Here is a 56,284-nt window from a genome sequence, read left to right as displayed (position 1 = left end):
CCTCGGTGTTGCGGCCGATGACGCTGGCGGTTTCCGGCGCACGGATGGCGATGCGGGGCAGCTTGGCGGTGTTACCGACCAGCGCATCCAGCGAGAGGTTGATGCCGGGCGCGATGATACCGCCCTTGTATGCGCCGTTGAAGTCTACCGCCTCGAACTTGGTCGCCGTGCCGAAGTCGACCACGATCATGTCGCCGCCGACCAGTTCGTGCGCGGCAATGCAGTTCAAGGCCCGGTCCGCGCCCAGTGTATTGGGCTGTTCGACGTCGATATCGAAGTCCCAGGCCGCCGCCCCGTCGCCTGCCACCATCGGCTCGATGCCGAAATACTTTTGCGCGAGCACGGTGATGTTGTGGTTGGCGCGCGGGACGACCGAGCCGAAGATGATGCGGGTGATGGCGCTGCGCTCGATCCCCTCGATGGCGAGCAGCTGGACGAGCCAGGTGGCATACTCGTCGCCCGTGCGGCGGCCATCGGTGGCGATGCGCCAGCGGGCGCGGATGTCCTTGCCCTCGAACAGCGCGAAGACGACGTTGGTGTTGCCGGCATCGATGGCGAGAAGCATCGGCTTCAGTCCTCCAGTTCCACGTCGCCCGCGTGGATGATGCGGGTGCTCCCGTCAACCAGTGCGAGCCGCAGCGCGCCGTCGGGCTCGAGTCCGTCGAAGGTGCCGTGTATGCGGGTGTCGCCATCGGTGACGGCAAGCGCCGTACCGCGCGGATGCGCTCGCTCCTCCCACTCGGCGAGCGTGGCGGCGAGCGGTCGGGCGCGCCAATGGGCGAGGCGGTGCGCGAACGGATCGACGAGATAGCCCAGCACGCGGGCCGGGTCGTTGGCGTTGCGACCGTTCTCGCGGTGAATGCATGTCGTCGCGCGGCCGGGCACATCGGGAGCGTGAGCCACGTTGATGCCTATGCCGACAATCACCGCATCGGCGACCCGCTCGCACAGGATTCCGGCCAGCTTCGCGCCGTGCAGGAGAATGTCGTTGGGCCACTTCAGCCAACGCTGCTCGCCGGGAAGGCGAAGGTTGCCGTTGATGAGCTGGCTGCGCAGAAGATCGTGCACGGCAAGGCCAGCGATCAACGAGAGCGTGTGGGCGGCGTGATCCTCCTGCTGCAAGTGCACGACGGTCGAGCAATAGAGATTGCCCGGCGCACCCAGCCACGCGCGCCCCGCCCTGCCCCGCCCTGCGGTCTGTCGCTCGGCGCGGAGCCAGAAGCCTTCGGGCACATGGCTTCCGTCGCGCAGGCGATCGGCGAGGACGGTATTGGAGGACCCCGCCTCGGGCAGCGTCTCTATCAAGGCGGGCCTAGACGACCGGAAGCGCCAGCGAGCTCGCCGCCATGGTAGCGATGTTGCCCAGCCACGGGATGAGGAAGTACCCCAGTGGCGAGATCAGCAGCGCGCAGACCACCAGAAGCACGGTGTGCGCCCAGTCGGCCTCGCCCTTCACCGTGTCCGCCGGGTCGTCGAAGAACATGACCTTGACGATCTTGATGTAGTAGAACGCACCGATCACGCTGGCGGCGATGCCGATGGCGGCGAGCGCCACGAGGTCGGCTTGGACCGTGGCCTGGAACACTACGAACTTGCCCCAGAAGCCGAACAGCGGCGGGATGCCCGCAAGGCTGAACATCAGCGCCAGAAGGCACCAGGCGACCAGCGGTCGGGTGGTCGACAGGCCGGCGAGGTCGGCGATGCCTTCGAGCTGCCGCCCCTCGGCATCGCGCAGTAGGAGCACGGCCACGAAGCTGCCCACGGTCATCACCACGTAGATGGCGAGATAGACCATCATCCCGCTCACGCCTGCCACGGTGGCGGCGGCGAGGCCGATGAGGATGAAGCCGACGTTGTTGATCGAGCTGTAGGCCATCAGGCGCTTGATGTTGGTCTGGCCGATGGCACCCAGTGCGCCCACCACGATGGAGAGCAGCGCGGCGAAGATCACCACCTGCCGCCAAGCGTCGACCTGCGTGCCGAACGCCTCCAGCGCGACGCGCGCCAGCAGGGCGATGGCCGCGACCTTGGGGGCGCTGGCGAAGAACATCGTCACGGGCGTTGGCGCGCCGGTGTAGACGTCTGGCGTCCACATATGGAACGGCGCGGCGCTGATCTTGAAGGCGAGGCCCGCCAGCACGAAGATGAGGCCGAACAGCATGCCGGTGTTGAGGCCGCCCGCGGTCGCCACGGCGATACCGGCGAAGCTGGTCGTGCCGGTGAAGCCGTAGGTCAGGCTCATCCCGAACAGCAGGATGCCCGAAGCAAGCGCGCCCAGCACGAAGTACTTGAGGCCCGCTTCCGCCGAACGCTCGTCGTCGCGCAGGATCGAGGCGAGGACGTAGGCCGAAAGCGAGTTCAGTTCGAGCCCGATGTAGAGCGTGACGAGGTCGGCGGCCGAGACCATCACGCTCATGCCGAGCGCGGCGAACAGGACCAGCAGCGCAAATTCCGCCCGCATGGCGCCGAGCCGCTCGAAGAAGCGGGGGGCGACGACGAGCGTGGCGCCCGCCGCGGCATAGATCATCAGCTTGGCGAGGCCGGCAAAGGCATCGGCGCTGAACTGCCCGCCGAAGGCCATGCGGTCGGGGCCGGAGGCTCCGGCGCAGACCGCGGGCGCGACGAGCGCGAAGGCGGCACCAAGCGCAATGCAGGTGGCAATGCTGATCGTGCGCGCCAGCTTGTCTCCGCCCCAGGCGGCGAACAGCAGCAGGACAAGGCCCGAGAGCGAGAGGACGAGCTCGGGCGCGATCAAGCCGAGAGAGGTCGAGAGGTCCATCAGTGGGCTCCCTCCGCCGGTTCGACGGCAGCGGCAGGCGCGGCCTCACCGATCACAAGGTCAGCATCGCTGGCAGGTGCGGCCCGGTCGAGACGCTGGTCGAGCAGTTCGATGTCAGCACGCATGGGGGCAAGGAAGCTTTCCGGATAGACGCCCATCCACAGCACGACCGCGGCGATGGGCGCGAGCAGCAGCAGCTCGCGCGCCGAGAGATCGGGCATGGCGGCGGCATCGGCGTTGACCTGCTGGCCGAAGGCGATGCGGCGGTAGAGATAAAGCATGTAGGCAGCGCCCAGGATGATGCCGGTGGTGGCGACGAAGGCCGCCCAGCTGCTCGCCTGATAGATGCCCGCGAGCGAGAGGAACTCGCCCACGAAGCCGCTCGTGCCCGGCAGGCCGATGCTGGCCATAGTGAACAGCAGGAACAGCACGGCATACTTGGGCATGTTGATGGCAAGGCCGCCGTAGCGGGCGATCTCTCGCGTGTGCAGCCGGTCGTAGATCACGCCCACGCACAGGAACAGCGCGCCCGAGACGAGGCCGTGGCTGAGCATGATGATCATGCCGCCTTCCAGCCCCTGCACGTTGAAGGCGAAAAGGCCCACGATCACGATCGCCATGTGCGCGACCGAGGAATAGGCGATGAGCTTCTTCATGTCGTGCTGGACCAGCGCGATGAGGCTGGTGATGACCACCGCCGCCATGGCGAGGCCCCACATCAGCCAGGCGAACTGCGCGCTCGCTTCCGGGAACATGGGAAGGCTGAAGCGGATGAAGCCGTAACCGCCCAGCTTCAGCAGCACCCCCGCCAGGATGACCGAGCCCGCGGTCGGCGCCTGCACGTGCGCGTCGGGCAGCCACGTGTGGACGGGCCACATCGGCACCTTCACCGCGAAGCTGGCGAAGAAGGCGAGGAACAGCAGCGTCTGCGCGCCCGGATCGAAATCGTAGCGCATCAGGTCGGGGATGGCCGATGTGCCCGCCTCGTTCACCATCCACAGCATGGCGATCAGCATCAGGACCGAGCCGATCAGCGTGTAGAGGAAGAACTTGTAGGCCGCGTAAATGCGGTTGTCGCCGCCCCAGATGCCGATGATCAGGTACATCGGGATGAGGCCGGCCTCGAAGAAGATGTAGAACAGGAAGATGTCCTGCGCGGCAAAGGTGCCGATCATCAGCACCTCCATCAGCAGGAAGGCGGCCATGTATTCGCCCACGCGCTTCTGGATCGCCTGCCAGCTCGCGCCGATGCAGATCGGCATGAGGAAGACGCTGAGCATGATGAGCATCAGCGCGATGCCGTCGATACCGAGCGCGTAGCGGAAGCCGGCGAAGAGGTTCGCGCTCTCAACGAACTGCCATTGGTCGCCGCCGATGTCGTAATTGGCCCACAGGACCACGCCGAGGGCGAGGTCGATCAGCGTTGCCGCCAGAGCTATCAGGCGCGCGGCAGGCGCCTTCACGAACAGGCAGGCAATGGCGCCGACGAGCGGCACCAGAAGCATGACGGTGAGGATGGGGAACCCGGCCATCAGAACAGCACCCAGGTCACGGCGGCGACAAGGCCGAGCAGCATCACGAGCGCGTAGCTGGTGAGGTAGCCCGACTGCACGCTGCGCGCGAGGTTGGAGCCGCGCGCGACCACCCAGGCGACGCCATTCGGGCCGAAGCGGTCGATGGTCCCCTCGTCACCTTTCTTCCAGAACAGGCGGCCGAGCCAGAAGGCGGGCTTCACGAACACGGCGTTGTACAATTCGTCGAACATCCACTTGCGGTAGACAAAGGTGTAGATCGGGCCGAGCTGCTCGGCAGTCTCGCGCGGCACGCTGGGCTTGATCAGGTAGGCATAGATCGCGCCGAGGAGGCCCAGCACCATCACGATGGTGGCGGCGTACTTCACCAGTCCGGGCACGAGATGCATCTCGTGCATCAGGTGCTCGTTGTAGGCGATGGCGCCGTTCCAGAACGCGGCTTCGTCGAGGAAGGCGTGGCTGAAGACGAAGCCCGCGGCGATGGCACCAAGGCTCAGCACGGCGAGCGGGATGAGCATGGTCACCGGGCTCTCGTGCGGGTGATAGCCGCCGGTACCCTCGTGGTGCGAGGGATCGGGAACGGCATGGTGCACATCGTGCCCGGCGTCTTCCTGGCGCGGCGGGTTGTGGTCCTTCGGCTCGTCGTGGCCGTGATGGACGGCGTGCTGGATGTGCTCGCTTTGCGCCCAGCGCGGCTTGCCCCAGAAGGTCAGGAACATCAGGCGCCACGAGTAGAAGCTCGTCATAAGCGCGGCGACCGTTCCCAGCCAGAAGGCGAGGTTGGAATACGCGCCCTCCGAAGCCCAGGCCGCCTCAAGGATTGCATCCTTCGAATGGAAGCCCGCGAAACCGACGTGCAACGCCACAACGCCGACACCGGTGATCGCCAGGGTGCCGAACAGCATGGCCCAGAAAGTCAGCGGAATTTCCTTACGCAGGCCGCCGTAATACCGCATGTCCTGCTCGTGATGCATGGCGTGGATGACCGAGCCCGCGCCAAGGAACAGCAGAGCCTTGAAGAAGGCGTGGGTGAACAGGTGGAACATCGCCGCGCCGTAGGCACCCACGCCCGCGGCGAAGAACATGTAGCCGAGCTGCGAGCAGGTCGAATAGGCGATAACCCGCTTGATGTCCCACTGCGTCATGCCGATGGTTGCGGCAAAGAAGCAGGTGGCGGCGCCGATTACGGTGACGAAGGCCAGCGCGGCGGGCGCGGCCTCGAACATCGGCGACAGGCGGCAGACCATGAACACGCCCGCGGTCACCATGGTGGCGGCGTGGATCAACGCGGAAACGGGGGTCGGGCCCTCCATCGCGTCGGGCAGCCAGGTGTGCAGGCCCAGCTGCGCGGACTTGCCCATCGCGCCGATGAACAGAAGAATGCACAGGACCGTCAGCGTATCGACGCGGAGGCCTAGGAAACCGATCTCGCTCGCGCCCTGCAGCGCCGGCGCGGCGGCGAGGATTTCCGGAATGCTGGTGGTGCCGAACACTAGGAACGTGCCGAAGATGCCGAGCATGAAGCCGAGGTCGCCCACGCGGTTGACCACGAAGGCCTTGATCGCGGCGGCGTTGGCGCTCGGCTTGCGGAACCAGAAGCCGATCAGCAGGTAGCTCGCCAGGCCCACGCCTTCCCATCCGAAGAACATCTGGACGAGGTTGTTGGCCGTCACCAGCATCAGCATGGCGAAGGTGAACAGCGAGAGGTAGGCGAAGAAGCGGCTCTGGTCCGGGTCCTCCTCCATGTAGCCCCAGCTGTAGAGGTGGACGAGCGCGGAGACGGTGGTGATAACCACCAGCATGATCGCCGTCAGCGTATCGACGCGCAGCTCCCAGTCGAAGGCCATGTCGCCCGAGCGCACCCAGTCGAGCACGTGGACCACACCCGGCTCCACGCCGCCGCCGAGGTATTGCAGGAAGATCGGCCAGCTCAGCGCGCAGGCGAGAAACAGGCCGCCCGTCGTCACCAGCTTGGCAACGAATGCTCCCATCACGCGCCCGCCCAGCCCGGCGATGAGCGCCGCGACCAGGGGCGCGAAAACGATGATCAGGATGGAGTTCAAGACCTAGCCCTTCATCCGGTTGGCATCGTCCACCGCGATCGTGCCGCGCGAACGGAAGTAGATGACGAGGATGGCGAGCCCGATGGCCGCCTCGCCCGCCGCGACGGTGAGCACGAACATGGCGAACACCTGCCCCGTCAGGTCGCCGAGGAAGGCGCTGAAGGCGACGAGGTTGATGTTCACCGCCAGCAGGATCAGCTCGATCGCCATGAGGACGACGATGATGTTCTTGCGGTTCATGAAGATGCCGAGAACGCCGAGCACGAACAGGATCGAGCTGACGACGATGTAATGTTCGATCCCGATCACAGCTCGACCCCCTCGCCCACGGTGGGCTGGCGCATGACGGTCGCATCCTGCGGCCGGCGGTTGACCTGCCGCGAGATGTTCTGCTGCCCGCGGCTCGCGCGCTTTTCGCGGTGGGTCAGCACGATGGCGCCGATCATCGCGACGAGCAGGATGATTCCCGCGGTCTCGAACAGGAACAGGTAGCGGCTGTAGAGCAGCGCACCTATGGCCTTGGTGTTGGACACGCCCGCCATGGTCGCCGCATCACCCAGAGGCTGGCCGAGATCGAGCCCGCCCGCGCGCCAGGCGCCGATGCCGAAGACCAGCTCCGCCAGAAGGATCAGCGCGATGGCCACGCCCAGCGGCGCGTTCTTCATGAAGCCCGATCGCAGCGTGCTGAAATCGATGTTGAGCATCATGACCACGAACAGGAATAGCACCGCGACCGCGCCGACGTAGACGATGACCAGGAGCATGGCGATGAACTCGGCGCCCACCAGCACCATAAGGCCGGCGGCGTTGAAGAATGCGAGGATCAGCCAGAGCACGGAGTGCACCGGGTTCCTCGCCATCACGACGAGCACCGCGCTGGCGATCATCAGGACCGCGAAAAGGTAGAAGGCGAAGACTTGCATGACGGTTTCGCGCGGCCCCTAACGATACGGCGCATCGGCTTCAAGGTTCGCGGCGATGGCGCGCTCCCACTTGTCCCCGTTGGCCAGCAGTTTCGCCTTGTCGTAGAGTAATTCCTCGCGCGTCTCGGTCGCGTATTCGAAGTTCGGCCCCTCCACCACGGCATCCACCGGGCAGGCTTCCTGGCAGAACCCGCAGTAGATGCACTTGGTCATGTCGATGTCGTAGCGCGTGGTGCGGCGGCTGCCGTCGGCGCGCGGCTCACTCTCGATGGTGATGGCCTGCGCCGGACACACCGCCTCGCACAGCTTGCACGCGATGCACCGCTCCTCGCCGTTGGGATAGCGGCGCAGCGCGTGCTCGCCGCGGAAGCGCGGGCTGAGCGGGTTCTTCTCGAACGGGTAGTTGATCGTCACCTTGGGCTTGAAGAAATACTTCAGCGTGAGGGCGTGCGCCTTCACGAACTCCCACAGGGTGAACGACTTGACGAGTTGGGCGAGGCTCATGCCGCACCTCCGTAACGGGTGAACATCAGCCATCCGGAAATGACGACGACGAAGATCAGGCTCATCGGCAGGAACACCTTCCACCCGAGCCGCATCAGCTGGTCGTAGCGGTAGCGCGGGACGGTCGCCATCACCCAGCTGAACATGAAGAAGAAGAACCAGGTCTTCAGCAGGAACCACACGATTCCGGGCACGTCGAACCACGGGATGAGGTCGATGTTGAGCGGCGGCAGCCAGCCACCGAAGAACAGCAGCGTGTTAAGCGCGCACATCAGCAGGATATTGGCGTATTCGCCGAGCCAGAACAGCGCGAAGGCCATCGAGCTATATTCGGTCTGGTACCCGGCGACCAGCTCGCTCTCCGCCTCGGTCAGGTCGAAGGGCACGCGCTGGGTTTCGGCAAGCGAGCTGATGAAGAACACCACCCACATCGGGAACAGCAGCAGGTTGAACCAGTAGCCGTTGACGATGCCGAACCCGTGGCCGAGCTGGCCCATCACGATCTCGGAAAGGTTGAACGAGCCCGCGTAGAGGATCACGCACACCAGGATGAAGCCGATCGAGACCTCGTAGGAGATCATCTGCGCGGCGGCGCGCATGGCGGAGAAGAACGGGTACTTGGAGTTAGACGCCCAGCCCGCCATCGTCACGCCGTAGACGCTCAATGAACTGATCGCGAGGATGTAGAGCACGCCCACGTTGATGTTCGCCAGCACCACGCCCGCGTCGAACGGGATCACCGCCCAGGCCAGCAGCGCCACGGTAAAGGTGACGATGGGGGCGAGAATGAAGATGCCCTTGTTGGCTGCGCTGGGAACGATAGTCTCTTGCAGGAAGACCTTGAGGCCGTCCGCGAAGCTCTGCAGCAGGCCGAACGGGCCCACCACGTTCGGTCCGCGCCGCAGGTTGATCGCCGCCCAGACCTTGCGGTCCATGTAGATGATCATGGCCACCGCCAGCATCAGCGGCAGCGCGATGAGCAGGATGCCCGCCACGCTGGCGACGAAAATCGCCCAGCCCGAATCCATGCCCCATTGTGTGAAGGCGTCGGTCATCGCCGCTTGTCCTTCTCGCTCTTGGACCAGGCTTCGTTCTGCCACCCGTTGCGGGCGCTGGACTTGTCGCGCTTTTCGGGGCCGAAGGCGCGGTAGGCGGCGTAGCCCGCGAAACCGAGCCCGCCGACGACGACGAGGGGAAGATGGATCATTCGGCGGCCTCCCGCAGCGCGTCACCGTGCAGCAGCTCGTCCGAGCAGCGCTGCATCACCAGGCTGGCGCGGGCGATGGGGTTGGTGAGGTAGAAGTCCTTGATCGGATAGACGATCTCGCGGCTTTCCAGCGTCGCGTCCATGTCCGTCGGCAACGCACCGTAGTCGGCGATCTCGCCCTCGCGGCCGAGCGCGGGAACCTCGGCGATCATCGCGGCGCGCAGCTCGGCGAAGCCGTCGAAGCCGACGGTAACGCCGAGCGCATCGGCCAGCGCGCGCAGGATCGTCCAGTCCTCGCGCGCGTCGCCGGGCGCGAAGACGGCCTTGTCGCTCATCTGCACGCGGCCTTCGGTGTTGACGTAGGTGCCTGCCTTCTCGGTGAAGGCGGCAGCGGGCAGGATCACGTCCGCCGCATGCGCGCCCTTGTCGCCGTGGTGGCCGATGTAGACCTTGAGGCTGCCCTCGAAGGCGGAGAAATCGACCTCGTCCGCGCCTAGTGCCAAAACCACCTTCGGGATAGCGGCCGCAATGTCGGCGATGCCGCCTTTTTGCGCGAAGCCGAGCATCAGCGCGCCCATGCGCGCGGCGGAGAAGTGGAGGACGTTGAAGCCGTTCCAGCCATCGGCGACCGCACCGAAGCCCTGCGCCAGCTTCAGCGCCGCACCGTGAGCGCCCGCCGCCAGCCCTGCTCCGCCCACGATCACCGCCGGGCGGGTCGCCTTGTCGAAAGCCTCGGTAACGTGGCCCGGCAGATCGTTCAGCACGGCAACGTCGGTGCCGAGGAACTCGGCGTTGTAGGTCGTGTCCCAGTGCGGTCCGACCACGAACACCTTCGCGCCGCGCTTCACCGCCTTGCGGATGCGCACGTTCACCAGCGGCGCTTCCCAGCGCATGTGGCTGCCGACGATGAGAATGGCGTCCGCCTCCTCGATGCCCGCGAAGCCGGAGTTGAAGTTGACTGCGGCGAGGTTCGAGCAGTCGTAGCTCATGCCGGTCTGCCGGCTCTCGATCAGGTCCGACCCGCAGGCGCGCAGCAGCGCCTTGGCGGCGAACATCGTCTCGCAATCGACCATGTCGCCCGCGATCGCGGCGATAGAGGCGCCGGGAGCCGCCCCGGCGATGCGCGCGAAGGCGGCGTCCCAGCTGGATGCTTCCAGCTTGCCGTCCGCCCCGCGCAGGAAGACCTTGTCGAGCCGGCGGCGGGTCAGGCCATCGACCTGGTAGCGCGCCTTGTCGGAGATCCACTCCTCATTCACGTCGTCGTTGATGCGCGGCAGCACGCGCATGACTTCGCGCCCGCGGCTGTCGATGCGGATGTTGGCCCCGCAGGCGTCGCTGACGTCGATGCCCAGCGTTTTCTTCAGCTCCCACGGCCGCGCCTCGTAGGCGTAGGGTCCGCTGGTGAGCGCGCCGACCGGGCACAGGTCGATCACGTTGGCCGACAACTCGTGCTTCGCCGCCTGCTCGAGGTAAGTGGTGATCTGCATGTCCTCGCCGCGGTAGAGCGCGCCGATCTCGTCCACGCCCGCGATCTCTTCGGAGAAACGGACGCAGCGGGTGCAGTGGATGCAGCGCGTCATGATCGTCTTGATCAGCGGGCCCATGTTCTTGGACGTAACCGCGCGCTTGTTCTCGTGATAGCGGCTCGCCCCGCGGCCGTACATCAGGCTCTGGTCCTGCAGGTCGCACTCGCCGCCCTGGTCGCAGATCGGGCAATCGAGCGGGTGGTTGATGAGCAGGAACTCCATCACCCCCTCGCGTGCGGTCTTGACCATCAACGTGTCGGTGCGGATTTCCTGCCCCTCGGTGGCGGGCAGCGCGCAGCAGGCCTGCGGCTTGGGCGGCCCGGGCTTCACCTCGACGAGACACATGCGGCAATTGCCCGCGATGCTGAGGCGCTCGTGATAGCAGAAGCGCGGGATTTCCTTACCGGCAAGCTCGCACGCCTGCAGCACGGTTGCGCCGTCGGGAACCTCGACCTCGGCGCCGTCGACTGTGACTTTAGGCATCAGTTCCTACCTTGGATTGTGGCGCCCGCGCGCCCCGTCGCAATGCGCCATGCCGCTTCGGCAAGAGCCATGCGAACGTTAGTCGGATTGAGCGAAACCTCGCGATCCTGCGGCAGGCAGGATGCGAAATCGGCGGCCATCGCGCGGATCGCAGCAAGTTCGCCCCGCGTCGCTAGGTCGGTGCGGCTAAGAAGCTGACGCGTCTCCTCGGGGTGTGAGATCACGTAGCAGCGTGCAAAATCATGCAAAGTCGTCACCGCGAAGGGCTCGGCAGACAAACTGGCGGCAGAAGATGTGAGCTGGTCGTCGGCCAGGTTTGCAAACAGGCCTTTTGCTACCACGCCGCGGAAATGCGCTCGTCTTGCGCCGCTGACGGAGGTGAAGTTGCCCATGCAAACGTTACGCTGGACATTGTCATTGGTACTGAACAGCCGATCGAAAGCTTCAGCCTCTGCCTCGGAGTCGATCGGCTCATCGACAAACGCTTCGGCTTCGTCGCGCTTCATGTTGGCAAGGCACGGGCCCAGGCCGTCCAACATTCGCCAGTATTCGGCCATGCTCGCTTCGCGCGGCGCAGACGAGTAGCCAGAGGCTCCATTATTGAGCTGTGCCTGAGCCGGAACCGCGAAAGCCAAGGCGAAGGCGGCCGTGGAAACAGCCAAGGTGTTGAGGAGGAAGTCAGGCACCGTCAGCCTCCTGCGCCGCAAGCAGGCGCCAGGCGGCGGTCGCCAGCATGGCGCGCATGGCGAGCGGGCTCGCCTCGATCGCCGCGCCTTCTCGGGCACAATAATTGATGACCGGCGCGAGACGCTGGAGCGCGGCGGTCTCCTCCGCCGTTTCCACCTCGGTAGCGAACAGGCGCGCGGCAAGGTCCGGCGCGCCGCGCACGGTGCAGCTTGCGACCTGGTCGGTGTAGGAGAAGGTCGGTGCCTCGGCCCCGGCGGAGGCCGCGGTCAAGCGCTCGCGCAGCGGGGTCGCGGATGCCTCGATGGCACGCTCGGCCAACCCGCCCGCAAACGGCAGGCCGGACAGGCGGATCGAGCGATAGGCGCGCGGCATGGCGTCGAAGCAGCGCTGGCTGACACGTCGCTGGGCCATGTCGCCGATCAGATCATCATAGGCATCGCTGCGGTAGTCGAGCGCGAGGAGCGTCGCCGTATCGTCGCCGAACTCGTCGGCAATGCAGGCAGTCCACGCCGCAACGGCCTGCCGCTGCAGCGCGACGCTGCGCTCTGGCCGCGCGGACTGGGCCTGCGCGGGCGCGGCGATGGCCAGCGCGGCAATCACGGCAAAAAATGCAGCGCGCATCATTCCGCCGCCTCCTGAAGACTGCCTTCGCGCTCGGCAATGCGGCGTTCGAGTTCGGGGCGGAAGTGCTTGAGCAGGCCCTGGATCGGCCATGCGGCGGCATCGCCCAGCGCGCAGATGGTGTGGCCTTCCACCTGCTTGGTGACTTGGTAGAGCATGTCGATCTCGGCGCTCGAGCTTTCGCCCACGCGCAGCCGCTCCATCACGCGCCACATCCAGCCCGTGCCCTCGCGGCAGGGGGTACACTGGCCGCAGCTTTCGTGCTTGTAGAAATAGCTGAGGCGACTGATGGCGCGCACGATGTCCGTGCTCTTGTCCATCACGATGACGCCCGCGGTGCCGAGACCGGAGCCAAGCTCCTTCAAGCCGTCGAAATCCATGAAGGCATTGCGGATCTGCTCGCCGGGGACGAGCGGAACTGAGGAGCCGCCGGGGATCACCGCCAGCAGGTTGTCCCACCCGCCGCGGATGCCGCCGCAGTGCTTCTCGATGAGCTCCTCGAAGGTAATGCTCATCGCTTCCTCGACCACGCAGGGCGTGTTCACGTGCCCGCTGATCTGGAACAGCTTGGTGCCCTTATTGCCCTCGCGCCCGAAGGAACTGAACCACGAAGCCCCGCGCCGCAGGATCGTAGGGACGACCGCGATGCTTTCGACGTTGTTGACCGTCGTCGGGCAGCCGTAGAGGCCCGCACCCGCCGGGAACGGGGGCTTCAGGCGCGGCTGGCCCTTCTTGCCCTCGAGGCTCTCGATCATCGCGGTCTCTTCGCCGCAGATGTAGGCGCCCGCGCCGCGGTGCATGAAGACGTCGAAGTCGTAACCGGTGCCGCTGGCGTTGTTGCCGATGAGCTTGGCCTGATAGGCCTCGTCGATGGCGGCCTGCAGCGTCTCGGCCTCGCGGATGTATTCGCCGCGAATGTAGATGTAGGCGGCGCGCGCGCGCATGGCATAGCCGGCGATCAGCGCGCCCTCGATCAGCTTGTGCGGATCGTGGCGGATGATCTCGCGGTCCTTGCAACTGCCCGGCTCGGATTCGTCGGCGTTGATTACGAGGAAGCTCGGCCGGCCGTCCTTGCTTTCCTTGGGCATGAAGGACCATTTCATGCCGGTCGGAAAGCCCGCCCCGCCGCGCCCGCGCAGGCCAGAGGCCTTGATCTCCTCGATGATGTCGTCCTGCGACTTCGCCATCAGGCCTTTGGTATTGTCCCAGTCGCCCCGCTGGCGCGAGGCATCGAGCCCCCAGTGCTGGAAGCCGTAGACGTTGGTGAATATGCGATCCTTATCGGCCAGCATCAGCCCAGCCCTCCGCCGAAAACGACAAAGGCTGCGAGCGCGAGGATGGCGACGAGCGCCACCGTCTTGACGATGCCCTTGAGGAATTTCCACGCGATGAAGACGAGCACCAGCGCGACGATGATGGTGACGATCGAGCTATCCATGCGCGCCTCCATGGCTTGGGGATACGGTTGCGGGTTTCATCAGATCGCACGCTTTCCCACCCGCACCGGGCGCGAGGCGCGCAGGCGTTCGGTAACGAATGGCTCGTCACGCACGAAGAGGGTGTTGTTGGGCTTTAGGCCTTGGTCGGAAGCCGACAGCGTTCGGGTGAAGGGGTCGTACCAGCGCCGCGCGTAACCAGCCTTAGCAAAGGCATTCTCGACGAAAGGCGTGATCGTCTCGATCTGGACGGCGCGCAGCGAAGGGTTCGACAATACCTGCGATGCGCCCTTGATGAGACCTTCCTCCGCCCCCTCGACGTCGATCTTCATCGCGGCGAGCGGAACGCCGGCCAGTTCGTCGTCGAGGCGCCGCAGCGGCACGGGGCGCGTCGAACCGGCGTCGCCGCCCTCGGCGATCTGGTTGGTGGTGTCGCGCCCGACGGTGAAGTGCACGGTGCCCTCGCGCTCGCCGAGTGCGACCTCGTGCACGGTCACCGCATCGCCGATGCCGTTGTCCTCGATGTTTCGGCGCAGGAACGGCAGCGTCTCGTCGGCGGGCTCGAAGGCGTGGACCTTCGCGCCGCAGACCTTGGCCCCGATCACGGTATAGGTGCCGACGTTCGCGCCAACGTCCGCAAAGACGTCGCCCGGACGCAGAAAATGGGCGAAGAAGCCCATGTCGGCGAATTCATGCAACCCGTGATAGATGTTGCCGGTGGCGCCGGTCATTCCGCGGCGGACGTAAAGGCGCGCATCGTTGACCCAGGGCACGGTGCGTCCGCGGCCGTCGAGCCGGCTCTGCACCTGCCAGCGGAAGATCCGCCACAGCGTGCCGAGCCGGTCACCCGCGGCAAGCGGATGCGACCATGCAGCGCGGGCGAAATCGAGCGCGCCGTAGCTCACCACTCGCTCCGGTAGTCGTGATTGGCGTCGACCATTTCCTTGAGGCTGGTAGGACCGCCGGCGGGTTCGCTGGTGTGGCGGCCGGGTTCCTGAGTGCCGGTCTTGGGCTGCTCGCCCGCGGCCAGCGCGTCGAGGACGGCGTCGAGCCGCTCGGCGGTCAGGTCCTCGTAGTTGTCGTCGTTGATCTGCACCATCGGCGCGGTGGCGCAATTGCCCATGCACTCGACCTCGGTGAAGGACCACAGGCCGTCGTCAGAGACGTGCCCCTTTTTCATGCCGCGTGCCTTGCAGGCGGCCAGCAGGTCGTCCGATCCGCGCAGCATGCAGGGCGTGGTGCCGCAGACCTGCACGTGGAAGCGCCCGACGGGGGCGAGGTTGTACATGGTGTAGAAGGTCGCGACCTCGAGCACGCGGATCACCGGCATGTCTAGGTAGCTGGCGATGTACTCCATCACCGGCAGCGGCAGCCAGCCTTGCGTATTCGTCTCCGCCCCGACCTGCCGCTGGGCAAGGTCGAGCAGCGGCATGACCGCGCTCTTCTGGCGACCCTCGGGATAACGCTTGATCGCGGTATCGGCCTTGGCCCTCGTCGCCTCGTCGAACGACCAGTTGCCCCAGCGCTCGCGCAGTTCAGGGGTATCGGGGGCGATGTGTCTAGCGGCCATCGGTTTTGCCTTCGCTGAGTGTCCGAAGCGCCTTCTCGCGGTCGAGATGCTTCTGGTCGGCGCGCGCGCCAAGCCAGAGGACGAAAGCCCAGAAGCCGAGCACGACCAGCGCCGCGCCTATGCCGTAAACGAAGATCACCGGTCACACTCCCCAAACACGACGTCGATCGCGCCGAGGATGGCGGTCGCGTCGGGCAGCATGTGGCCCTTGCACATGAAGTCCATCGCCTGGAGGTGGCTGAAGGCTGTCGGTCGAATCTTGCAGCGATAGGGCTTGTTGCTGCCGTCGCTGACGAGATAGACACCGAACTCGCCCTTCGGGCTCTCGGTGGCGACGTAGACCTCGCCCGCGGGGACGTGGAAACCTTCGGTGTAGAGCTTGAAGTGATGGATCAGCGCTTCCATCGACTGCTTCATCTCGGCGCGCTTGGGGGGCGCGACCTTGCGGTCCTCGCTCAGCACCGGGCCCTCGGGCATCTGCGCGAGGCACTGCTTGATGATCTTCGCGCTCTCGTAGACTTCCTTCACGCGCACCATGAAGCGGTCGTAGCAGTCCGAATTGGTGCCGACGGGTATGTCGAACTCCATGCGGTCGTAGACCTCGTAGGGCTGGCTCTTGCGCAGATCCCACGGGATACCGGCGGCTCGGATCATCGGGCCGGAGAAGCCCCAGGCGACCGCATCCTCTTTCGAGACCACGGCGATGTCGACGTTGCGCTGCTTGAAGATACGGTTGTCGACCACCAGGCTCATCGCGTCGCCGAACAGTTCGGGCAGGCGCGTGTCGCACCAGTCGCCGATGTCGGTGAGAAGCTTCAGCGGCACATCCTGGTGGACGCCGCCCGGGCGCAGGTAGGCGTGGTGCATGCGCGCGCCGCTCATGCGCTCGAAGAAGTTCATGCAGTCTTCGCGGAGCTCGAACATCCACAGGTTGGGCGTCATCGCGCCCACGTCCATCACGTGGCTGCCGAGGTTGAGCATGTGGTTGCAGATGCGCGTCAGCTCGGCGAACAGCACGCGCAGGTACTGGGCGCGGATCGGCACCTCGACGTTGAGCAGCTTCTCCACCGCGAGGATGTAGCTGTGCTCCATGCACAGCGGGCTGCAATAATCGAGCCGGTCGAAATAGGGCAGCGCCTGCAGGTAGGTCTTGTACTCGATCAGCTTCTCGGTGCCGCGGTGCAGCAGGCCGACGTGCGGATCGATGCGTTCGATGATCTCGCCGTCGAGCTCCATGACCATGCGCAGCACGCCGTGCGCTGCGGGATGCTGCGGGCCGAAGTTGATGGTGTAGTTGGAAATTTCCCCGCCCTGAGTGGTGGGGCTTTCCTCTAATACAAGACCGCTCATGCGTCGCAGGTCCATGTGCCGGGCGCGTAGCGCACTTCGTTTGCCATATCCTTGCGCACGACCAGTTCAGCCGCCCAGCGGGTGCCGCCGTCGGCGCTCTGGCCGGCGCCTTCCGCGCGCTCGACGGTGACGGTGTACTCGCCGTCCGTCATGGTCGGACCGGCCTTCACGTAGTCGTAGCCGCCCATCTCCGCCCCGGCGAGGCGGCGGTCGACGCCGGTCACCTGGATGGCACCCACGCCGCGCGCATTGGCGGAGCGTTCGGACCCGGCGATGAACAGCGTCTCTCCACCATGCGCGAAGGCGCAGGCGCCGAGGTTCGGGCCGAGGTTGCGATCGGTGGTGCCGAGCGCCTGCAGCACAGGGACGGGATCGTCGATGCCCTGCACCTGTTCGCTGGCGATGCCGTCGACGGCCACGCCGGTCTCGTCGGGCGCTTCCTCGCGGGCCTGGTCCTCGACATCGCCGTCATCGACAGTGCCATTGTCGCAGGCGGCGAGCAGCATGGCGGGGGCCAGCATGGCGGCGATCAGGGAAATGCGGCGCATCAGTCCTTCTCCTCCTCGATCTCGGTTGCGGTGGCGGTATCGTTGGTGCTGCCCTCGCGCGGCTTGCGGTCCGGGCGATCTTCGGTGGGAGCTGGGGCCTCCGGATCCGGCGTGCCGGTGCCTTCCTTGGCCGGAGCGGCGGCGCTGACCTTTTCGGCGGCCTTGGCATCGGTCTTCGCCCCGGCACCGGTGTCCTTCGGGCTATCGGTCGACTTGGGCTCGGCGACCGGAGGGGTCGAGGCTTTTTCGTCGCCCGGCAGCACGTAGTCCGCGCCTTCCCACGGCGAGGTGAAGTCGAAGCTGCGGAAGTCTTGTGCCAGCTCCACCGGCTCATAGACCACGCGCTTCTCCTCCTCGGAATAGCGCAGTTCCTGATATCCGGTGAGCGGGAAGTCCTTGCGGAAAGGATGGCCCTCGAAACCGTAGTCCGTCAGGATGCGGCGCAGGTCCATGTTGCCGGCAAAGGTCACGCCGTACATGTCGAACACCTCACGCTCGAGCCAACCGGCATTCGGCCACAGCGTGGTGACGGTGGGCACGGGCGTCGCCTCGTCGGTAGCGCACTTGACGATGATGCGGTGGTTCTTCGTCAGGCTGAGGAGCATGTAGACCACCTCGAACCGCTCTGCGCGGTCGGGGAAGTCGACCCCGGCGATTTCCATCAGCTGCTGGTACGAATGCTCGTCGCGCAGAAGGCGCAGCGCGTCCTCGATCCGGTCGCGGTGGACGGTGACGACGATCTCGCCGTGCTCCTCGTGCCGCTCGGCCACCATGTCGCCGAGCGAGGCACACAGCGCGTCGCACACGCCATCGTTGCTGGCGTAGCGGGGTCCGGAATGGAGCACGCTCATCGCTCGATCGTCCCGCTGCGGCGGATCTTCCGTTGCAGCTGCATCACGCCGTAGAGCAGCGCCTCGGCAGTCGGCGGGCAGCCGGGGATGTAGATGTCGACCGGCACGATCCGGTCGCACCCGCGCACCACGGAATAGCTGTAGTGATAGTAGCCGCCGCCGTTGGCGCAGCTGCCCATCGAGATGACGTACTTGGGGTCCGACATCTGGTCGTAAACGCGGCGCAGCGCCGGGGCCATCTTGTTGCACAGGGTGCCCGCCACGATCATCACGTCCGACTGGCGCGGGCTGGCGCGCGGGGCGACGCCGAACCGCTCCATGTCGTAGCGCGGCATGTTGACGTGGATCATCTCCACCGCGCAGCAGGCGAGGCCGAAGGTCATCCACCACAAGGATCCGGTGCGGGCCCACTGGAACAGGTCCTCGGTGCTGGTGACGAGGAAGCCCTTGTCGTTCACCTCGGTCTGCATGGCGTTGAAGTAGTCGGCGTCGGGCTGGCGCACCTCGCCGCCCTTTGCGGCAGGGTGCAGCGCCGGGTTCACCGAATCCGTGCCGTCCTTCTGGAACGGCGGATAGAGCGCCTGGTCGGTCGTGTCGGTCACTCCCATTCGAGCGCTCCCTTCTTCCATGCATAGGCGAGGCCGACGGCCAGTTCGCCGAGGAACACCATCATGGTGATCCAGCCCGGCCATCCCGTCAGATCGAGGCTGACGGCCCAGGGGAACAGGAACGCCGCCTCCAGGTCGAAGATGATGAACAGGATGGCGACGAGGTAGAAGCGCACGTCGAACTGGCTGCGCGGATCCTCGAAAGCGGGGAAGCCGCACTCGTATTCGGTCAGCTTGCCTTCGGTCGGATTGTGCGTGCCGGTGAGGCGCGCCACACCCATCGGCAGGAACACGAATGCCGCCGACAGACCCGCCGCGATGAAGATGAAGATCAGCACCGGCAGGTATTCGGTGAGGTAGGAGGCTGGTTCGGCCAAGTTCGGACTCGGTTGCTAGCTGAGGGGTTCGTGGGCGCGTCTAGGCAATGGCGCGGTGCGATGCAAGGCGCTGGGCCCGCGAAATCAGGGGCTTTGCTCGCCCGCCTCGCGCACCTCGAGCCGCCGCAGCTGGGTGACGGGCTGCGCGGTGCCTAGCGCGCTCTGCTCGCCCTCGCCGTAAAGCTCCCACGCGCCGTTGCCGACGTAATAGAGCCCGCTCCCCGTCATCGCCCCGCCCAGCGGCTCGGTCCAGTCGGGGTGGGCGCGTTCGAGCAGGCGATAGCCGGCAATGTTGGCGATGCCCTCCCCCAGTCGCAGCGCGACGATGCGCGCTGGCGAGAGACCGTTCTGCACCGCGATGAGTTCGTTGTCGTGCAGCCACAGCCCGTCGATCCCGTCGAGCGCCACGGGGAGCGCGGTCTGCACGCGGTAGACATGCGGCCTTGCGCCCAGCACGACCTCTGCGAATCCATAGCGGTAGTCGGACACAAACAGCGAGCGGCCCGTCGGTCGCACTGCTATGCCTTGCGGCGAGCGAAAGGTGCCGGGCGCCACGAGCGCCTGCATCACCTCATCCTGCGGCGCGGCCATGTACAACCCTCCGCCCAGCGGGTCGCTGCCGTAGACCGTGCCATCCGGCGCGATGGCGATGTCGGCTATTGTAATGTTCGGCGGCGCGGCGACCCGGCGACGCTCGGCAAGCGTGTCGCGATCGATAGCGATGACACCGCGAAAGGCCGTGTCCGGATCGGGGGTCTGGGCGACAACACCTGAGCCTACCCATAGCAGCCCGCGCGCACCATCCAGCGCAATGCCCGAAAGGCTCCCGGCACCGGGAATGGCGATCCGTTCCCACGGCGCGGGCTCGTCGCGCCGGGCCGAGATACGGGTAAAGAGCGCACGCGAGACAACCGTCGTGACGAACTCGCGTCCTTGTGCGCGGTCGAGCAGATAGGCTTCGGGTAGCTGCGCTTCCGGCCCAATTGTGGAGACGACCGCACTCGTCGCCAGCGGTGTGGCGAGCGCCAGATCCCTCAGCAGCGCGCCCGCCTCGCCGCTGCCGAACATGGCGAGCACCGCGTCGCGCGCTCCCGGTGGCAGTGCGATCTCGCGCGCCTTCAGCCAGCGCGCCGCATCGGCGACACCCTGGCGGTCGCCCGCGGCATGAGCGGCGGCAAGCAGGCGCAGTCGGACGGAAGCGCTGTCCGGAAATGCCTCGGCGAGCGCGGCGAGGTCACTCGCTTCTCCCGCCGCGCGCCAATCTACCGGCGGGCCGACCAAACGCTCGCCCGGCGCACTCTCTGGCGCGACCACCGTTCCCGGCAGGACGATGCGCGGCGCGCAGCCCGCCAGCACCAAAGTCCCGGCTAGCGTAAGGGCGAGTTTGCCCCTCACCGCCCCAGCAGCTTCGCAATCCGGCCCTTCTCGCCATAAGGCGGCCTGATGCCGGCCATGCCCGCTACGTCCAGCTTCGGCTGCGAATAGATCGCGCGCGCATGACTGAACTCGCGGAAGCCTTCAGGGCCGTGATAGTGCCCCATCCCGCTCGGACCGACGCCGCCGAAGGGCATGTCCTCGGCAGAGATGTGGAAGATGACGTCGCCCACCGTCACCCCGCCCGAAATCGTGCGCGACAGCACCCGCTCGCGCTCAGCATCGTCGCTGCCGAAGTAGTAGAGCCCCAACGGCCGGCCGCGGCCGTTGACGTAGTCTATGGCCTCATCGATCCCGTCGTAGGTCTTCACCGGCAGGACCGGTCCGAAGATCTCCTCGCGCATCGCCTGCATGTCGTCGGTGGGGTTGCGGATGATGGTGAGCGGCATTCGGCGGCGGTTAGTGGCGGCAAAGTCCTCGCCCGCCGGGTTGACCTCGATCACCTCCCCGCCCTTCGCCCGCGCATCCTCGACCATGTCCTTGAGGCGCGCATACTGCTTGTCGTCGATGACGCTGGTGTAATCCTCGTTGTCGAGCAGCGTCGGATACTGGTCCATCACGCCCAGCTCCAGCGCGGCGATCATGCCGTCCTCCATCCGGCGCGGGACGAGCAGGTAATCGGGCGCGAGGCAGATCTGCCCGGCGTTCATCATCTTACCCATGACAATCCGCGACCCGGCCTGCTCCAGGTCAGCACCGCTGCCCACGATGACCGGGCTCTTGCCGCCGAGTTCCAGCGTGACGGGGACGAGGTTCTTCGCCGCCGCCTCCATGACCTTGCGCCCCGTCTCGGTCGATCCGGTGAAGACGAGGTGGTCGAAAGGTAGCGCGCTGAAGGCCTTGGACAGTTCGGCATCGCCGGTCGCCACCGTCACCTCCTCGGGCGCGAAGCTGGCGGCAACGAGGTCGGCTATCAGCGCGGCGGTGGCGGGCGTGGTCTCGCTCGGCTTGAGCATGGCGCGGTTGCCCGCCGCCAGCACCTGCGCCAGCGGGCCGAAGGCGAGGTTCACCGGGAAGTTCCACGGGCTGATGATGCCGATGACGCCCTTGGGCTCGAAGCGCACCTCGGCTTTGCCGCCGAGCAGGCCGAGCGGAAACGGCGCGCTGCGCCTGTCGGGCCGCGCCCACTTTTCCAGATTGCTGCGGCAATAGCGCGCGAAGTCGGTCACCGAGCGGATATCGGTGAACTGGCTCATGCGCGCCGGACGCGTGCCGAAATCCGCGTTCATCGCATCGCACAGGGCATCGGCGTTGTCCTCCACCAGCGCGATGAGCCGATCAAGCCGGTCGCGGCGCACCTCCAGCCCCTCGGGCCGCGCGGCTTCGAAGGCCTTGCGCTGGCGGGCGAGCATTTGCGGCAGGTCGGCGGGTTCGGTCATATCTCGATGCTCTCCTCTCGGCCCGGTCCAATTGCTTTCGCCCCGGCCTGTGACTAGATGCGCCCTACGATTTCGACCCATCCAGCCAGAAAGGCCCTAGCCATGTCCGCTTTCGCTGCCAACGATCCCGTCGTCGTCCTGTCCTACGCACGCACCCCGATGGGGGCCATGCAAGGGGCGCTGGCGGATGTATCGGCGACCGATCTGGGCGCGACGGCGGTCAAGGCCGCGATGGAGCGTTCGGGCGTGGCCGGCGAGGACGTGGACCGCGTCTACATGGGCTGCGTGCTGCCCGCGGGGCTCGGCCAGGCTCCCGCCCGCCAGGCGACGCTGAAGGCCGGCCTGCCCAAGAGCGCGCAGGCGACCACTGTCAACAAGGTCTGCGGCAGCGGCATGCAAACCGTCATCATGGGAGCCGAGGCGCTCGCCACAGGCACCGTCGACGTGGTGGTCGCGGGCGGCATGGAGAGCATGACCAACGCGCCCTACCTGCTCAAGAAGATGCGCGGCGGCGCGCGGCTGGGGCATGACCGGGTCTACGACCATATGTTCCTCGACGGGCTGGAGGACGCCTACGAGGAAGGCCGCGCCATGGGCACCTTTGCGCAGGAGATGGCCGACAAGTACCAGCTGACGCGCGAGGCGATGGACGAGTATTCGATCACCAGCCTCGAACGCGCCAACAAAGCGATCGCCAGCGGTGCGTTCGCGGAAGAGATCGTGCCCGTCACCTACAGCAGCCGCAAGGGCGATGTCACCGTGGACACAGACGAGGGCCCCGGCAACGGCCGCCCCGACAAGATCCCCACGCTGCGCCCCGCCTTCGCCAAGGACGGCACGATCACCGCCGCCACCTCCAGCTCGATCAGCGACGGCGCGGCGGCCGTGGTTCTCAGCCGCAAGAGCGTGGCCGACGAGAAGGGCCTGACCCCTGTCGCGACTATCGTCGGCATGACCGCGCACGCGCAGGCCCCGGAAGAGTTCACCATCGCCCCCGTCGGCGCGATCCACAAGCTGCTCGACCAGACCGGCTGGACGGTCGAGGACGTGGACCTATGGGAAGTGAACGAGGCCTTCGCCTGCGTCACCATGTTCGCCATGCAGGACATCGGCATCCCGCACGACAAGATCAACATCAACGGCGGCGGCACCGCGCTCGGCCACCCGATCGGTGCCAGCGGCACGCGCATCATCGTCACCCTGCTCAATGCACTGAAGCAGCAGGGCAAGAAGCGCGGCATCGCGAGCCTGTGCATCGGCGGCGGCGAGGCGACCGCAGTGGCGCTCGAACTGGTCTGAACCAGCTGCGCCCGGCGCAGATGCACGGCACAAGTTTTTCGGACCTTGCCGCGCATCCGGGCGTTCCCCCCGTGCAAGTTGCAGAACCATCGAAGGGGAATTCTCATGAACAAGCTCATTGCAATCGCCGCCGCTCCCGTCCTCGCGCTGGGCGTGGTCGCCTGCGGCGATAACAATGCCGACGCGCCGACCGAGGCGAACATGGACACCACTACCGCCACGCCGGCACCCACGATGGCTTCGACCACTGCCGGCACTTACACTTCGACCGCCACCGGCGGAGAGAACGTTGCCATCACGCTTAATCAGGATGGCACCTACACCATGATGCAGGGCGGCGAGCAGACCGAAACCGGTAACTGGGTGGACAACGCTCGCGGTACCTGTTTGACGGCTGAGGGCGCGAGCGAGATGTGCTATCGCATCGAACAGACCGGGACGAACGGTATGGTCAACATCACCGGCCCCGACGGCCAGGTGACCGAGTTCCGCATGCAGTAAGCTACTGCTTTAGCGCAAGGGACTATCAAGGGCGGCCCATGGGTCGCCCTTTTTCGCGTCAGGCGATCAGGGCTCACCCGCTCCCCAAAGCCGCGCTTCCTCGACGAAACCGCGGTGGCCCTCCACGTCGAGCGTGCACCAGCCCGCATCGCATTCGCCGAGATCTCCGACCACACCCGGCTCAAGGTTCCACCTGAGCGAAGCGGAGGAAGAGGGGCCGGAGCGCATCGGTGCCAGCCCTTCGCCCACGACTATGGCGGTGCGCTGGCGGCTGAGCAGCGAGTTGAACATCCACCCGCGCGTGCCATCGGGCTCCTCGATCAGTCGCCAGCCCTGGTGGAAGCGCACGACCTTCACCGGCAGGCCGGGGCGGTGGTAGACCCACTCGATCGGATACTGGTCGGCCGGCCCGGTGCGCATCCGGGCTTCCTCGGCGGAAATGCTCGCCCAATAGGGCAGTTCGACCTCCTGTGCCGCCAGCGTTGCGGGCGACAGCAGGGCTGCAAGAACGGCAATCGAAGCAAGGCGCGACATGGTGCAGGCCTAGGCCGCCGCGCGGAGTCGCTGCAACCGTTCAATGCGCCTTGCCCCGTACGGGGATTCGCTCTTACACAGCGCGGTCTAGGCGGCGCCGACAGGGATGCGCCGCGCCGGAGGGTTGACCATGTCTCGCAAGTTCGCCGCGGCCGCAATGCTGGCCGCCGTTTCACTGGTCGCCACGCCCGGTCCGGCACTGGCGCAACCGATGGGGGCGGAGACCGTCGATCCCGCGCTCTACGGCGGCGATGCGGCGTGGATCCTCGTTTCCAGCGCGCTGGTCCTGCTGATGACCTTGCCCGGCCTCGGCCTGTTCTACGGCGGGCTGGTGCGCGGCAAGAACTTCCTCTCGGTGCTGTTGCAGGTGGGCGCGGTGGCGGGCCTCGCCTCGGTGTTGTGGGTCGTGGTCGGCTACACCCTCGCCTACGGGGACAGCGTCGGCGGCTGGCTCGGCGGCGGGCAGAAGTGGATGATGATCGACCTCACCGCCTACCGCGACGGCACCACCCTGCCGGAAAGCACCTTTGCGCTGTTCCAGTTGACCTTTGCCGCGATTACCCCGGCGCTCATGGTCGGTGCCTGGGTCGACCGGGCGCGGTTCGGCTGGGTCATGGCCTTTACCGGCGCATGGGGCCTGCTGGTCTACGCGCCGGCTGCGCACTGGATCTGGGGTGGCGGCTGGATGGCGGGCCTGGGCGTGCGCGACTTCGCGGGCGGACTCGTCGTCCACACCACGGCCGGCGTTTCGGCGCTGGTCGTGGCGCTGCTGCTGGGCAAGCGGCAAGGCTTCCCGTCCGCCGCGCTCCTCCCGCACGCGCCGGGTCTGACGATGCTGGGCGCCATGCTGCTGTGGGTCGGCTGGTTCGGCTTCAACGGCGGCAGCGCGCTGACCGCCGGCGACGATGCCTCCACCGCCATCATCAACACCCATGTCGCCGCCGCCACCGCCGCCCTTGCGTGGCTGCTGGTGGAGAAGATCAGGTTCGGCAAGCCGACCACCATAGGTTTCGCCACCGGCGCCATCGCCGGTCTCGCCACGATCACTCCGGCCGCGCTCTACGTCTCGCCCGGCGGGGCAATACTGCTCGGCCTCGCAGGGGCCCTGGTGTGCTTCGGCGCCATTACGCTGGTCAAGGTCCGGTGGCGGATCGACGATTCGCTCGATGTCTTCGCGGTCCACGGCGTTGGCGGGATGCTCGGTACCCTGCTGCTCGCGGTCTTTGCCTCCGAGATGTTCGGCGGCATCGGTTACGATGGTTCGACGATGGCTGGCAGCATGGCCGGCTCGCTGGCGGCGCAGGCGCTCGGCGTGGGCGCGACGGCGCTCTATTCGGCGGTGGTCACCGCGGTGCTGGCGGTCGGCATCAGCCTGTTCATGCCGATGCGCGTCAGCGAGGACGAGGAAGTGCAGGGCCTCGACCTCACCAGCCACGGCGAGCGGGCTTGGCAATTCGACTGACGCGCTAGAACCTGCCGCCCTCCACCTCGGCGATCTTGCCGATGATTTGCTCGATCGCCCGGCGCGAGGTGCCGATGGCGAAATGGGGCGCGTCGATCCGCAGGCGGTGGTCGCTCATGTGATCCTCGCCGCAGCAGCATTCGGGAGCGACTATGCCGTCCACCGCCGACCACACGGCGATGGTGGGCACCGGCGGCTTGTCCTCGATGACCTCGGCGAAGGGCGGATCGTCGACCTTGTGGTCGTTCAGCCGCTCGTAGATGCGCCATGCGTTGTTGGCCCGCCGGTCGCCCGCGAAGGGGCTGGCGACGGTGACGACCATCGCAAGGTGCTCGGGTATCCGGTGGGCCAGCACGCGGGCGTAAAGGCCGCCAAGGCTCCATCCGACCAGCAGCACCGGCTTGCCATGCTCGCGGTGCAAGGTCTTGATGCGCGCTTCGAGGCGGCGCAGCTTGGCCGGATCGGCGCCGGTGTTCACGCCCAGCCCCCAGCCCTCCGGCACGAACCCGCGCGCCGCCAGCGTGCGCCGCAGCAGCGTGGTGGAGATATCGCTGGTCGTCAGTCCGGGGATCACCAGCGCCGGCCGGCCTTTTCCCACGTCCTCGCCAGCTCGCGCCCGGCGCAGCGGGTTGAAGACGATGCGCGGAAAAGACAGCAGTTCGCCCATGTAACGGCGAAGCGGCGGCGGCTTGGCGTCGGACAGGTTCATGGCGGCTCCGACTAGTGGCAAACCCCTAGTGCGTCGAGACAGGGGTCGAAACCGATGCAGGATAGGCATCGGAAGGCATGTCCACCAGTACGAGAATTGCCATGGCGCCCGGCGCGCAGCCCCCGCCCACGTCTCCCCGCCCGCGCGAGGCCCGCGCCCGCATCTGCGTCGCCGCCCGGATGCAGGGCAGCTACTCTGGCGAGCAGCCTATCACTGTGCGCGACATCTCGCAGTTCGGCCTCGGCGGCGAGGCGACCGCACTGATGGCGGACATCGGCGAGGATGTGACGATCGTGCTGGCGAGCGGGGACACCCTGCGCGGGGAAATCCGCTGGATCGACGGTGACACCTTCGGCCTGCGCCTCGCCGCCCCGCTCGACGTGGCGCGGCTCGCCAGCGTGAATGCCCTGCGCCAGAGGCTGATCGCCGAAGCCTAGTCCCCCGTCAGGATGCGCTCGACCAGCTGCTTCACCGACGGCGTGAAGTTGTTGGAATAGAACGGGTCCTGCTTGAAGCGATAGGCTGCGTGGCCAGCGAAGGCGAGGTTTTCGTCCGGATCGCCGCCGTGGGCGATGTCTTGCAGGGTCTTCTGGATGCAGAAGCTGCGCGGATCGGCCAGTCGCCCGGTGGTGTGGTTGTCGTGGTCCTTCCAGCTTGAGAACTGGCAGTGCGACAGGCAGCCCATGCAGTTCTGCTGGTCGGCACGGATCTGCTCGGCGCTTTCGGGGGTGACGAACACGACGGTATCATCCGGCGTCTTGAGCGCCTCGGTGAAGCCTTCGTGCATCCAGGCCAGCGCCTTGCGCTGGTCGCCGGGGTGGACGAAGAAATACTTGGCCTTGCCGTGGTCGGAGAGCGGGATTGTGCCTTCTTCCTCGTCGCGCTTGAAGATCGGGATCTGGCGCTCGGACCGGTGCATCAGGTCGTAAAGGAACGGGGTCTTCACCGCGCTGGAATAAAATCCGGTGGGCGAGAACTTGTGCAGCAGCACGTCGCCCGGCTCGACGGTGCGCAGCATGTCCTTCCAAACCTGCGGGATCGGGCTTTCCTCTGTCAACAGCGGTCGGGTGCCGAACTGGAACATGACCTTGCCGATTTCCGGATTGTCGATCCAGTTCTCCCATTCGCGCAGGAACCAGACGCCGCCCGCCATGACGATCGCGGTTTCCTCGGAAACGCCCTCGGCCCGCATGGTGGCGCGCAGTTCGGCGACGCGCGGGTACGGGTCCTGCGGCTGGCGCGGGTCCTCGGCGTTGGAGAGGCCGTTGTGGCCGCCCGCCAGCCACGGGTCTTCATAGACCACCGCGGCCATCAGGTCCGGCACCTTGGAATAGCTGCGCTTCCACAGCGCGCGGAAAGCACGGGCCGAACTGACGATCGGCAGGTACTGGACCTTGAAGCGCTGGGCGATCTCTGCCAGCTTGTAGGGCATCCCTGCGCCGCAGGTGACGCCGGTGATCATGCCCGGGCAGTTCTCCAGCACGCCTTCGAGCACCTGCTGCGCGCCGCCCATTTCCCACAGGACGTTGATGTTGATCGCGCCCTTGCCGCCGGCGATCTCGTGGGCGATCTTCACCTGCGTGGTCGCGCCGTCGATGGCGTAGCGGACGAGCTGCTCGAACCGCTCGACACGCGTCGCCTGCGGATAGACCTGGGGGATGGGATTGCCGTCGGAATCGTAGCTGTCGGCGTTGACCGCGCTGACCGTGCCGATGCCGCCCGCGGCCGCCCAGTGGCCCGAGCTGATGCCGTTGGTGGCCGAAACGCCCTTGCCACCCTCGACCAGCGGCCACACCTCGCGGCCGCCATACATGACCGGCTTAAGTCCCTTGAACGCCATCATTCACCTTTGCTGGGCCGTCCCCCGCGCCCGGCCCGAAGGCTGGAGGCGGAATGGTCGGCGTCTCTGAGTCATTCCCCGGCTGCACGCAGGGTTCTATATCGCGCGGATCGGGTCGCTCTCCCGCGACTTCGAACTGCGCATAATAGCCTGCAATCTCGGGCTTTCGCACGAATTCCACGAGGCGATAGCCGACCCGCTCGAATTCGCAAAACAGAAGCTGGGGATTGATTCCGTGCTGGTCGGCCGGACGGTCGACATCGACCACGATCACCTGCCCGCCTTCGCGCAGCGCGGGGCGCATGTTCCAGAGGAAGGCATAGGGCTCGGTAACCTCGTGGTACATGTGCACCATGAAGATACGGTCGAACGAGTTGGGAGGCAGCTTCGGATCGTCGATGTCGCCCCTGATGATCGAGACATTATCGTGCCGCTCGCGCTCCACGCGGCTACCGAGGCGGCGCAGCACGGCGCCGTCGATGTCCTGCGCCAGCACGCGGCCCTCGTCACCCACCCGGTCGGCGAGGCGCACGGTGTAGTACCCCTCGCCAGCACCGATATCGGCCACGGTCATGCCCTCGGTGATCGCCGCCTGGTCCATGACGGTCTCGGCCTCGCGCCGGTCGTCGCGTTGCTGCTCGGTGGAGAAGGCATTGCCCGCGAGTTCGGAGACGGGGCGATAGGCCCTCGGAAAATCGCGCGCGCTGGGCGGGCGGCTGTCGTCCGACGCATCGCAAGCGGCCAGCCCCGCGCATAGCGCAAGCCCCACGGCTAAGCGGATGATAGGCCCTCTCCTCATGTCCCGGCCTCTAGCGAGCCATGCGGCATAAGGCAAAGCGCCTTACTCCACGTCCTCCACTTCGACGCTCTCTCCAGTTACGCGCTGGGCCAGCGCTGCTGCGATGAAGTCGTCGATTTCGCCGTCGAGCACGTCGCCCGGCGTGGGGCTGGTCGTGCCGGTGCGCAGGTCCTTCACCATCTGGTACGGCTGGAGGACATAGCTGCGGATCTGGTGGCCCCAGCCGATCTCCGTCTTCTCGGCATATTCGCCTGCGGCCACCGCTTCTCGCATCTGCATCTCACGCTCGAACAAACGGGCCTTGAGCATGTTCATCGCCGTGGCGCGGTTCTTGTGCTGGCTGCGATCGTGCTGGCTGGCGACGACGATGCCGGTCGGCTGGTGGGTGATGCGCACCGCCGAGTCCGTCGTGTTGATGTGCTGGCCGCCCGCGCCTGATGCGCGATAGGTGTCGATCTTGAGGTCGGCCGGGTTGATCTCGATGTCAATGTCGTCGTCGATCACCGGATAGACCCAGACGCTGGAGAAGCTGGTGTGGCGGCGCGCCGAGCTGTCGTAGGGGCTGATGCGGACGAGACGGTGGACGCCGCTCTCGGTCTTGGCGTAGCCATAGGCGTTGTCGCCCTTGATCAGCAGCGTGGCGCTCTTGATTCCGGCCTGCTCGCCCGCGGCGTACTCCACCGTCTCCACCTTGAAGCCACGGCGTTCGGCCCAGCGGGCGTACATCCGCATGAGCATCTCGGCCCAATCCTGGCTCTCTGTGCCACCCGCGCCCGCGTTGATCTGAAGGTAGGTATCATGGGCGTCGGCCTCGCCAGAAAGCAAGGCGTTGACCTTGTCGCGGTCGGCCCGGTCGGCAAGAGCCTTCAGGCTGGCGAGCCCTTCGGCGACCACGTCGTCGTCACCCTCGGCCTCGCCCATATCGACGAACTCGACCGCATCGCCCATCTCGCTCTCGATGGCCTGCACGGTCTCGACCGCGTCCTTCAACTGCTTGTGCTCGCGGCTGATGGCCTGTGCCTGCTTGGGATCGTTCCAAAGGTCGGGGTCCTGCACGCGGGCATCGAGCTCGTCGAGCCGACGCAGCGCGCGTTCCCAGTCGAGCGACTTCCTGACCAGCGCCAGCGCCGCTTCGATCCGGTCGATATGGGCCTGCCCCTCGGCACGCATGGCAAAGTCTCCGTCAGAATGAAGCGGCGCGCCTAGCGCAAAGACGGGCGCGGCGAAAGCGGCGAGCGCGGGCGATCAGTAGATGCCGCCCTGCTCCTCGGCAAACCCTTCGTCCGGCGCGACCGGGGTGGTGCGGCGGGCGGGCGCGCGGTTGCCCTGGCTGATCCGGCGCAAGCCGGCGATGACCTGGTTGCGCAGCGCGTCGACATCATCCTGCCGCTGCACGCGGCGCGGTTCGGTATCGGGCTTGAAGGCTTCCCAGATGACCGCGCTGGTGGGCTCCTCGCTCGGCCAGCCATCGAAGGTGCGGCGACCGCTGCGCCGGTCGATGCGGACCATGCGCACGCCCGCCGGAGCGACGAAGGGCCGTCCGCTCCAGTGATCGCGCGTTTCCTGCACGAACTGCTTGAAGATCGGCGCGGCGGTGTTACCGCCTTGCACGTACCCGCCCAGATTGCGCGGCTGGTCGAAGCCGAGATAGGTGCCCGCCACGATGTCGGGCGATCCGCCCACGAACCAGGCGTTGGTCGGGCCGTTGGTGGTGCCGGTCTTGCCGAACAGCGGAATGTCGAGATCGCGCAGGCGCGTGGCGGTGCCGCGCTGGACCACGCCCTCGAGCATGTGGACGACCTGGAAGGCGGTGCGCGGATCGAGCTGCTGGCGGCCGGTCGGGCCGAAGCGCGGCATGGGGCCGCCGTCCCATTCGTCCATGTTGCAGCCGGTGCATTCGCGCCGGTCGGCGCGCCAGATCACCTTGCCGTCGCGGTCCTGGATGAAGTCTATCAGCGTCGGCCCGTTCAGCCGCCCGTGGTTCACCAGCATCGAATAGGCGGCGACCATGCGTTCGACCGTCGTGTCGCCCGCGCCCAGCGCGTAGGAGGGATAGGGTTCGTACTGCCCCTCGTCGACGATCCCGGCGCGCTCGAACGTGTCGATGACGCTCTCCATGCCGCTTTCCATCGCGATGTGGATGGTCATCAGGTTCTTCGACTGCTCGAGCCCGTAGCGCATCGGATATTCGCCGCCGCCACGTCCGCCGCCGAAGTTGGTGAAGCATTTCTGGCCGAGGTTGGCGCCTTGGTAATAGCAGTACTGCCGGTCCGGCACGATGGTGGCTGGCGTCATACCGTTGTCGAGCCCGGCGGCATAGACGAAGGGCTTGATGGTCGAACCCGGCTGACGCTCCGCCTGGGTGGCGCGGTTGAAATCGCCGATGCGCGAATCGAAACCGCCCTGCATCGCCAGCACCCGGCCCGTCGTCGGCTGCATGGCGAGGAAGCCGCCCGAAATCTCAGGCACGGTTTCAAGCCGCCAGCCATTGCCGCTGGGGGAAACCGCGATGACGTTGCCCGCCGCCATTGCGCTCGGTATACCGTTCAGGCGCCCGGTGTCGCCGTTGGCGAAGGCGATGTCCGCGCCGCCGCCGTTGGTGCCCAGCACCACGGCAACGCGCCAGTCCTCGTAGCTGATCGAGAGATAGGAGCTTGCCAGCTGTTGCGCGAGATTCCCATTGTTGGGATTGAGCGTGGCGAGCGGCCCGCTCCACCCGCGCCCGCTCTGGTAACGCAGCAGCGCCGCGCGCAGGGAATTGCGCGCCGCATCCTGCAGTTCGGTATCGAGCGAGGTGCGCACCCACAGCCCGCCGGCATAGACGCTGTCGGGCCCGTCCTCGGCTTCCTCGCCATACATGGAGATGAGCTGGCGACGCACCTCCTCGAAGAAATAGCCCGCGTCCGCCGAGCGCTCCTCGCGCTGGCCCTGGAAGATGCCGAGCGGCTTGGCCTTGGCGGCATCGCGCTGGGCAACGGTGATGTGGCCGTTGTCCTCCATCTGGTCGAGCACGGTGTTGCGCCGGTCGAGCGCGGTCGCGGCGTTGGCGCTGCGACCGAGCACTTCGGGCGCGCGCGGCAGGACGGCGAGGAAGGCCATCTCCTGCAGCTCCAGATCGTCCACGTCCTTGTTAAAATAGGCACGGGCGGCCGCCTGCACGCCGAAGCTGCGGCGGCCGAGCGGGATTTCATTGAGATAGAGCGTAATGATCTCGCGCTTGTCGAGTACACCTTCGATGCGCGTCGCTAGCACCATCTCGCGCAGCTTGCGGGTGATCGAGTACTCGTTGCCGACAAGGATGTTCTTGGCGACCTGCTGGGTGATGGTCGAACCGCCCACGGCCCGCTCGCCCGAGCCGAGCTTGGAGACGTAGTCGATCACCGCGCCGGTGAAGCCGCCGATATCGATGCCGCCGTGGGTCCAGAAGGTCTCGTCCTCGGCGCTGGTATAGGCGTTGACGAGCTGGGTGGGGAAATCCTGGAACTGCAGTTCCACCCGGCGCTCGCGCTCGAAGCGGTGGACGATCTCGCCATCCGCGCCGCGCACCACGCTGGGCAGGTTGGGCTCGTATTCCAGCAGGGTTTCTGCGTCGGGCAGGTCCTTCGTCAGCCAGATGAAGGCGACGATGAACAGCAGCAGGCCCGCGCCAAGCGTGTAGACGGCGCGGCGGAACCAGCGCTTCGTCTGCCACATCTCGCGCACGCGCGCCCACGCGCCTTCGCCGCCCCGGCGGATGCGGCGGGTGAATCGGACAAGGCCGCGTTCGCTGTCGTCGATGGTGGCTTCACTCATGGTGCGCGCCCTAGCATGACGAAAAAGCATGGCGCCAGAATGAATGCACGGGGGTACATCGCTTATCCGCCGGACTGACGGGCGAAGAAGATGCGGATCGCCCGCGCCAGCGCCTCGGCAAACCGTTCCTGCCCCTCGGGCGAGGCGAGCGCTTCCGCCTCCCGCGGGTTGGTGACGAAGCCCGCTTCATACAGCACTGCGGGCACGTCCGGTGCGCGCAGCACGGCAAGCGCGGCGGAGCGGCGCGGCTGCGGGTGGAAGCGCAGGGTGCCCTGCCCCTCGCGCTCGATCAGCGAGGCGAACTGATCCGAGGCGCCGGAGGTGCGCCGCTGCGAAAGCTCGACCAGTATGTCGTTCACCGCGCGGTCGTTGCCGGACAGGTCGATGCCGTTGACGGTGTCGGCCTCGTTCTCGCGTTCGGCGAAGCGGGCGGCGGCCTCCGAGCTGGCGGTTTCGGAGAGAGTGTAGATGCTCGCACCCTCCACGCCTTCCTTCTCGCCCGCCGAATCGGCGTGGATCGACACGAACAGGTCGGCGCCCAGCGCGCGGGCGATCTCGGCGCGCTCGCCCAGCACCACGAGGCGATCCTCGTCGCGGGTCATGGCGACGCGGATGCCGCCCTCGGCCAGCAGCCGGTCGCGCAAGGCGCGGGCGAGGCCGAGCACCACGGTCTTCTCGCGCACGCCCTCGCCCACCGCGCCGGGATCGGGGCCGCCATGCCCGGCATCGATCACAACCAGCGGGCGCGTGGGATCGGCGGGTCCCAGCACCTCGGGCAGGCCGATGGCGGGTTCGTTGTCGGGCAGCGGCATGGTGATGACGTAATCGCGGCCCAGAACCGGCACCGGGATGGTCTTGCCCAGCGCCCACAGCAGCGCCACCACCAGCACCGGAAAGGCGAACAGCAATCCCAACTGGAGGCGATAGGCCACGCGCTCTCCCGCTTTCCCGTGATCCGAGGCTGCGGGCGAACCTGCCTCATCCTTAACGTCGTCCCAAGGGAATTATGCGAGAGCGCGCAACAAGGTTGCGGCGGCTTTCCACCGCTGCTAGCAATTCGTTGCCGGTGAACCCATGTCGCCGGACTGTTCCGGGGCGGCATCCGTCCGCGCCCGGCAAGACTTACAGGTTGATGCCGCGATGCTGAGTTCGAGCCCGAGAGTTACCGCATGTCCGCAAGGGCATGGGTACGCATCGGCTCCTTTCGCGCAGATGCAAACCCTGCGCCTTCGCATCCCGACAGACACGTTTCGAGGTTCCGATCGCCCTTGCGGCACCGGGGCCATGATTGCTTTCCGCCTCGCAAGCGGCGGATCCCACACACAACGGCAGCAGCGCACGCACGCGGGGGCTTCAACCGGCCCCGGCGGCGCACGGCGTTATGCCTGGAGACTATACAATGGCAACGCGCATGCTCATCGACGCGCGCCACCCGGAAGAAACCCGGGTCGCGGTCCTCAAGGGTAACCGGATCGAGGAATTCGATTTCGAATCTGCCGAACACAAGCAGATCAAGGGCAACATCTACCTCGCCAAGGTAACCAGGGTCGAACCGTCGCTGCAGGCGGCCTTCGTCGATTTCGGCGGCAACCGCCACGGGTTCCTGGCCTTCAGCGAGATCCACCCCGACTATTACCAGATCCCCGCGGCAGATCGCGCCGCGCTGCTCGCCGCGGAGGCCGAGGCCGCCGAGGAAGAGGCCGCGCTGCGCGCCGAGGAGGACGAGGAAGACGGTGACGACGTGTCCTCGCACGACGAGGACGAGGACGAGGACGACCACGAAGCTGGTGTCGAGGAAATCGACACCAGCGAGAAGGACGATGTCGCCACGATCGAGGACGGCCACGTCGAGAACGGCGACGACGGCGCCGCTCACGACGACGATACCGACGCCGACGCGGAAGCCGAGAATGACGAGGATGAAGGCGGCCGCGGTCGTGGTCGCGGTCGCGCTCGCCGCCAGGGCGGCCGGGGCCAGCAGAAGGGCCGCGGCGGCAGCCGTGCCAAGGAAATCGACGAGGCCCGCGCCAAGCGTCAGGCGCTGCGTCGCCGTTACAAGATCCAGGACGTCATCCAGCGCCGCCAGGTGCTGCTCGTCCAGGTCGTGAAGGAGGAGCGCGGCAACAAGGGCGCCGCCCTCACCACCTATCTCAGCCTCGCGGGCCGCTACTGCGTGCTCATGCCGAACTCCAGCCACGGCGGCGGCATCAGCCGCAAGATCTCCAGCGGCAGCGATCGCAAGCGGCTGAAGACGATCGTGTCCGACCTGAGCCTGCCCAAGTCCATGGGCCTCATCGTCCGCACCGCCGGCCTCTCGCGCACCAAGCCGGAAATCAAGCGCGACTTCGACTACCTCGCCCGCCTGTGGGACGAGATCCGCGAGCGTACCATGGCGTCGAGCGCGCCGAGCGTGATCCATTCGGACAGCGACCTCATAAAGCGCGCCATCCGCGACATCTACAATCGCGAGATCGAGGAGGTCGTGGTCGAGGGGCCGGACGGCTACAAGGCCGCCAAGGAGTTCATGAAGCTGCTGATGCCCAGCCACGCGCGGCGGGTGAAGCAGTATTCCGATCCCGTACCGCTGTTCCAGCGCTACGGCGCGGAAGACCAGCTGCGCGCCATGTACGATCCCGTCGTGCAGCTGAAGTCTGGCGGCTACCTCGTCATCAACCCGACCGAGGCGCTGGTCTCGATCGACATCAACTCAGGGAGGTCCACCAAGGAGCACGGCATCGAGGCGACCGCGCTCAACACCAACCTGGAGGCCGCGCGCGAGATCGCTCGCCAGCTGCGCTTGCGCGACATGGCGGGCCTGGTGGTGATCGACTTCATCGACATGGAACGCTCCGGCAACACCCGCAAGGTGGAGCGCGCCATGAAGGATGCGCTCAAGAACGACCGGGCGCGCATCCAGGTCGGCCGCATCTCCGGCTTCGGGCTGATGGAAATGAGCCGCCAGCGCCTGCGCACCGGCGTGCTCGAGGCGACCACGCGCGAATGCCCGCACTGCGACGGCACCGGCCTCGTGCGCACCGCCAGCAGCGCCGGCCTTTCCGCCCTGCGCCTGATCGAGGACGAGGCGGCCAAGGGCAAAGGCACGACCATCACCCTCTACGCCTCGACCGAGGCGGCAGTGTACCTGCTCAACGCCAAGCGCGCCGATCTCGCCGAGATCGAGCATCGCTACAACGTCACGGTCGTAGTCGAGCCCGAAGGCGAAGACGAAGGCGCCAAGATGCGTGTTGCGTCCTCCGGCCCCAAGCCGACCCAGGCGCCCCGCTTCGACACCATCATCGACGACAGTGACGACGAGGATTACGCCGAGGACGGGGACGAGGACGACACCGACGACGAAGCGGAAGACGAAAGCGAGCGCGACGGCGACGACGAGGATGGCGGCCGCAAGAAGCGCCGCCGCCGTCGCCGCGGCGGTCGCGGGCGCAGCCGTTCTCGAGAGGAGGGCGAGGAAGCAGACAGCGAGAGCGACAGCGAAAGTGATGACGAGACATCGGCCGATGCCGAGCCAACTGGCGATACCGATGCCTCCGGCGATCGCCCCAAGCGTCGCCGCCGCCGTGGCGGTCGCGGCCGCGGACGCCGCAACGGCGAGGCGGGCTCCGAGGGCTCGGAGGACTCCGACGAAGCATCGGTTGCCGACGTTGACGGGGAGACCGTGGCAGAGGCAGTTTCTGAAGTGGCACCAGAAGCCGAAGCCGCGGCAGAAGCCGAAGCCGAGGAAAAGCCCAAGCGTCGCTCGCGTCGCAAGAAGGCTGACGAGGGTGAGGCGGTAGCGGCCGAGGATGCTGCTGGCGAAGTCGCCCCGGAACCGACCGAAAAGCCCAAGCGCCGCTCGCGCAAGAAGGTTGAGCCTGCCGCCGAGCAGGAAGCCGCGCCAGCAGCTGAGGTCGAGCCTTCGGAAAAGCCCAAGCGCCGCTCGCGCAAGAAGGTCGTCACCGAGGAGGAGGCTCCGGCAGAAGCGGTAACCGAGGTGGCGGACGAAGTGCCCGCCGAGCCGGTAGCCGAGACCGCCGAAACCGCAGAGGCTGTCGAGAGCGAGCCGGCCCCCAAGCGCGGCGGCTGGTGGCAGCGAACGTTCGGCGAATAAGCCTAACGTTCGATCAACGATCTCAACCCGGCCCCGTCCTGCCCGACCCATCGGCGAGCATGGCGGGGCCGACGCTTTCAGGCCCCGGCGCGCCGCGCCGTGCCCCATTCCATCCAGCCCGCCCATTTCGGGGCCTGCTCGAAGTAGCCGCGCCCGATCGGTTCGACCTCGAACCCGGCGGCGCGGATGGCTCCGCCGATCTCCCGCGTGAGATGGCAGTTGCCCGCAAGGCGCTTCCACACCGGCTCGATCCGTCGCTGCCACTTCGCCGGAACGGGATCGGGGGCACGGCCATGTTCCAGGAACAGCAGGCGCCCGCCCGGCTTGAGCACCCGGCGCACTTCCGACAGCACGCGCGGTGCATCGTCCACCGAACAGAGCGTATAAGTGCAAACCACCGTGTCGAATGCGCCGTCGTGAAAGGGGATGGCCTCACCCTTCCCTTCCCGGATATCGACCTCCCACCCCTTGTCGGCGGCAGACTTGCGCGCGGCTTCGAGGAGGGCGCCATTCGGATCTATGCCGGAAAAGCTGCAGATCGCCGATTCATCGTAGAGCGGCTGGTTGTAGCCGCCGCCGCAGCCGATCTCGAACACCGCTCCGCGCGCCAGCGGCACGACTTCGCGGCGCAATCGCGCAACCTCCTCGGTCCCGCAGCCGGCTGCCACGACCTTGGGAACGATTGTCTCGTCGTACCAGTGTCGCAAACCCATCCAGCTCACTCACTTCCCGCTTGCCGGACAGAATGCCTGCGAGCGGGATATTTGCAAATGCTAATACGCTCCGGTTGCGCCCCGGCGGGCATCGGCATAGGGACGCGCTCTCGCATATCGCCGGCGCCCTGCCCCGGCGAAGTGCGGCGAACGCTGGCAGGCTAACGCAGGGACGAGGGCTTCATGGTAGATGCGCTGGTGCTCGCCGGAAGCAGGCCCGGGCCCGACCCCATCCGCGATGCCTACGGCGTGCCGACCAAGGCGCTGATCCCGGTTGGCGGCACCCCAATGCTAGCCCGCGTGCTGACCTCCCTGCGCGCCGCGCCCGAGATCGCCCGGCTCATCGTGGTGAGCCAGGATCCCGCGCTGCTGGAGCCACTGGTGGCCGAGGTTGACGCGGCCGAACAGCGGCTATCGCGCGCCAGCATTGCTGCGACCTTGCGCGAGATTCTGCACGACCACCCTGCGCCGCTGCTCGTCACCACCGCCGACAACGTGCTGCTCGACGAGGCGATACTTACCGAATTCCTCGCCGCCGCTTCGGATGTCGACGTGGCCGTGGGCGTGGTCGAGCAAAGGACCTTTGTCGCCGCCGGCCATTCTGGCAAGCGGACTTGGCTGCCCTTTCGCGGCGGGCGCTATTCAGGCGCCAACCTCTTCATGCTCGGCGGGCCGCAGGTGCTACCGCTGGTCGAGGCATGGGCGCGGGTCGAACAGGCGCGCAAGAAGTCGCGCGCCGTCCTCTCGTTGTTCGGCCTGCCGCTGTTGCTCGGCGCGCTGCTGCGCGTGATGACGCTGCAGGGGTTCGCACGCCGCGCTGCCGCCCGGTTCGGGCTGATCGCGCGCGTGGTCGTACTTTCACAGGGCCACGCCTGCATCGATGCCGATACGCCGCAGGATATCGCGGCGATCGAGGCGCTTCTGGCGCGGCTGATGCCATGAAACGCGTCCTGTTCCTGTTCAACCACGATGCAGCGCACCAGGTCGCGCACCTGGCGGGCGTGGCCGGTGCAATGATCCGCACGCATCCGGACGTCCGCACGGTCATCGCCTTCGCCACCCCTGCCCTGCGCGCACAGGTCGAGCGGCATCTTTTGCCTGCCGAAGTGTCCGCCGCCGAATGGCATGAGCTTCTTCTTCCGCCCGTCCGCCGGTGGCTACTGGACAAGCTCGATCGCCTTCTTCCCGCGAGCCGGTTGGCACGGCTGCACAACAACGTCGCGCTGTTCGCGGGCGTGGACATGGTCGTCTCCACCGAACGCACCTGCCTGCGCCTGAAGCGCCACTTCGCCCAAGGAGAAGGCCCGGCCTTTGCCAAGATCCCCCACGGCGCGGGCGATCGCAGCGTGGCCTGGCACCCCGACTATCGCCGTTTCGACCTGTCGCTGGTCGCCGGGCGCAAGGTCGTCGACCAGCTTGTCGGCGCAGGCGTGGAGCGAGAGCGCCTGCGCATCGTCGGTTATCCCAAGTTCGACACCGTCGCCGAGGCCGCCCCCGCCCGCCTGTTCGACAACGACCGGCCGACTTTCGTCTACAATCCGCACTTCGACCCGCACCTTTCCAGCTGGTACGATGCCGGGCCGGATCTGCTGCGGTGGTTCGCCACGAAAGGCGCGGATCGCTTCAACCTTGTCTTTGCGCCGCACGTCATGCTGTTCCGCAAACGCTGGCACGTTTCGCCCGAATACCGCGTCGCCCGTCGGCGGCCCGACGTTCCGCCCGAGGCGCTGGCAGCGCCGAACGTACACGTGGACGTCGCAGGGCCGGCCCTGTTCGACATGACCTATACGCGCGGCGGCGACGCCTACATCGGCGACGTGTCGAGCCAGATCTACGAGTTCCTCCAGCGCCCGCGCCCGGCGTTCTTCCTCGATTGCCGCCGACGCGAACGAGACGGGGACGTGGGCGACCTGGAAAGCTGGCAGGCGGGCCCGGTGAGCAAGAACGTGCAGGATCTTACGGCCCTGCTTCACGATTGGCAGGCCATCGGCGAGCGGTATCGTGCCGCACAGGAGGTGATCTTCGCGCACACCATCGACATCGGCGAGCGGCCCGCGGTCGAACGCGCGGCGGATGCCATCGCCGACTGGGTCAGCGCCTGAAGTCCACCACCCGCCATCCGCGCCGCTCGATCTCGGCGACGCGGCGTGCCGACGGGTTCACGAACCAGCCCTCGTCCGCCCAGTCCAGCAATGGCGCATCGGCGCGGCTGTCGCTGACGACACGGACTCGCAGCCCCTCGCGCGCCAGACCCTCATCCGCAAGCCACGCCTGTACCCGCGCCAGCTTGACCGGGCCGTAGCAGTTGCCTCCGGGGATGCCTTCGCCGTCCCAGTGCGTGCCGACGACCTCATGGATGCCGAGCCTCATTGCGATGGGCCGGGCGTAAAAGGCAAAGGCAGCGGTAGCGACGATCACGCGCCGCCCCGCGGCCAGGTCTTCGGCAACGGCTCGCTGCGCCCTTGGCAGGAAACCCCGCGAGACCGCGAAGCTTTCCGCCACCTGCGCCAGTTCTGCAGGCCCGCGTCGTCCGGCCATCAGGCGCATCCCGAACGTCTTGAGCGCCGTGCGCTGCCAGAGCCCGACCTTGTGTCCGATCATGGCCATCACCCAAATCGGCAGAAACGGCAAGCGCCACGGTGCCACCGTCCGAGCAGCGTGGAGGAGGAATGGCGTGAACGTCGCGCGCCGCGTCAGTGTCTCGTCCAGGTCATAGACGACGAGATCGGGCGCGAGCGGTTGGTCCATCGCCTGCCGCCATGTCCCCGCGCAAGGCACCTGTCCAGACGCGGGCGATGCGACAAGCAGTTGGTCGCCACTGAAACGACATTGGTGGATTAGCGCTACAAGACACCGCCGCCCCGCTGCACACGCCCCACGGGACTACAAGTGTAGGCAAAGGTTGGGGCATGATTTCTCGAAATAATTTGTGGCCGGGCGTGGCCGTGCTCGCGCTGTGCGCAGCGCCCGCGGCCGCACAGGAAGCGCCGACCGGAGACGCGCCGCCGCCCGATCCCACGATCGTCGAGACACCGGCGGAGGGCGGCGAGGCCCGCGTCTACACGCCCGCCGACTTCGTCCGCTACGCCCCGCGCAACGCGCTCGACATGCTCGCACAGGTCCCCGGCTTCAACATCCAGGGCAGCGCCGAGCGCCGCGGGCTCGGCACGGCGACGGGCAACGTGCTGTTCAACGGCTCGCGCTCCTCCAACAAGTCGGAGGACGTGGGCACGCTGCTGCAGCGCATCCCGGCCGACATCGTCGAACGGATCGAGATCGTCGACGGGGCCACGCTCGACATTCCCGGCCTGACCGGACAGGTCGCCAATATCGTCTATCGCTCGGACGACTTTTCCGGCCAATTCTCCTGGCAGCCAGAATTTCGCACCAATTACACCGATCCAAACCTCTACTCGGGCGCGGTGTCCGTTTCCGGTCGCTCGGGCGAAGTGTCCTACGAACTGGGGCTGAGCAACCAGCAGTCCGGCCGCTCGGGCGCCGGCGGCACCACGCTGATCTACGACGGCACAGGCGCGCTGGTGGACACCCGCGAGGAGGTCTTCACCAGCGACTACGATTCGCCGCGCCTGTCGGCCAGCCTCAACTGGGATCCGGCAGGCTCTGTCGAGGCCAATCTCAACGGCCAGTACCAGCGCATCTATTCCCGCTTCCGCGAGGACGGCACGCGCCTGCCCATCGGCGGAAGCGAGGAATATCGCAGCATCCGCCAGCGCGGCGACCAGTGGAACTACGAACTTGGCGGCGACATCGCCTTCGACCTCGGCCCGGGCCGGTTCAAGGCCATCGGGCTAAGACGCTTCAGCCACGAGCCGTCCACCACCACCGTCATCACCGAGTTTGCCGACGGCTCTGACCCGCTGGGCGACCGTTTCGCGCAGACGGGCGACCTCGGCGAGACGATCGGACGCGGCGAATACACCTGGCAGATGCTCGGCGGCGACTGGCAGCTGGCGGGCGAGGCGGCCTTCAATACGCTCGACAATGTGGCCAGCCTGTTCGTCCTCGACCAGGGCGGCGAATTTGTCGAGGTGCCCTTTCCCGGCTCCAGCGGCGGGGTGAGCGAGGACCGTTACGAGGGCTCGCTCAGCTTCGGGCGGCCGATCGCGTCGAACCTCTCGTTCCAGTTGATCGCCGGGGCGGAATATTCGACCATCTCGCAGACCGGCCCGGGCGGGCTGACGCGGAGTTTCCTGCGACCCAAGGGCTCGCTCAACCTCTCGTGGCGGCCGGGCGACGGGTGGGACGCTTCGATCAGCCTGCAGCGGCGCGTGGACCAGCTCTCGTTCTACGATTTCCTCGCCCGCGCCAACCTCGGCGACAACAACCAGAACGCTCAGAACGTCGAGCTGCGCCCGCGGCAGGACTGGACGATCGACGGGCAGGTGGGCCGCTCGCTGGGCGCGTGGGGCAACACCCGCCTGCGCTTCATCTACCGCGACGTGCAGGATTTGGTCGACATCGTGCCGGTCGCGGGCGGAGAGGCGCGCGGCAACATCGACAGCTCATGGGCGGCGGCGGTGATCTCGGAGAGCACGGTCAATTTCGACCCGCTCGGCGCGCGCGGGCTGAAGCTGGATGCGACAGTGATCCTCCAGACCTCCGAACTGACCGATCCCTTCACCGGCGAAAGGCGCCAATGGAGCGGATTTGCCACGCGGCGCGTGTTCGCCACCCTGCGCCACGACATTCCGGACAGCGACTGGGCCTGGCAGTTGCAGGCCAACCACGAATACACCCAGCCCAGCTTCCGCAGCAACCAGGTCGACCGGCAGTACGAGGGTCCGTGGTTCCTCACCGCGGTGGTGGAGAACAAGGACGTGTTCGGGCTGACCGTCGCCGCCGGCGTCGCCAACCTGCTCGGCGCCCGCAGCTACCGCGACCGCACGGTCTACGCCGGGCTGCGGACCGAGGCGCCGGTCCTGTTCGTGGAAGAGCGCGACCGGCTGATCGGGCCGATCTTCGTGTTCTCGGTGCGCGGGGACTTCTGACCGCACGCGCATCGGCGCATGGTCCCTTGTGCCGTCTTGCGCTCCCCGCCCGCATGGGTAGAGAGGGCGCAAACCGCGCATCGGGACAATCGTCATGGCCACCTTCACCCTCCCCAAGAACAGCCGCATCCGCAAGGACGGCAAGGTCCACAAGGCCGACGGCGCGGCGCGGGTGAAAACCTTTCGCATCTACCGCTACGATCCCGACAGTGGGCAGAACCCCAGCTACGACACCTTCGAGCTCGACCTCGACGCCACCGGGCCGATGGTGCTCGACGCGCTGATCCGCATCAAGAACGAGATCGACCCGACGCTGACCTTTCGCCGCTCCTGCCGTGAGGGCATCTGCGGCAGCTGTTCGATGAACATGAACGGCAAGAACGGCCTCGCGTGCACCACCGCGATCGAGGACCTGCCGGGCGAGATCCGCATCACGCCGCTGCCGCACATGGAGGTGATCAAGGACCTCGTTCCCGACTTCACCCACTTTTACGCCCAGTACGCCAGTATCCGCCCGTGGTTGCAGACGGTTTCCACCACGCCCAGCGGCAAGGAGCGCCTGCAATCGCCCGAGCAGCGCGAGAAGCTGGACGGCCTCTACGAGTGCATCCTGTGCGCCTGCTGCTCAACCGCCTGCCCCAGCTATTGGTGGAACAGCGACAAGTTCCTCGGCCCCGCCATCCTGCTGCAGGCCTACCGCTGGCTGGCCGACAGCCGCGACGAGATGACGGGCGAGCGGCTCGATGCGTTGGAGGACCCGTTCCGCCTCTATCGCTGCCACACCATCATGAACTGCGCCAACGTGTGCCCCAAGGGCCTCAGCCCCGCGCGCGCGATTGCCGAGATCAAGAAGATGGAAGCGGAGCGCGCCATCTGAGCGGACTGCTCGCCGCCTACGAGAAGCTGATAGCGTCCGGCGAACTGCGCGCCGACCCGGACCAGCGCCGGGCGGCGGAGCGGCTGGACGCCTTGCAGCGCGAGCTGGAAGCGGACGCCCCCGGCGGCTTGCTCGGGCGCTTGTTCGGCAAGGAGGCCAGGCCTGCGCGCGGGGTCTACATGTGGGGCGGCGTGGGGCGCGGGAAGTCCATGCTGATGGACCTGTTCGTCCAGACCCTCGCCATCCCCGACAAGCGCCGCGTGCACTTCCACGCCTTCATGCTCGAGGTCGACGCCCTGCTGCGCGAGGAGCGCGAGGCCGAGACCGAGGGCCCGGTGCGGCGGGTCGCGAAGCGGCTGGCGGCGGACCTGCGCTGCCTCGCCTTCGACGAGATGGTGGTCACCAACACCGCCGACGCCGCCATCATGGCACGGCTGTTCACCGCGCTTATGGTGGACGAGGGCGTGACCGTCGTCGCGACCAGCAATCGCCCGCCGTGCGACTTGTACAAGGATGGGCTTAACCGCTCGCTGTTCGTGCCCTTCATCGAGCTGGTCGAGCGGGAGATGGACACGGTGCCGCTGAACGGCCCGACCGACTACCGGCTCGACCGGCTCGGCGATCTCGACACCTGGCACACGCCGTTGGGCGACGACGCCACGGCCAAGGTGCGCGAGGCCTTCTTCCGCCTCACCGACTATGCGCCCGAAGATGCCGCCAACGTGCCGAGTTGCGAACTCGACCTAGGAGGTGGACGCGCGCTACACGTTCCCAAGTGCCTGAAGGGCGTTGCCGTCTTCAGTTTCAAGCGGCTGTGCGGAGAGAACCGCGGGGCGGCGGATTACCTCGCGATCGCCCGCGCCTTTCACACCGTCATCCTCGTCGGCGTGCCGCGCATGGGGCCGGAGAACCGCAACGAGGCCCTGCGCTTCACCAAGCTGATCGACGCGCTGTACGAGGCGCGGGTCAAGCTTTTCGTCACCGCAGAGGTGGAGCCGGCTGCGCTCTATGAAGCGGGCGACGGTGCCTTCGAGTTCGAGCGCACGGTCAGCCGTCTCGAGGAAATGCAGAGCGCCGATTACATGGCGCTGGGCCATTCCGGCTAGGCAATCCCCAGCCGCGCCAGCGAGCGGTCGAGCATCAGCAATTGCCACAGCAGCCGCGAATGGTCGGAGCGCCCGGCGATGTGCGCTTCCGCCAGCTCCGCCACCCGCGCATTGTCGAACCAGCCCGTGCGCGCCAACATGGCGCTGCTGGCAATGCCGCGCGCCTTGCCCGCCAGGGGCCCGCGAAACCAGTCGGCAATGGGCGTAACGAAACCCTGCTTGGGCCGATAGAGGATGTCGCGCGGCAGGTAGCGCTCCATCGCTTTCTTCAGCACCCACTTGCCCTGCCCACGGCGCACGCGCAGGCCTTCGGGCAGCGTGGCGGCGAATTCGATGAGGCGGTGGTCGAGCAGCGGCTCGCGCGCTTCCAGGCTGACGGCCATGCTGGTGCGGTCGACCTTGGTCAGAATGTCGCCCGGCAGCCAGAATGCGAGGTCGGCATATTGCGCGGCATCGAGGCCGGAGCGCGCAGGGGCCCGGTGCATCAAAGCCTCCAGCACATGTTCGGCGCGATACTCGCCCACGCCCGCACGAAGGTCCGGCGAGTAGAGCCCGAGCCGAAGTTCCGGCGGCACCACGGACAGCGCCCGCGCATAGCCCGCCGCGCCCGATCCGGCGAGCGTTTGCAGCGTCGTCTTGGCGCGCAGGGGACGCGGTGCCCAGTCAAGCTTGGGAAAGGCCTCGCCCAGCGGCCCCAACACCTTGTGCCGCACCGCATGGGGGATGAGGCCGCGCACCCGCTCCTCGTGCGCGTGAAAGACCTGTCGGCGATACCCGGCAAAGGCCTCGTCCGCCCCGTCCCCAGAGAGTGCCACGGTCACGTGCTCGCGCGCCAGCTGCGCGACGCGCCAGGTCGGGAGCGCACTGGCGTCGGCGAAGGGCTCGTCGAACATGCCCGCGACCGTATCGATGGCCTCGAACTGGTCGGCCTTAACCGTGCGGGCGTGGTGGTCGGTGTTGAAGCGCCGCGCCACCTCCTCGGCGTAGGAGGTCTCATCCGCGCTGGCGACGTCGAAGCCGATGGAGCAGGTGGATACCCGCTTGCGGCTCGCCTCGGCCATGAAGGCGACCACGCTGGAGCTGTCGACTCCGCCCGAAAGGAAAGCGCCGAGCGGCACGTCGGCCACCATCCGGCTTTCCACCGCCTGCTTGAGGTGGTGCAGCAGTTCGGCCTCGATGTCGCGCGCCTTGCCCTTGTGCCGCTGTGTGAAGTCGACGTCCCAGTAGCGGCGCGGCCGTGGCACGGGGCTATCGTGCTTCAGCAGCAAGGTATGGCCTGCGGGCAGCTTGGTCACGCCGCGCAGGATCGAGCGGTGATCGGGGACGTAGCCCCAGGTCATGTAGTCTTCCACCGCCAGCGGATCGACCTCGCGCCGCAGCAGGGGGTGGGCGAGCAGGCCCTTGAGTTCCGAGGCGAAGGCCAGCGCGCCATCGGACAACTCGGCCAGAAACAGCGGCTTCACCCCGAGCCGGTCGCGCGCGAGGAACAGCGTGCGATCCCGCCGGTCGTAGAGCGCGAAGGCGAACATGCCGTTGAGGTGCGACACGCAGTCCTCGCCCCACCGCTCCCAGGCGGCCAGGATAACCTCGGTGTCGCCGTCGGTGCGAAACTGCGCGCCGCTTTCCTCCAGCTCGCGCCGCAGTTCGCGGAAATTGTAGATCTCGCCGTTGAAGACGATGGTGCAGCGCCCGTCGCCCGAGTGCATGGGTTGCGGCGAGCCGGCGAGGTCGATGATCGAGAGGCGGCGATGGCCTAGCCCCACACCCGGCGCACTCCATACGCCCGAGCCGTCCGGCCCGCGGTGGGCGAGAACATCGCACATGCGCTGCACCCGCGCCGGATCGACCGGCTTGATGGTGCCCGTATGGAATAATCCCGCGATGCCGCACATGGCGCGCTGCCTAGCCGGGCCCGCCCGCGCGGTCCATCCATTCGCCGATGTCGCCCGTCGCGCGGCGGAAATCGGCGACGGCGACGACGGGATCCTGCCCGGCGCGCTCCTCGGCGGAGAGGATGAGCATGGCGGTCGGCTCGGCGCGCAGCAGCAGGTGGTCGCGCATGGTGAGAAGCTTGAGATGCATCACGCTCGTCCCGCTCCACTCGCCCGTACGGAACCAGGTCTCGGCAACGCGGCGATGCTCGCCGAGCGCTTGCAGGCGTTCACCGGCGACATCGTCGGCGGCGCGCGTGGGCGAGTGCCAGCGCCACTCGCTGTCCGACGGCAGGGCGCCTTCCCCGAAGGCTCCCGCCTCGCGCCCCTCGGCCTGCGCTGCATAGAGCGCGAAGGCCACGTCGACGACCCGCCCCTCGGCGTCGCGGTAGCTGCCGTAGAGGCGATGGTCGGCCCCGCCCGCGCGCGGTTGCCACGGCCAGGCGGGTGCGGCTGCAACGCGCATCCACCCCGGCACCTCAGGCAGGTCGATGCGCGCAGGCATTGGCGCCTCCAGCGCGTGGACGCGGGCGGACCAGGCGAGCGTCGCCAGTGCCAGCGCGAGCAGCGCGGCAAAGGCCGGCCACCCCTTCGCGTTCCAGCGCTCCAGCGGGTTGAGCCAGCGCGCGCGGTCAATGGCCGCGCCATCGATGAAAGGCTCGTTCACGGCCCGGTCGAAGAAACGGAACGCGAGGCCCATCAGCATCGCCATCACCAGTGCAAAGAAGATCCACCCGTAGAACACGTGGTCGAACCCCGCGGCGAACTCGATCCCCTGCGACTGCGCGATGAAGATCGTGCCCCAGGCGCGCACGCCGTTGGCGAGCACCGGCAGCACCACGGCCACGGCCATGAACACCGCGCGCCTGCGCCACGAGCGGAAACAGACGTGGGCGACCAGCGTGCCGAGCGCGATCATGGCGATCAGGAACTTCACCCCCGAGCATGCCTCTGCCACCTCGAACATCCCGGCGGGGGTGTCGATGAACACGCCCTCGATCTCTGCCGGCACGCCGCTCGCGTGGGTCAGGGCGATGGTGATTTCGGCGGTGACGGTCTGGAGTGCGGGCACGATCTCCTCCCCCACGGGTACGAGGAAGAGGCTGTAGGCGAGCGGGAAGACCAGCGCCCATGCCACCCGCGGGCCCAGCAGCGTGAGCACGACGGTGGGCAGCATGGCGACCGCGCCCAGCTGGCTGGCCGTGGCGAGCCCCGACGCATCGCCCAGCAGCCAGACGAATAGCGCGCCCGCGAACGGCACCAGCCCCGGCCACCAGGCTTGCGGCGTCAGTTTCGCCAGCTCCTCCGCGCGCTGCCACACCAGCCAGGCGAGGATCGCGGGCACGACAAGGACGTGGTTGTAGGTCGAGATGTTCCACCACTGCGAGGCCATCGCGGCCCAGTCCGCCGCGAACAGCGCCAACAGCGCGGCCCAGGCCAGCGCGAGGCGTAGCAGCGGAGCGCGCCAGTGCGCGGCGATCAGCTCGGCGAGCGGTGCGCGGGTGGGCGCAAGTGCGTCAAGCCGCATCCCGCTTCGCTCCTGCTCCCGCCCCCGCTTGAGCGAAGCCGAGCAGCACGGGCAGGTCCGCAGTGGTCGCCTGCCAGCCCATGTTGCCGAGCACGAAGGCGCGGGCGTTGCGGGCAATGTCCTCGCGCTCGGCCGGGCGTGCGAGCAGGTGGAGCGCGATCGTCACGAAGGCGGCATCGCTCTCGGCCACCACCCAGTCGCGGCCGTGCCGGGCATCGATGCCGTTCGCGGCCTCGCGGCTGGCGATCACGCAGCGCGCCATGGCCATGGCCTCCAGCACCTTGTTCTGCACTCCGCGCGCGATGGTCAGCGGGGCGACGACCATGGTCGCTCCGGCCAGGAACGGCCGAACGTCGGGGACCGCGCCCCAGACGGTTACGCCCGATTGCTCGCGCAGGGCCAGCACCTCGGCGGTCGGAGCGCGGCCAACGATGTGGAACTGCGCATCGGCGTGGCTCTTGCGGATGCGCGGCAGGATGGCCGTGGCGAAGCGTGCGACGGCGGCTACGTTGGGGGCGTAGTCCATCTGTCCGGTAAAGACGAAATGCGGGCCGCCCTCCGTCAGCTCGGCACGCGGTTCGACAATGGAAGGATCGTAGGCGCCGCAATCGATACCGTTGGCGAGCGGCACGATGGTATGCTCGCGCCCCACGCGGCTTCGCAGCAGTTCGGCCTCGGCCTCGCTGACGAGCAACGTGGCGGCGGCGCGACTGGCGAGCCCGGCCTCGACCTGTCGCAGCAGCCGTGCCTCGCGCGCGTCGATCCATCCGCGCGGCCCGCTGCGTTCGAGCGCATAGGCCTCGAACTTGGCCGAATCGACGTCAACCAGGTCGACGACTAGGCGGCCGGCAAAGCCCCTGGGCACGAATTGTCCCATCTGGCCGGAAAAGACGTAGATCGCGGCGATATCCCGCGTCGCCAGCGTGTGCTCCACCCAGCGCGCCAGCTCGGGCGAGCGAAAGGCCGAGAGGCTGACCGGCTCGCGCCGCACCAGCGCTTCCATCCCGGCGAGGCTGACGGGCTTGGTCCGGCGCGGCATGCAGTAGCTGGCGGCGATGGCGGCGAGCTCGTGCTCGTGCTCAAAATCCTCGGCGCTGTCGGACAGGCAGCCGACATGCACGGGCGCGATGGCGGCGAGCGCCTTTAGCAGGTGATGCGAACGGATCTTGTCGCCGCGATCGGGCGGAAATGGCAGGCGGTGTGCCAGGAACAGGATTTCGCCGCTCATCCCAGCCCCCGCGCGATCAGCGGGCCGAGGCGGTTGGCCAAGGGCAGCGGCAGGCGTTTCCACAGCGCGATGCGCGATTGGTGGCGCTCGCTGGTAGGGTCGGCATCGCGCGCCTCGTGCCCCGGCGCGGTCCAGCTGGCGTAGGAGAGCGGCTGCGCCTCGAATCCCCAGTTCTTCTTGAACGCCGCCGCCCCGCTGCCGGCCTTGCTGCGGCCGAAATCGAAGCGGTCGCAGCCCCGGCGGCGGGCGTGGAGCATCAGCTCGTAATACATCCGGTCGTTGGCGCGCAGCGCGCGAGCCGCGTGGGTGCCGCCGCCCCAATAGGGCATGACCGCGCCTTCGTGGTAAAGCGAAAGGACGCTCGCGACCGGCTCGCCCCGATGGCACACGGTGAGGATGTCGGCCTCGAGCGTATCCAGCACCGCGTCGAACAGCGACCGAGGGAAGACCGGGGTGCCGAGGTTGCGCACGCTTGTCGCGTAGATGGCGTAATGGGCAGCCCGGTCCTCCGGCGCGGTGCCGGTGGCGACTTCCAGCTCGGCGGCCAAACCCTTGCGAACCTCGGCGCGCTGCTTGCGCGGCACCGCGAGGAGCTGCGCCTCGACGTCGGCGGCAAGAGGCTGGACGAAGCCGCAGTGGCTGTCGGTGCGGACTGCCCAGCCCTCGCCCGCGGCAGGTCCGCGCAATTCGATGGTCGGACACGAGAGACGCAGCGCCAGCTCCTGCGCAGCGCGGCACAGCCCCCGTGTCGTCGCCGCGTCTTGCGCCAGCACCCCGCCCTCGACGGCGAACCCGCTGGAGGCGAGCATCCGGCCGAACACCGGCGAGTGCATCTCGGTCAGCGGCAGCCAGCCGGTCACTTCGGCCCCCCGCTCCGCCAGCAGCCCCGTCGCGCGCTGGCCGGTGCCGCGCTCGACCGCCAGCAGCCAGGCCGGGCGATGGAACACCGTTCCCCCGTTGGCAGCCACGAAGCCCTCGATCCGCGCCGCCTCGTCGGGCTGGTGCAGTTCGGCGATGCGGAAGGTCTCGCGAGTGGGGGCGAAGGGCGCGTTCACGCCCTCCTCGCCTCGGGCCTCGCCGCCTTTTCCGCCGCCAGTCGCGCCGCCTCGCGGTGCGCGATCACGTCGATGCGGCCCCACGCGAATTCATCGATCAGCTGGCGCAGCTTGCCCGCCATCCGCTCGAGATTGGTGTAGTGCCGAAGCCGCGAGCGGATCGGCGCGCCCGCCACGCGCGGCTGACCGGGGTCGATTTCCCACGGGTGGAAATAGAAGATTGCCGGGCGCCCCTCGCTGCGGTTGACCTGGCGAATGGCCCAGCGGCTGAAGGCATAGGGCAGCACGCGGAAAAACCCGCCGCCGCCCGCCGCGAGCCGACGCCCACGAAATTCGGCGGTCGTCACCGGCAGCTCGACGAGGTCGTGCCAAGGGAGCGGGTTGAAGGCGAAGCGCGGTGCCTCGGCCCAGCCGTAATGGTCGTGCGCGACGGGCGCGACGCTGCTGGAATAAAGATAGCCCTGCGCCGCCAGCTCCTGGAAAGCCCAAGGCGTGCGCTGGTCGATGGAGAAGCTGGGCGCGCGGTAGCCGATGACCCGCACGCCGCAGCAGTCCTCAATAGTCTTGCGCGTACGTTCGATGTCCGCGCCGAAGCTGGCTCGGTCCATGCGGAACACGCGCTCGTGATCCCAACCATGACTGGCGACCTCGTGCCCGCGAGCGGCGATTTCGCGAAGCAGGCCGCCGTGGCGCTCGGCAACCCAGCCCAGCGTGAAAAAGGTCGCGCTGGCACCGGCCTCGTCGAACAGGTCGAGGATGGCATTGACGTTGCGCTCCACCCGGTCGTCGAGCGCGCCCCACTGATCGCGCTCGATGACGTCCTCGAAGGCGCCGACCTGAAACCAGTCCTCGACGTCGACCGAGAGGCCGTTGACGATGGCGGCGCTCGTCGGAAGGGATTGCAGTGCGTTCACGACCCGGCCGTCCTTCAGGCGGCGACCTTGCCGGTGTCGATTTCGCTCTCGATCCAGTCGATGAGCATGGTCAGCGTCTGGCGGATCGAGCGCTCCTGCTCGAAGCAGCGCGCCTCGATGCGCAGGACCTGGGCGCGCATGGCCTCGATCTCGGGGCGCACGGCGCTCGCCATCGCTTCGTCGGCCTGCGTCGACAGCTCGACGATGGCCTGCTGCAGCTCGGCGATCTGTGCGTCGCGCTCGGCGAGCGCGGCCTCGAACTGTTCCATGTCCACGCGCGGCACGGATGGCATGGCCTTGACCGGCTCGAATTCGGGCGCCTTGGTCTGCAACGCGCTGGGCGCGGCTTCGGGGAAGGCGCGTTCGGCCTCCATCTCGGCCAGCACCGATTGCAGCATGGCGGCGTCGATGCGGCTGCGCTCTTCCACCGCGCCAAGCAGCAGCAGACGGTTGGCGATTTGGTTCACGCGGCGCGGAATGCCGCCCGAGGCCTCGTAGAGCTCGGCAAACACGCGCATATCGAACGACGGGTTGCCGTCCCAGCCGACCTTTTGCAGGCGGTGGATGATGTAGGGCTCGATCTCGCTCTTCTGCATCGGCTCGAGGTGGTGCGCGGCGATCACGCGCTGGCGCAGCTGCTCGAGGCCGGGATCGGCCTGCAGCGTGACGCGGAACTCCGGCTGGCCGAGCAGAAGGGTCTGCAGCAGCGGGTGGTTGCCTAGCTGGAAGTTCGACAGCATCCGCAGCTCTTCCAGCGCGGCGACCGAGAGGTTCTGCGATTCGTCGACCACCAGCAGGCAGCGTCGCCCTTCGCGCGCTTCCTCGTGCAGGAAGCTCTCGATCTCGGTGAGCGCGGTGGCCTTGTCGTGGCCCTCGATATCGAGGCCGAAGGCGCCGGCTACGACGTGTACGATCTCCTCCTCGTTCAGCTTGCTGGTCACGATTTGCGCGACCGTCACCGCCGAGGTGTCGAGGCTCTGCATCATGTGCGCGACCAGCGTGGACTTGCCCGCGCCCACCTCGCCGGTGATGACGATGAAGCCCTCGCCCTGCGCGAGGCCGTAGCCGAGGTAGCTGAGCGCCTTGCGGTGCGTGATCGAGCGGAAGTAGAAATCCGGATCGGGCGTCAGCTGGAAGGGTTTTCCGGTAAGGCCGTAGAAATTGTCGAACATGGGGACTGTCTCCTTTGGTCCCGTCAGAAGGTGTAGCGCAGGCCGAAAAGCGCGGAGGCTCCGGCGTAGTCGGGAAGGTTGTCGCGGCTGACCCCGTCGAGGCCGATGGCGGCGGTGGCGCTCAGGTGCTCCAGGAAGGTGCGGTTGTAGGCGGCGACAAGGCTGTAGCCGAGCGACTGTCCGCCGCCCCCAGTTCCCGCATCGAAGCCGCTGTCGAACAGGTTGGCGGAGCCCGCGACGGACACCTGAGAAATCCGGTCGAGCTGGCGCGAAGCGAAGGCGGCGAGCCAGTAGTTCTCGTCGATCACGCCATCGGCAGCGGCGAGCACGGTGCCCGGCGCGGCGATGAAGCTGCGCCGGTCGTAACCCGCGCCAACGCCATAGGACGTGCGACCCGAACTGGCGCCGTAGCTGATCGCCACGCCGCGGCTGCGGAACACCGACGAGCGGATCGAGCCGAGCCGCGCCAGTGCGCAGCCATTGTCTTCGGTCGCCGCGACGCAGCCGCCGAGCTGGCCGGTGATCGGATTGCGGAAGGCCTCAAAATCGGTGCCCAGTTCTTCGAGCGCGCCGACCACCTGCCCGCCGAAACTCTCCAGCCCAGAATAGACCGCCACGTTCAGCGCCGAGCGGGCATTGGGCGAATAGGTCAGCGAGCCGTAGTAGTTGGTCGAGCCATAGCGGCGGCCGATGGTGGCCGTGGCGCTGGTGCGGCGGCTGGGCCGCCACATCACGCCGACGTCGTAGATCAGGCCGTCGGTCTCGTACGCGATGCGGCGCGGGGCGTTGCCGTCGGTGACGTAACGTCCGTCCGCGCCGATGACCGGGTTGCCGGCAATGTCGCGCACGGCATCGCGGCTGGAAACTTCGACATCCTCGTATCCCGCGCCGCCGACCACGGCGAGCGTCGGCGATACGGGCACGGTCACGTCGGCCCGCACGTAGCGGTCGTCGATGCGCTGATCGAGGTTGGAGACGTCCTGCCGGTTCCAGCCAGCCCCCACGCCCACGCCGACGGGCAGGACCCGGTCGGGCGCGATGCCGGCGCGCACGGCGGCGTTCTGGGTCACGGCCTCGTCGAACACGTCGACCGGTGCTGCACCTGGCGCGGTGGCCACGACATCGGGCGAATCCACGCGGGTATAGCCGATCCGGTAGGCTCCGGTGACTTCCGCCGGACCTGCTTCGGTCGCAAAGGCCGGGCCGGCGTAGGCAGCGAGCACCTGGCTGGTCGAGCCGTCGTCACCGCCAAAGCCGCCGACGCTGCTCGCGCCGTTGCCGTCGACGCGGGTGCGCGCGGCGAGACCGCCTGCCTCCAGCGTCAGCTGCGGCCCGGCCAGCGCGACGGAGGCGCGGGCGATGCCGGACACGGTATCGGTATCGGCAACGTCGTCGTCGTAGCCGATGCGCCGTTCGTAGCGCAGCGAGGCCGAGCCGCCGCTGTAGCGTCCGGCGAAGGAGGCATCGACGCCCGCCGCCACGCGCGAATAGGTGACCACGTCGTTGTCGGGCGACAGCTCGGCGGTCACGACCTGCGCGGCCTCGATGTAGGGCTGCACCTCCACGCTGCGGGAGGTGGCGCGCCGGCTGTCCTCGCCGTTCTCGCCCCTCTCCTGTGCAAGGGCAGGCACGGCGGGCAGGGTCGCGAGGATCAAGGCGATGGTGAACGTCGCACGCATGGCGTTACATCTCCTGCCCGTAATAGGCGCCGAAACGGCGGCCGCTGGGCGTGAAGTGGGCTGCGTTCAGCAGCAGCTTGAGATCGGGGCAGCTGGACAGCAGTGTCAGCGCATCTTCCAGCGCGCTTTGCCCGGTGCGGTCAGCACGGGCGACGACCAGCGCTTGGCCGACATGATTCGCCAGTTCCGCCGCGGGTGAGGCGGCGAGTGCGGGCGAGCTGTCGAAGATGATGATACGTCCGGGCGCGGCGCGGGTCAGCCGGTCGAGCACCTCGGCAGTGCGGTCGCTGGCGAGAAATTCGCTGTCCGACGTGGTGTGGTTGCCCGCGGGAAGCACGTAGAGCCCGGCGATGTCGGTCGCCATGACGCAGTCCTCGACCTTGAGATCCGGGCGCGCCAGCACGTCCATGAAGCCGGGGCCGCGCGGCAGGCCGAGCATCGAGAGGATCGAGGGCTTGGCGAAGTCGGCATCGACCAGCAGCACCTCGCTGTCCTTTTCCGCCGCCATCGCCAGTGCGAGGTTGGCGGCGCAATAGCTCTTGCCCTCACCCGGCAGCGGCGAGCAGACGAGCACGCGCTGGGCGAGCTTGCCCGAACCCGCCTCGCGCGCCTTGCGCACCGAGGCGAGCACCTGCCGCTTGACGATGCGAAACTCCTCCAACAGCCCGGTGACATGGGCTTCCGGCTGGATCAGTCCGTGCGCGGCCAGCGCGGCGCGGTCGACATGGTGCACCTCGCCGGAAAAATGCACGTCTTCGTAGACCGGCTCGGGCACGGGTGCCGCGACTTGCGGTGCGGGCGCCGCCGACTGCTGCGGAACCGGCGCGGCCTGCTGCTCGCGTTCGAGCACGGCCTGCGCGCGGGCCTTGGCCTGCTGCCGTTCCAGTACCTCCAGCACTTCGGGCGCGGCCTTGGGGCGGCGCTTCACGATGCGGCGGTTGACCGGCTGCGCCAATTCGCGCGGCACGGGCGCGGTGGCGAATTCGCTGTTGCTGCCGAAAGAGCCATCGGCACGCTCGAACAGCGTTTTGCGAGCGGGAGATTGCGGCGGAGTAATCTTGCGGTGTTCGGTCATCGCCTGCTCCTCACGCCACGCCGCCGCGCTGGACGAATTCGACGCCCAGCAGCACCACGAACAGCACCGCCAGCCCCCCGGCCCCGGCGGCGAAATAGCGCAAACGCTGGCGGCGAAGCGCGCGTCCGGCGTCGGTGAACGTGTGGGTGATCGTGCCCACGACCGGCAGGCCGAAGGTCCGCTCCAGCTGGCCGGCGGTGGCAAAGGTGGAGCCCAGCTTGCTCAGCGCATAAGCCGTGCCCACGCCCGCGCCCGCGCCGAGCACCAGTACGCCGAATAGCAGCAGCGGCCGGTTGGGAGCGGCGGGCTTGCGCGGTGTGGTCGGCGGATCGACGACCTCGAAGCTGATGGCGCTGCGCTCGTTCTCCACCTGCCCGCGTAGGCGCAGTTCCTCGCGGTCCTGCAGGAGCTTGTCGTACTGCTCGCGCAGCACGTCGTAGTCGCGGCTGATGCGGGTCGCCTCGGCGGCGGCACCGGGCTCGCGCGCCTGGCTGGCGTTGATCGAGGCAATCTCGGCATTGAGCGCGGCGGCGCGCGACTGCAGCGACTGCACGTTGCTCTGGCGCTCGACGCGCATGGCCTGGAGCGAGCTGTAGGTGGGGTTCGGCGTGCTCGAGGCACCCCCGCCCCCGCCGCCGCCCTGCGCCCGCAAGGCCTCCACGGTGCGCCGCGCGGCGGCCATGTCGGGGTGGGATTCGGTCAAGCCGCGGGCACGCATCCCGGCGAGGTTTGCTTCGGCCTGCGCGAGCGCGGGATTGCCGCCGCCACCGCCGCCGACGCTCAGCGTGCGCGGCGTTCCGGCCAGCTGGCCGTCGAGCGAGGCGAGCGCGCTCTGCGCGGCGGCGAGATCGGCCTCCACGCTGCGCAGTTCGCTGCGGGTGGCGGACATCTGCGAGGCGATGGCCTGCGCGCCGCCGACAAGATCGGGGTTCTGCGATTCGAAGGCAAGGCGGCGTTCCTCGGCGGCCTGCAATTCCTGCTCGCGCTGAGCCAGCTGGGCGTCGAGAAACTCGAGCGATTCCTCCATGTCCCCGCGCGCGCCGCCCAGATTCTGTTCGCGGAAGATGTCGATCAT

The 56,284-nt window shown here is 67.5% G+C and carries 53 protein-coding genes (2 of these 53 running past the window's edge); 10 read left to right on the top strand and 43 right to left on the bottom strand.

Annotation, left to right across the window (positions count from 1 at the left end; genetic code table 11):
* The 25 genes from AAW00_RS03215 to AAW00_RS03110 form a co-directional block, all read right to left on the bottom strand.
* A protein-coding gene (locus AAW00_RS03215) for a type III pantothenate kinase (protein WP_047002854.1) crosses the window boundary here: on the bottom strand, nucleotides 1-565 show its 5' portion. It extends 215 nt beyond the left edge of the window; only the first 565 of its 780 coding nucleotides appear in the window; its start codon is at nucleotides 563-565; its stop codon lies off the left edge, out of view.
* A 5-nt stretch (nucleotides 566-570) separates the two neighbouring features.
* Nucleotides 571-1,305 carry a biotin--[acetyl-CoA-carboxylase] ligase gene (locus AAW00_RS03210; RefSeq protein ID WP_047002853.1) on the bottom strand — a complete coding sequence of 245 codons (735 nt, stop codon included), beginning with the start codon at nucleotides 1,303-1,305 and terminating at the stop codon, nucleotides 571-573.
* A gap of 7 nt (nucleotides 1,306-1,312) precedes the next feature.
* Nucleotides 1,313-2,779, bottom strand: a complete 1,467-nt coding sequence (nuoN, locus tag AAW00_RS03205) for an NADH-quinone oxidoreductase subunit NuoN (RefSeq protein ID WP_047002852.1) — start codon at nucleotides 2,777-2,779, stop codon at nucleotides 1,313-1,315.
* A complete protein-coding gene (locus AAW00_RS03200) occupies nucleotides 2,779-4,311 on the bottom strand; it encodes an NADH-quinone oxidoreductase subunit M (protein WP_047002851.1) in 1,533 nt (510 codons plus the stop codon). The genes nuoN and AAW00_RS03200 overlap by 1 nt, the downstream gene beginning before the upstream one ends.
* Nucleotides 4,311-6,374, bottom strand: coding sequence for an NADH-quinone oxidoreductase subunit L (gene nuoL, locus AAW00_RS03195; protein WP_047002850.1), 2,064 nt, complete (start codon nucleotides 6,372-6,374; stop codon nucleotides 4,311-4,313). Before nuoL ends, AAW00_RS03200 begins: the two co-directional genes overlap by 1 nt.
* 3 nt (nucleotides 6,375-6,377) lie before the next feature.
* Nucleotides 6,378-6,683 carry an NADH-quinone oxidoreductase subunit NuoK gene (nuoK, locus tag AAW00_RS03190; RefSeq protein WP_047002849.1) on the bottom strand — a complete coding sequence of 102 codons (306 nt, stop codon included), beginning with the start codon at nucleotides 6,681-6,683 and terminating at the stop codon, nucleotides 6,378-6,380.
* Nucleotides 6,680-7,297, bottom strand: a complete 618-nt coding sequence (locus AAW00_RS03185) for an NADH-quinone oxidoreductase subunit J (RefSeq protein WP_047002848.1) — start codon at nucleotides 7,295-7,297, stop codon at nucleotides 6,680-6,682. Before AAW00_RS03185 ends, nuoK begins: the two co-directional genes overlap by 4 nt.
* 18 nt (nucleotides 7,298-7,315) lie before the next feature.
* Entirely contained in the window at nucleotides 7,316-7,801 is a 486-nt protein-coding gene (gene nuoI, locus AAW00_RS03180) for an NADH-quinone oxidoreductase subunit NuoI (RefSeq protein ID WP_047002847.1), read from the bottom strand.
* The gene (gene nuoH, locus AAW00_RS03175) at nucleotides 7,798-8,856 is read right to left on the bottom strand and encodes an NADH-quinone oxidoreductase subunit NuoH (RefSeq protein ID WP_047002846.1); all 1,059 of its coding nucleotides are present in this window, start codon (nucleotides 8,854-8,856) and stop codon (nucleotides 7,798-7,800) included. Before nuoH ends, nuoI begins: the two co-directional genes overlap by 4 nt.
* Nucleotides 8,853-9,008, bottom strand: coding sequence for a hypothetical protein (locus AAW00_RS14855; RefSeq protein ID WP_156169909.1), 156 nt, complete (start codon nucleotides 9,006-9,008; stop codon nucleotides 8,853-8,855). Before AAW00_RS14855 ends, nuoH begins: the two co-directional genes overlap by 4 nt.
* Nucleotides 9,005-11,017 (bottom strand): NADH-quinone oxidoreductase subunit NuoG, encoded by a 2,013-nt coding sequence (nuoG, locus tag AAW00_RS03170; protein ID WP_047002845.1) that lies wholly within the window; start codon nucleotides 11,015-11,017, stop codon nucleotides 9,005-9,007. Before nuoG ends, AAW00_RS14855 begins: the two co-directional genes overlap by 4 nt.
* Nucleotides 11,017-11,703, bottom strand: a complete 687-nt coding sequence (locus AAW00_RS03165; protein WP_047002844.1) for a hypothetical protein — start codon at nucleotides 11,701-11,703, stop codon at nucleotides 11,017-11,019. Before AAW00_RS03165 ends, nuoG begins: the two co-directional genes overlap by 1 nt.
* Nucleotides 11,696-12,328 carry a hypothetical protein gene (locus AAW00_RS03160; protein WP_047002843.1) on the bottom strand — a complete coding sequence of 211 codons (633 nt, stop codon included), beginning with the start codon at nucleotides 12,326-12,328 and terminating at the stop codon, nucleotides 11,696-11,698. Before AAW00_RS03160 ends, AAW00_RS03165 begins: the two co-directional genes overlap by 8 nt.
* A complete protein-coding gene (gene nuoF / locus AAW00_RS03155; RefSeq protein WP_047002842.1) occupies nucleotides 12,325-13,617 on the bottom strand; it encodes an NADH-quinone oxidoreductase subunit NuoF in 1,293 nt (430 codons plus the stop codon). The genes AAW00_RS03160 and nuoF overlap by 4 nt, the downstream gene beginning before the upstream one ends.
* The gene (locus AAW00_RS15230; RefSeq protein WP_169747302.1) at nucleotides 13,617-13,763 is read right to left on the bottom strand and encodes a hypothetical protein; all 147 of its coding nucleotides are present in this window, start codon (nucleotides 13,761-13,763) and stop codon (nucleotides 13,617-13,619) included. The genes nuoF and AAW00_RS15230 overlap by 1 nt, the downstream gene beginning before the upstream one ends.
* 39 nt (nucleotides 13,764-13,802) lie before the next feature.
* Nucleotides 13,803-14,666, bottom strand: a complete 864-nt coding sequence (locus AAW00_RS03150; protein ID WP_047003498.1) for an FkbM family methyltransferase — start codon at nucleotides 14,664-14,666, stop codon at nucleotides 13,803-13,805.
* Nucleotides 14,663-15,331 (bottom strand): NADH-quinone oxidoreductase subunit NuoE, encoded by a 669-nt coding sequence (nuoE, locus tag AAW00_RS03145; RefSeq protein WP_047002841.1) that lies wholly within the window; start codon nucleotides 15,329-15,331, stop codon nucleotides 14,663-14,665. The genes AAW00_RS03150 and nuoE overlap by 4 nt, the downstream gene beginning before the upstream one ends.
* A complete protein-coding gene (locus AAW00_RS14850) occupies nucleotides 15,321-15,470 on the bottom strand; it encodes a hypothetical protein (protein ID WP_156169908.1) in 150 nt (49 codons plus the stop codon). The genes nuoE and AAW00_RS14850 overlap by 11 nt, the downstream gene beginning before the upstream one ends.
* On the bottom strand, nucleotides 15,467-16,681 hold the full coding sequence (locus AAW00_RS03140; RefSeq protein WP_047003497.1) for an NADH-quinone oxidoreductase subunit D: 1,215 nt from the start codon (nucleotides 16,679-16,681) through the stop codon (nucleotides 15,467-15,469). The genes AAW00_RS14850 and AAW00_RS03140 overlap by 4 nt, the downstream gene beginning before the upstream one ends.
* A complete protein-coding gene (locus AAW00_RS03135; protein ID WP_047002840.1) occupies nucleotides 16,678-17,229 on the bottom strand; it encodes a hypothetical protein in 552 nt (183 codons plus the stop codon). Before AAW00_RS03135 ends, AAW00_RS03140 begins: the two co-directional genes overlap by 4 nt.
* Nucleotides 17,229-18,080 (bottom strand): NADH-quinone oxidoreductase subunit C, encoded by an 852-nt coding sequence (locus AAW00_RS03130; RefSeq protein WP_047002839.1) that lies wholly within the window; start codon nucleotides 18,078-18,080, stop codon nucleotides 17,229-17,231. The genes AAW00_RS03135 and AAW00_RS03130 overlap by 1 nt, the downstream gene beginning before the upstream one ends.
* Nucleotides 18,077-18,550 carry a NuoB/complex I 20 kDa subunit family protein gene (locus AAW00_RS03125; protein ID WP_047003496.1) on the bottom strand — a complete coding sequence of 158 codons (474 nt, stop codon included), beginning with the start codon at nucleotides 18,548-18,550 and terminating at the stop codon, nucleotides 18,077-18,079. The genes AAW00_RS03130 and AAW00_RS03125 overlap by 4 nt, the downstream gene beginning before the upstream one ends.
* Nucleotides 18,551-18,678: 128 nt before the next feature.
* A complete protein-coding gene (gene ndhC, locus AAW00_RS03120; protein ID WP_047002838.1) occupies nucleotides 18,679-19,065 on the bottom strand; it encodes an NADH-quinone oxidoreductase subunit A in 387 nt (128 codons plus the stop codon).
* Nucleotides 19,066-19,149: 84 nt separating this feature from the next.
* On the bottom strand, nucleotides 19,150-20,460 hold the full coding sequence (locus AAW00_RS03115) for an NHL repeat-containing protein (protein WP_156169907.1): 1,311 nt from the start codon (nucleotides 20,458-20,460) through the stop codon (nucleotides 19,150-19,152).
* Nucleotides 20,457-21,878 (bottom strand): coniferyl aldehyde dehydrogenase, encoded by a 1,422-nt coding sequence (locus AAW00_RS03110; RefSeq protein ID WP_047002837.1) that lies wholly within the window; start codon nucleotides 21,876-21,878, stop codon nucleotides 20,457-20,459. Before AAW00_RS03110 ends, AAW00_RS03115 begins: the two co-directional genes overlap by 4 nt.
* Nucleotides 21,879-21,980: 102 nt before the next feature.
* Here AAW00_RS03110 and AAW00_RS03105 point away from each other — a divergent pair, with 102 nt between their 5' ends.
* Together AAW00_RS03105 and AAW00_RS03100 are read left to right on the top strand one after the other, a co-directional pair.
* On the top strand, nucleotides 21,981-23,177 hold the full coding sequence (locus AAW00_RS03105) for a thiolase family protein (RefSeq protein ID WP_047002836.1): 1,197 nt from the start codon (nucleotides 21,981-21,983) through the stop codon (nucleotides 23,175-23,177).
* 105 nt (nucleotides 23,178-23,282) lie between these two features.
* The gene (locus AAW00_RS03100) at nucleotides 23,283-23,678 is read left to right on the top strand and encodes a hypothetical protein (protein WP_047002835.1); all 396 of its coding nucleotides are present in this window, start codon (nucleotides 23,283-23,285) and stop codon (nucleotides 23,676-23,678) included.
* A 66-nt stretch (nucleotides 23,679-23,744) separates the two neighbouring features.
* On the opposite strand, the gene AAW00_RS03095 is transcribed toward AAW00_RS03100, so the two are convergent.
* Nucleotides 23,745-24,212 (bottom strand): SH3 domain-containing protein, encoded by a 468-nt coding sequence (locus AAW00_RS03095; RefSeq protein ID WP_047002834.1) that lies wholly within the window; start codon nucleotides 24,210-24,212, stop codon nucleotides 23,745-23,747.
* 130 nt (nucleotides 24,213-24,342) lie between these two features.
* Between AAW00_RS03095 and AAW00_RS03090 the strand changes: the two genes are divergently transcribed.
* Nucleotides 24,343-25,674, top strand: coding sequence for an ammonium transporter (locus AAW00_RS03090; RefSeq protein WP_241461615.1), 1,332 nt, complete (start codon nucleotides 24,343-24,345; stop codon nucleotides 25,672-25,674).
* 4 nt (nucleotides 25,675-25,678) lie between these two features.
* On the opposite strand, the gene AAW00_RS03085 is transcribed toward AAW00_RS03090, so the two are convergent.
* Nucleotides 25,679-26,383 (bottom strand): alpha/beta fold hydrolase, encoded by a 705-nt coding sequence (locus tag AAW00_RS03085; protein WP_047002833.1) that lies wholly within the window; start codon nucleotides 26,381-26,383, stop codon nucleotides 25,679-25,681.
* Between the two features lie 77 nt (nucleotides 26,384-26,460).
* On the opposite strand from AAW00_RS03085, the gene AAW00_RS03080 reads away from it, so the two are divergent.
* Nucleotides 26,461-26,820 (top strand): hypothetical protein, encoded by a 360-nt coding sequence (locus AAW00_RS03080; protein ID WP_156169906.1) that lies wholly within the window; start codon nucleotides 26,461-26,463, stop codon nucleotides 26,818-26,820.
* Here the strand turns inward: AAW00_RS03080 and AAW00_RS03075 are convergent.
* The 5 genes from AAW00_RS03075 to AAW00_RS03055 form a co-directional block, all read right to left on the bottom strand.
* Complete coding sequence (locus AAW00_RS03075) at nucleotides 26,817-28,223, bottom strand: NAD(P)H-dependent flavin oxidoreductase (protein WP_047003493.1); 1,407 nt, start codon at nucleotides 28,221-28,223, stop codon at nucleotides 26,817-26,819. The two genes, AAW00_RS03080 and AAW00_RS03075, sit on opposite strands and share 4 nt — an antisense overlap.
* Entirely contained in the window at nucleotides 28,204-29,022 is an 819-nt protein-coding gene (locus tag AAW00_RS03070) for a class I SAM-dependent methyltransferase (RefSeq protein ID WP_082124893.1), read from the bottom strand. Before AAW00_RS03070 ends, AAW00_RS03075 begins: the two co-directional genes overlap by 20 nt.
* Nucleotides 29,023-29,064: 42 nt before the next feature.
* Nucleotides 29,065-30,192: a peptide chain release factor 2 gene (gene prfB, locus AAW00_RS03065; protein WP_047002831.1), complete on the bottom strand. Its 1,128-nt coding sequence runs from the start codon at nucleotides 30,190-30,192 to the stop codon at nucleotides 29,065-29,067.
* A 75-nt stretch (nucleotides 30,193-30,267) separates the two neighbouring features.
* Complete coding sequence (locus tag AAW00_RS03060; protein ID WP_047002830.1) at nucleotides 30,268-32,814, bottom strand: penicillin-binding protein 1A; 2,547 nt, start codon at nucleotides 32,812-32,814, stop codon at nucleotides 30,268-30,270.
* Between the two features lie 62 nt (nucleotides 32,815-32,876).
* On the bottom strand, nucleotides 32,877-33,746 hold the full coding sequence (locus AAW00_RS03055) for an N-acetylmuramoyl-L-alanine amidase family protein (protein ID WP_047002829.1): 870 nt from the start codon (nucleotides 33,744-33,746) through the stop codon (nucleotides 32,877-32,879).
* Between the two features lie 467 nt (nucleotides 33,747-34,213).
* On the opposite strand from AAW00_RS03055, the gene AAW00_RS03050 reads away from it, so the two are divergent.
* On the top strand, nucleotides 34,214-36,922 hold the full coding sequence (locus tag AAW00_RS03050) for an Rne/Rng family ribonuclease (RefSeq protein WP_047002828.1): 2,709 nt from the start codon (nucleotides 34,214-34,216) through the stop codon (nucleotides 36,920-36,922).
* Between the two features lie 77 nt (nucleotides 36,923-36,999).
* Here the strand turns inward: AAW00_RS03050 and AAW00_RS03045 are convergent, their stop codons facing one another.
* Nucleotides 37,000-37,635 (bottom strand): class I SAM-dependent methyltransferase, encoded by a 636-nt coding sequence (locus tag AAW00_RS03045; protein WP_052761735.1) that lies wholly within the window; start codon nucleotides 37,633-37,635, stop codon nucleotides 37,000-37,002.
* Between the two features lie 183 nt (nucleotides 37,636-37,818).
* On the opposite strand from AAW00_RS03045, the gene AAW00_RS03040 reads away from it, so the two are divergent.
* Nucleotides 37,819-38,577 (top strand): nucleotidyltransferase family protein, encoded by a 759-nt coding sequence (locus AAW00_RS03040; protein WP_047002826.1) that lies wholly within the window; start codon nucleotides 37,819-37,821, stop codon nucleotides 38,575-38,577.
* Nucleotides 38,574-39,737 (top strand): hypothetical protein, encoded by a 1,164-nt coding sequence (locus AAW00_RS03035; protein ID WP_047002825.1) that lies wholly within the window; start codon nucleotides 38,574-38,576, stop codon nucleotides 39,735-39,737. Before AAW00_RS03040 ends, AAW00_RS03035 begins: the two co-directional genes overlap by 4 nt.
* Here the strand turns inward: AAW00_RS03035 and AAW00_RS03030 are convergent.
* Entirely contained in the window at nucleotides 39,727-40,383 is a 657-nt protein-coding gene (locus AAW00_RS03030; protein ID WP_047002824.1) for an HAD family hydrolase, read from the bottom strand. The two genes, AAW00_RS03035 and AAW00_RS03030, sit on opposite strands and share 11 nt — an antisense overlap.
* 161 nt (nucleotides 40,384-40,544) lie before the next feature.
* Here AAW00_RS03030 and AAW00_RS03025 point away from each other — a divergent pair, with 161 nt between their 5' ends.
* From AAW00_RS03025 to zapE, 3 genes are all read left to right on the top strand, one after another.
* Entirely contained in the window at nucleotides 40,545-42,644 is a 2,100-nt protein-coding gene (locus AAW00_RS03025; RefSeq protein ID WP_047002823.1) for a TonB-dependent receptor plug domain-containing protein, read from the top strand.
* A 94-nt stretch (nucleotides 42,645-42,738) separates the two neighbouring features.
* Nucleotides 42,739-43,521 carry a succinate dehydrogenase iron-sulfur subunit gene (locus AAW00_RS03020; RefSeq protein ID WP_047002822.1) on the top strand — a complete coding sequence of 261 codons (783 nt, stop codon included), beginning with the start codon at nucleotides 42,739-42,741 and terminating at the stop codon, nucleotides 43,519-43,521.
* Complete coding sequence (gene zapE, locus AAW00_RS03015) at nucleotides 43,518-44,627, top strand: cell division protein ZapE (RefSeq protein WP_047003491.1); 1,110 nt, start codon at nucleotides 43,518-43,520, stop codon at nucleotides 44,625-44,627. The genes AAW00_RS03020 and zapE overlap by 4 nt, the downstream gene beginning before the upstream one ends.
* Here the strand turns inward: zapE and AAW00_RS03010 are convergent.
* The 9 genes in view from AAW00_RS03010 to AAW00_RS02970 are tightly spaced (at most 23 nt apart) and all read right to left on the bottom strand, a layout consistent with a single transcriptional unit that may run on beyond the window.
* On the bottom strand, nucleotides 44,624-46,519 hold the full coding sequence (locus AAW00_RS03010) for an XrtA/PEP-CTERM system amidotransferase (protein WP_047002821.1): 1,896 nt from the start codon (nucleotides 46,517-46,519) through the stop codon (nucleotides 44,624-44,626). The two genes, zapE and AAW00_RS03010, sit on opposite strands and share 4 nt — an antisense overlap.
* Before the next feature lie 10 nt (nucleotides 46,520-46,529).
* Nucleotides 46,530-48,086, bottom strand: coding sequence for an exosortase A (gene xrtA / locus AAW00_RS03005; protein WP_047002820.1), 1,557 nt, complete (start codon nucleotides 48,084-48,086; stop codon nucleotides 46,530-46,532).
* Nucleotides 48,076-49,314 carry a TIGR03087 family PEP-CTERM/XrtA system glycosyltransferase gene (locus AAW00_RS03000; RefSeq protein ID WP_047002819.1) on the bottom strand — a complete coding sequence of 413 codons (1,239 nt, stop codon included), beginning with the start codon at nucleotides 49,312-49,314 and terminating at the stop codon, nucleotides 48,076-48,078. Before AAW00_RS03000 ends, xrtA begins: the two co-directional genes overlap by 11 nt.
* Nucleotides 49,311-50,369 (bottom strand): FemAB family XrtA/PEP-CTERM system-associated protein, encoded by a 1,059-nt coding sequence (locus AAW00_RS02995; protein ID WP_047002818.1) that lies wholly within the window; start codon nucleotides 50,367-50,369, stop codon nucleotides 49,311-49,313. The genes AAW00_RS03000 and AAW00_RS02995 overlap by 4 nt, the downstream gene beginning before the upstream one ends.
* Nucleotides 50,366-51,283 carry an XrtA system polysaccharide deacetylase gene (locus tag AAW00_RS02990; RefSeq protein WP_420911615.1) on the bottom strand — a complete coding sequence of 306 codons (918 nt, stop codon included), beginning with the start codon at nucleotides 51,281-51,283 and terminating at the stop codon, nucleotides 50,366-50,368. The genes AAW00_RS02995 and AAW00_RS02990 overlap by 4 nt, the downstream gene beginning before the upstream one ends.
* Before the next feature lie 14 nt (nucleotides 51,284-51,297).
* Complete coding sequence (locus AAW00_RS02985; RefSeq protein ID WP_047002817.1) at nucleotides 51,298-52,455, bottom strand: XrtA/PEP-CTERM system-associated ATPase; 1,158 nt, start codon at nucleotides 52,453-52,455, stop codon at nucleotides 51,298-51,300.
* Nucleotides 52,456-52,478: 23 nt separating this feature from the next.
* Nucleotides 52,479-54,134, bottom strand: a complete 1,656-nt coding sequence (locus AAW00_RS02980) for a hypothetical protein (protein WP_047002816.1) — start codon at nucleotides 54,132-54,134, stop codon at nucleotides 52,479-52,481.
* Nucleotides 54,135-54,138: 4 nt separating this feature from the next.
* Nucleotides 54,139-55,209 (bottom strand): P-loop NTPase, encoded by a 1,071-nt coding sequence (locus tag AAW00_RS02975; RefSeq protein WP_047002815.1) that lies wholly within the window; start codon nucleotides 55,207-55,209, stop codon nucleotides 54,139-54,141.
* 10 nt (nucleotides 55,210-55,219) lie between these two features.
* Nucleotides 55,220-56,284: the 3' portion of an XrtA system polysaccharide chain length determinant gene (locus tag AAW00_RS02970; protein ID WP_047002814.1), read on the bottom strand. It continues 456 nt past the right edge of the window; the window shows 1,065 of its 1,521 coding nt (coding positions 457-1,521); its start codon lies beyond the right edge, outside the window — the gene reads right to left on this strand; it ends in the stop codon at nucleotides 55,220-55,222.

The organism is Aurantiacibacter luteus (genome assembly GCF_001010945.1).
Taxonomy (GTDB): domain Bacteria; phylum Pseudomonadota; class Alphaproteobacteria; order Sphingomonadales; family Sphingomonadaceae; genus Alteraurantiacibacter; species Alteraurantiacibacter luteus.
This window is presented reverse-complemented; position numbering and strand designations above follow the sequence as displayed.

Coding starts and splice junctions, on each gene's coding strand:
- AAW00_RS15230 (WP_169747302.1), bottom strand. CDS start 13,763: ATGGATAGCTCGATCGTCACCATCATCGTCGCGCTGGTGCTCGTCTTC.
- AAW00_RS03105 (WP_047002836.1), top strand. CDS start 21,981: ATGTCCGCTTTCGCTGCCAACGATCCCGTCGTCGTCCTGTCCTACGCA.
- AAW00_RS02975 (WP_047002815.1), bottom strand. CDS start 55,209: ATGACCGAACACCGCAAGATTACTCCGCCGCAATCTCCCGCTCGCAAA.
- AAW00_RS02985 (WP_047002817.1), bottom strand. CDS start 52,455: ATGTTCGACAATTTCTACGGCCTTACCGGAAAACCCTTCCAGCTGACG.
- AAW00_RS03100 (WP_047002835.1), top strand. CDS start 23,283: ATGAACAAGCTCATTGCAATCGCCGCCGCTCCCGTCCTCGCGCTGGGC.
- AAW00_RS03075 (WP_047003493.1), bottom strand. CDS start 28,223: ATGGCGTTCAAGGGACTTAAGCCGGTCATGTATGGCGGCCGCGAGGTG.
- nuoI (WP_047002847.1), bottom strand. CDS start 7,801: ATGAGCCTCGCCCAACTCGTCAAGTCGTTCACCCTGTGGGAGTTCGTG.
- AAW00_RS03040 (WP_047002826.1), top strand. CDS start 37,819: ATGGTAGATGCGCTGGTGCTCGCCGGAAGCAGGCCCGGGCCCGACCCC.
- AAW00_RS03070 (WP_082124893.1), bottom strand. CDS start 29,022: ATGAGGAGAGGGCCTATCATCCGCTTAGCCGTGGGGCTTGCGCTATGC.
- AAW00_RS03200 (WP_047002851.1), bottom strand. CDS start 4,311: ATGGCCGGGTTCCCCATCCTCACCGTCATGCTTCTGGTGCCGCTCGTC.
- AAW00_RS03125 (WP_047003496.1), bottom strand. CDS start 18,550: ATGCAGACCGAGGTGAACGACAAGGGCTTCCTCGTCACCAGCACCGAG.
- AAW00_RS03090 (WP_241461615.1), top strand. CDS start 24,343: ATGTCTCGCAAGTTCGCCGCGGCCGCAATGCTGGCCGCCGTTTCACTG.
- xrtA (WP_047002820.1), bottom strand. CDS start 48,086: ATGCGGCTTGACGCACTTGCGCCCACCCGCGCACCGCTCGCCGAGCTG.
- prfB (WP_047002831.1), bottom strand. CDS start 30,192: ATGCGTGCCGAGGGGCAGGCCCATATCGACCGGATCGAAGCGGCGCTG.
- nuoN (WP_047002852.1), bottom strand. CDS start 2,779: ATGGACCTCTCGACCTCTCTCGGCTTGATCGCGCCCGAGCTCGTCCTC.
- AAW00_RS03030 (WP_047002824.1), bottom strand. CDS start 40,383: ATGGACCAACCGCTCGCGCCCGATCTCGTCGTCTATGACCTGGACGAG.
- AAW00_RS03185 (WP_047002848.1), bottom strand. CDS start 7,297: ATGCAAGTCTTCGCCTTCTACCTTTTCGCGGTCCTGATGATCGCCAGC.
- AAW00_RS03140 (WP_047003497.1), bottom strand. CDS start 16,681: ATGAGCGGTCTTGTATTAGAGGAAAGCCCCACCACTCAGGGCGGGGAA.
- AAW00_RS03010 (WP_047002821.1), bottom strand. CDS start 46,519: ATGTGCGGCATCGCGGGATTATTCCATACGGGCACCATCAAGCCGGTC.
- nuoF (WP_047002842.1), bottom strand. CDS start 13,617: ATGCTGGCCGATAAGGATCGCATATTCACCAACGTCTACGGCTTCCAG.
- AAW00_RS03050 (WP_047002828.1), top strand. CDS start 34,214: ATGGCAACGCGCATGCTCATCGACGCGCGCCACCCGGAAGAAACCCGG.
- AAW00_RS03035 (WP_047002825.1), top strand. CDS start 38,574: ATGAAACGCGTCCTGTTCCTGTTCAACCACGATGCAGCGCACCAGGTC.
- AAW00_RS02980 (WP_047002816.1), bottom strand. CDS start 54,134: ATGCGTGCGACGTTCACCATCGCCTTGATCCTCGCGACCCTGCCCGCC.
- AAW00_RS03020 (WP_047002822.1), top strand. CDS start 42,739: ATGGCCACCTTCACCCTCCCCAAGAACAGCCGCATCCGCAAGGACGGC.
- AAW00_RS03095 (WP_047002834.1), bottom strand. CDS start 24,212: ATGTCGCGCCTTGCTTCGATTGCCGTTCTTGCAGCCCTGCTGTCGCCC.
- AAW00_RS03045 (WP_052761735.1), bottom strand. CDS start 37,635: ATGGGTTTGCGACACTGGTACGACGAGACAATCGTTCCCAAGGTCGTG.
- AAW00_RS14855 (WP_156169909.1), bottom strand. CDS start 9,008: ATGATCCATCTTCCCCTCGTCGTCGTCGGCGGGCTCGGTTTCGCGGGC.
- AAW00_RS03080 (WP_156169906.1), top strand. CDS start 26,461: ATGTCCACCAGTACGAGAATTGCCATGGCGCCCGGCGCGCAGCCCCCG.
- AAW00_RS03085 (WP_047002833.1), bottom strand. CDS start 26,383: ATGAACCTGTCCGACGCCAAGCCGCCGCCGCTTCGCCGTTACATGGGC.
- nuoH (WP_047002846.1), bottom strand. CDS start 8,856: ATGACCGACGCCTTCACACAATGGGGCATGGATTCGGGCTGGGCGATT.
- AAW00_RS03000 (WP_047002819.1), bottom strand. CDS start 49,314: ATGAGCGGCGAAATCCTGTTCCTGGCACACCGCCTGCCATTTCCGCCC.
- AAW00_RS03160 (WP_047002843.1), bottom strand. CDS start 12,328: ATGATGCGCGCTGCATTTTTTGCCGTGATTGCCGCGCTGGCCATCGCC.
- AAW00_RS03130 (WP_047002839.1), bottom strand. CDS start 18,080: ATGAGCGTGCTCCATTCCGGACCCCGCTACGCCAGCAACGATGGCGTG.
- nuoG (WP_047002845.1), bottom strand. CDS start 11,017: ATGCCTAAAGTCACAGTCGACGGCGCCGAGGTCGAGGTTCCCGACGGC.
- AAW00_RS03135 (WP_047002840.1), bottom strand. CDS start 17,229: ATGCGCCGCATTTCCCTGATCGCCGCCATGCTGGCCCCCGCCATGCTG.
- AAW00_RS03110 (WP_047002837.1), bottom strand. CDS start 21,878: ATGACCGAACCCGCCGACCTGCCGCAAATGCTCGCCCGCCAGCGCAAG.
- AAW00_RS03060 (WP_047002830.1), bottom strand. CDS start 32,814: ATGAGTGAAGCCACCATCGACGACAGCGAACGCGGCCTTGTCCGATTC.
- AAW00_RS03025 (WP_047002823.1), top strand. CDS start 40,545: ATGATTTCTCGAAATAATTTGTGGCCGGGCGTGGCCGTGCTCGCGCTG.
- nuoE (WP_047002841.1), bottom strand. CDS start 15,331: ATGGCCGCTAGACACATCGCCCCCGATACCCCTGAACTGCGCGAGCGC.